At 71.6% G+C, this 56980-nt stretch carries 48 protein-coding genes (2 of these 48 cut by a window edge); 24 read left to right on the top strand and 24 right to left on the bottom strand.

Going from position 1 to position 56980, the window contains the following annotated elements:
* Positions 1 to 235: the 5' portion of a hypothetical protein gene (locus tag AB0J87_RS40860; protein WP_363975074.1), read on the bottom strand. The gene continues 59 nt to the left of window position 1, outside the view; 235 of the gene's 294 nt are visible here — the first part of the coding sequence; it begins with the start codon at positions 233 to 235; its stop codon lies beyond the left edge, outside the window.
* Positions 236 to 406: 171 nt separating this feature from the next.
* On the opposite strand from AB0J87_RS40860, the gene AB0J87_RS40865 reads away from it, so the two are divergent.
* Together AB0J87_RS40865 and AB0J87_RS40870 are read left to right on the top strand one after the other, a co-directional pair.
* Complete coding sequence (locus tag AB0J87_RS40865; RefSeq protein ID WP_363975077.1) at positions 407 to 2191, top strand: cellulase family glycosylhydrolase; 1785 nt, start codon at positions 407 to 409, stop codon at positions 2189 to 2191.
* A gap of 58 nt (positions 2192 to 2249) precedes the next feature.
* Positions 2250 to 3350, top strand: a complete 1101-nt coding sequence (locus AB0J87_RS40870) for a cellulose binding domain-containing protein (protein ID WP_363975080.1) — start codon at positions 2250 to 2252, stop codon at positions 3348 to 3350.
* On the opposite strand, the gene AB0J87_RS40875 is transcribed toward AB0J87_RS40870, so the two are convergent.
* The 7 genes from AB0J87_RS40875 to AB0J87_RS40905 form a co-directional block, all read right to left on the bottom strand.
* On the bottom strand, positions 3343 to 3552 hold the full coding sequence (locus AB0J87_RS40875) for an MbtH family protein (protein WP_363975083.1): 210 nt from the start codon (positions 3550 to 3552) through the stop codon (positions 3343 to 3345). The two genes, AB0J87_RS40870 and AB0J87_RS40875, sit on opposite strands and share 8 nt — an antisense overlap.
* A gap of 18 nt (positions 3553 to 3570) precedes the next feature.
* Positions 3571 to 5193, bottom strand: a complete 1623-nt coding sequence (locus AB0J87_RS40880) for an ABC transporter ATP-binding protein (RefSeq protein ID WP_363975086.1) — start codon at positions 5191 to 5193, stop codon at positions 3571 to 3573.
* A 52-nt stretch (positions 5194 to 5245) separates the two neighbouring features.
* Complete coding sequence (locus AB0J87_RS40885) at positions 5246 to 16147, bottom strand: amino acid adenylation domain-containing protein (protein WP_363975089.1); 10902 nt, start codon at positions 16145 to 16147, stop codon at positions 5246 to 5248.
* 7 nt (positions 16148 to 16154) lie between these two features.
* On the bottom strand, positions 16155 to 17972 hold the full coding sequence (locus AB0J87_RS40890; protein WP_363975090.1) for an ABC transporter ATP-binding protein: 1818 nt from the start codon (positions 17970 to 17972) through the stop codon (positions 16155 to 16157).
* Between the two features lie 43 nt (positions 17973 to 18015).
* The gene (locus AB0J87_RS40895; RefSeq protein ID WP_363975092.1) at positions 18016 to 19041 is read right to left on the bottom strand and encodes an iron-siderophore ABC transporter substrate-binding protein; all 1026 of its coding nucleotides are present in this window, start codon (positions 19039 to 19041) and stop codon (positions 18016 to 18018) included.
* Positions 19042 to 19128: 87 nt separating this feature from the next.
* Complete coding sequence (locus tag AB0J87_RS40900) at positions 19129 to 20193, bottom strand: iron chelate uptake ABC transporter family permease subunit (protein ID WP_363975095.1); 1065 nt, start codon at positions 20191 to 20193, stop codon at positions 19129 to 19131.
* Positions 20190 to 21245, bottom strand: coding sequence for an iron ABC transporter permease (locus AB0J87_RS40905; protein WP_363975097.1), 1056 nt, complete (start codon positions 21243 to 21245; stop codon positions 20190 to 20192). The genes AB0J87_RS40900 and AB0J87_RS40905 overlap by 4 nt, the downstream gene beginning before the upstream one ends.
* Positions 21246 to 21340: 95 nt before the next feature.
* Here AB0J87_RS40905 and AB0J87_RS40910 point away from each other — a divergent pair, with 95 nt between their 5' ends.
* On the top strand, positions 21341 to 22417 hold the full coding sequence (locus AB0J87_RS40910; protein WP_363975100.1) for an alpha/beta hydrolase-fold protein: 1077 nt from the start codon (positions 21341 to 21343) through the stop codon (positions 22415 to 22417).
* Between the two features lie 26 nt (positions 22418 to 22443).
* Here the strand turns inward: AB0J87_RS40910 and AB0J87_RS40915 are convergent, their stop codons facing one another.
* The gene (locus tag AB0J87_RS40915) at positions 22444 to 23742 is read right to left on the bottom strand and encodes a lysine N(6)-hydroxylase/L-ornithine N(5)-oxygenase family protein (protein ID WP_363975103.1); all 1299 of its coding nucleotides are present in this window, start codon (positions 23740 to 23742) and stop codon (positions 22444 to 22446) included.
* Between the two features lie 127 nt (positions 23743 to 23869).
* Here AB0J87_RS40915 and AB0J87_RS40920 point away from each other — a divergent pair, with 127 nt between their 5' ends.
* The gene (locus tag AB0J87_RS40920; RefSeq protein WP_363975106.1) at positions 23870 to 24814 is read left to right on the top strand and encodes a methionyl-tRNA formyltransferase; all 945 of its coding nucleotides are present in this window, start codon (positions 23870 to 23872) and stop codon (positions 24812 to 24814) included.
* Between the two features lie 4 nt (positions 24815 to 24818).
* On the opposite strand, the gene AB0J87_RS40925 is transcribed toward AB0J87_RS40920, so the two are convergent.
* Positions 24819 to 24950: a hypothetical protein gene (locus tag AB0J87_RS40925; protein ID WP_363975109.1), complete on the bottom strand. Its 132-nt coding sequence runs from the start codon at positions 24948 to 24950 to the stop codon at positions 24819 to 24821.
* Positions 24951 to 24968: 18 nt separating this feature from the next.
* On the opposite strand from AB0J87_RS40925, the gene AB0J87_RS40930 reads away from it, so the two are divergent.
* Positions 24969 to 25175 carry a hypothetical protein gene (locus AB0J87_RS40930; protein ID WP_363975112.1) on the top strand — a complete coding sequence of 69 codons (207 nt, stop codon included), beginning with the start codon at positions 24969 to 24971 and terminating at the stop codon, positions 25173 to 25175.
* Between the two features lie 20 nt (positions 25176 to 25195).
* On the opposite strand, the gene AB0J87_RS40935 is transcribed toward AB0J87_RS40930, so the two are convergent.
* Positions 25196 to 26251 (bottom strand): cellulose binding domain-containing protein, encoded by a 1056-nt coding sequence (locus AB0J87_RS40935; protein WP_363975115.1) that lies wholly within the window; start codon positions 26249 to 26251, stop codon positions 25196 to 25198.
* Positions 26252 to 26627: 376 nt separating this feature from the next.
* Here AB0J87_RS40935 and AB0J87_RS40940 point away from each other — a divergent pair, with 376 nt between their 5' ends.
* Positions 26628 to 26834, top strand: a complete 207-nt coding sequence (locus AB0J87_RS40940) for a cellulose binding domain-containing protein (protein WP_363975889.1) — start codon at positions 26628 to 26630, stop codon at positions 26832 to 26834.
* Between the two features lie 23 nt (positions 26835 to 26857).
* On the opposite strand, the gene AB0J87_RS40945 is transcribed toward AB0J87_RS40940, so the two are convergent.
* A complete protein-coding gene (locus tag AB0J87_RS40945) occupies positions 26858 to 27274 on the bottom strand; it encodes a VOC family protein (protein WP_363975118.1) in 417 nt (138 codons plus the stop codon).
* 73 nt (positions 27275 to 27347) lie between these two features.
* Here AB0J87_RS40945 and AB0J87_RS40950 point away from each other — a divergent pair, with 73 nt between their 5' ends.
* Complete coding sequence (locus AB0J87_RS40950) at positions 27348 to 27965, top strand: helix-turn-helix domain-containing protein (protein WP_363975121.1); 618 nt, start codon at positions 27348 to 27350, stop codon at positions 27963 to 27965.
* Here AB0J87_RS40950 and AB0J87_RS40955 read toward each other — a convergent pair.
* The 4 genes from AB0J87_RS40955 to AB0J87_RS40970 are packed head-to-tail and all read right to left on the bottom strand — an operon-like array spanning position 27938 to position 32015.
* Positions 27938 to 28753: a carbohydrate ABC transporter permease gene (locus AB0J87_RS40955; protein WP_363975124.1), complete on the bottom strand. Its 816-nt coding sequence runs from the start codon at positions 28751 to 28753 to the stop codon at positions 27938 to 27940. The genes AB0J87_RS40950 and AB0J87_RS40955 overlap by 28 nt on opposite strands.
* On the bottom strand, positions 28750 to 29634 hold the full coding sequence (locus AB0J87_RS40960; protein ID WP_363975127.1) for a sugar ABC transporter permease: 885 nt from the start codon (positions 29632 to 29634) through the stop codon (positions 28750 to 28752). Before AB0J87_RS40960 ends, AB0J87_RS40955 begins: the two co-directional genes overlap by 4 nt.
* Entirely contained in the window at positions 29631 to 30983 is a 1353-nt protein-coding gene (locus tag AB0J87_RS40965) for an extracellular solute-binding protein (protein ID WP_363975130.1), read from the bottom strand. The genes AB0J87_RS40960 and AB0J87_RS40965 overlap by 4 nt, the downstream gene beginning before the upstream one ends.
* A 21-nt stretch (positions 30984 to 31004) precedes the next feature.
* Positions 31005 to 32015 (bottom strand): LacI family DNA-binding transcriptional regulator, encoded by a 1011-nt coding sequence (locus AB0J87_RS40970; RefSeq protein WP_363975133.1) that lies wholly within the window; start codon positions 32013 to 32015, stop codon positions 31005 to 31007.
* 182 nt (positions 32016 to 32197) lie between these two features.
* Between AB0J87_RS40970 and AB0J87_RS40975 the strand changes: the two genes are divergently transcribed.
* The 3 genes from AB0J87_RS40975 (at position 32198) to AB0J87_RS40985 (ending at position 36111) form a co-directional block, all read left to right on the top strand.
* Positions 32198 to 33208: an ADP-ribosylglycohydrolase family protein gene (locus AB0J87_RS40975; RefSeq protein ID WP_363975136.1), complete on the top strand. Its 1011-nt coding sequence runs from the start codon at positions 32198 to 32200 to the stop codon at positions 33206 to 33208.
* Positions 33198 to 34256 (top strand): ADP-ribosylglycohydrolase family protein, encoded by a 1059-nt coding sequence (locus AB0J87_RS40980; protein WP_363975139.1) that lies wholly within the window; start codon positions 33198 to 33200, stop codon positions 34254 to 34256. Before AB0J87_RS40975 ends, AB0J87_RS40980 begins: the two co-directional genes overlap by 11 nt.
* Before the next feature lie 400 nt (positions 34257 to 34656).
* Positions 34657 to 36111: an MDR family MFS transporter gene (locus AB0J87_RS40985; RefSeq protein WP_363975142.1), complete on the top strand. Its 1455-nt coding sequence runs from the start codon at positions 34657 to 34659 to the stop codon at positions 36109 to 36111.
* A 213-nt stretch (positions 36112 to 36324) separates the two neighbouring features.
* On the opposite strand, the gene AB0J87_RS40990 is transcribed toward AB0J87_RS40985, so the two are convergent.
* Entirely contained in the window at positions 36325 to 37089 is a 765-nt protein-coding gene (locus AB0J87_RS40990; protein WP_363975145.1) for an IclR family transcriptional regulator, read from the bottom strand.
* 137 nt (positions 37090 to 37226) lie between these two features.
* Here AB0J87_RS40990 and AB0J87_RS40995 point away from each other — a divergent pair, with 137 nt between their 5' ends.
* Positions 37227 to 38159: a U32 family peptidase gene (locus AB0J87_RS40995; RefSeq protein WP_363975148.1), complete on the top strand. Its 933-nt coding sequence runs from the start codon at positions 37227 to 37229 to the stop codon at positions 38157 to 38159.
* Between the two features lie 128 nt (positions 38160 to 38287).
* On the opposite strand, the gene AB0J87_RS41000 is transcribed toward AB0J87_RS40995, so the two are convergent.
* On the bottom strand, positions 38288 to 39925 hold the full coding sequence (locus AB0J87_RS41000; protein WP_363975151.1) for a glycosyl hydrolase 53 family protein: 1638 nt from the start codon (positions 39923 to 39925) through the stop codon (positions 38288 to 38290).
* Between the two features lie 92 nt (positions 39926 to 40017).
* On the opposite strand from AB0J87_RS41000, the gene AB0J87_RS41005 reads away from it, so the two are divergent.
* Positions 40018 to 40320, top strand: coding sequence for a hypothetical protein (locus AB0J87_RS41005; RefSeq protein WP_363975153.1), 303 nt, complete (start codon positions 40018 to 40020; stop codon positions 40318 to 40320).
* Between the two features lie 26 nt (positions 40321 to 40346).
* Here the strand turns inward: AB0J87_RS41005 and AB0J87_RS41010 are convergent, their stop codons facing one another.
* Positions 40347 to 41219, bottom strand: coding sequence for a helix-turn-helix domain-containing protein (locus tag AB0J87_RS41010; protein WP_363975156.1), 873 nt, complete (start codon positions 41217 to 41219; stop codon positions 40347 to 40349).
* A gap of 77 nt (positions 41220 to 41296) precedes the next feature.
* Between AB0J87_RS41010 and AB0J87_RS41015 the strand changes: the two genes are divergently transcribed.
* The 7 genes from AB0J87_RS41015 to dgoD all read left to right on the top strand — a co-directional run bounded on the left by AB0J87_RS41015 (position 41297) and on the right by dgoD (position 50003).
* Positions 41297 to 43642 carry a beta-galactosidase gene (locus AB0J87_RS41015; RefSeq protein WP_363975159.1) on the top strand — a complete coding sequence of 782 codons (2346 nt, stop codon included), beginning with the start codon at positions 41297 to 41299 and terminating at the stop codon, positions 43640 to 43642.
* Between the two features lie 116 nt (positions 43643 to 43758).
* Positions 43759 to 45090 carry an ABC transporter substrate-binding protein gene (locus AB0J87_RS41020; RefSeq protein ID WP_363975162.1) on the top strand — a complete coding sequence of 444 codons (1332 nt, stop codon included), beginning with the start codon at positions 43759 to 43761 and terminating at the stop codon, positions 45088 to 45090.
* Positions 45087 to 46028, top strand: coding sequence for a sugar ABC transporter permease (locus AB0J87_RS41025; protein WP_363975165.1), 942 nt, complete (start codon positions 45087 to 45089; stop codon positions 46026 to 46028). Before AB0J87_RS41020 ends, AB0J87_RS41025 begins: the two co-directional genes overlap by 4 nt.
* The gene (locus tag AB0J87_RS41030) at positions 46025 to 46855 is read left to right on the top strand and encodes a carbohydrate ABC transporter permease (RefSeq protein WP_357748529.1); all 831 of its coding nucleotides are present in this window, start codon (positions 46025 to 46027) and stop codon (positions 46853 to 46855) included. Before AB0J87_RS41025 ends, AB0J87_RS41030 begins: the two co-directional genes overlap by 4 nt.
* 9 nt (positions 46856 to 46864) lie before the next feature.
* Positions 46865 to 48106 carry a cellulase-like family protein gene (locus tag AB0J87_RS41035; protein WP_363975168.1) on the top strand — a complete coding sequence of 414 codons (1242 nt, stop codon included), beginning with the start codon at positions 46865 to 46867 and terminating at the stop codon, positions 48104 to 48106.
* Positions 48103 to 48846 (top strand): SDR family oxidoreductase, encoded by a 744-nt coding sequence (locus tag AB0J87_RS41040; RefSeq protein WP_363975171.1) that lies wholly within the window; start codon positions 48103 to 48105, stop codon positions 48844 to 48846. The genes AB0J87_RS41035 and AB0J87_RS41040 overlap by 4 nt, the downstream gene beginning before the upstream one ends.
* 11 nt (positions 48847 to 48857) lie before the next feature.
* On the top strand, positions 48858 to 50003 hold the full coding sequence (dgoD, locus tag AB0J87_RS41045; protein WP_363975174.1) for a galactonate dehydratase: 1146 nt from the start codon (positions 48858 to 48860) through the stop codon (positions 50001 to 50003).
* On the opposite strand, the gene AB0J87_RS41050 is transcribed toward dgoD, so the two are convergent.
* Positions 50004 to 50702 carry an MBL fold metallo-hydrolase gene (locus AB0J87_RS41050; protein WP_363975177.1) on the bottom strand — a complete coding sequence of 233 codons (699 nt, stop codon included), beginning with the start codon at positions 50700 to 50702 and terminating at the stop codon, positions 50004 to 50006. It abuts the gene before it with no gap.
* 109 nt (positions 50703 to 50811) lie between these two features.
* On the opposite strand from AB0J87_RS41050, the gene AB0J87_RS41055 reads away from it, so the two are divergent.
* Positions 50812 to 51756, top strand: coding sequence for a LysR family transcriptional regulator (locus tag AB0J87_RS41055; protein WP_363975180.1), 945 nt, complete (start codon positions 50812 to 50814; stop codon positions 51754 to 51756).
* Positions 51757 to 51781: 25 nt separating this feature from the next.
* Here the strand turns inward: AB0J87_RS41055 and AB0J87_RS41060 are convergent, their stop codons facing one another.
* A complete protein-coding gene (locus AB0J87_RS41060) occupies positions 51782 to 52378 on the bottom strand; it encodes a TetR/AcrR family transcriptional regulator (RefSeq protein ID WP_363975183.1) in 597 nt (198 codons plus the stop codon).
* Positions 52379 to 52492: 114 nt separating this feature from the next.
* Between AB0J87_RS41060 and AB0J87_RS41065 the strand changes: the two genes are divergently transcribed.
* Both AB0J87_RS41065 and AB0J87_RS41070 read left to right on the top strand, forming a co-directional pair.
* Positions 52493 to 52879: a hypothetical protein gene (locus AB0J87_RS41065; protein WP_363975186.1), complete on the top strand. Its 387-nt coding sequence runs from the start codon at positions 52493 to 52495 to the stop codon at positions 52877 to 52879.
* A gap of 23 nt (positions 52880 to 52902) precedes the next feature.
* Positions 52903 to 53928, top strand: a complete 1026-nt coding sequence (locus tag AB0J87_RS41070; RefSeq protein ID WP_363975189.1) for a patatin-like phospholipase family protein — start codon at positions 52903 to 52905, stop codon at positions 53926 to 53928.
* A gap of 26 nt (positions 53929 to 53954) precedes the next feature.
* On the opposite strand, the gene AB0J87_RS41075 is transcribed toward AB0J87_RS41070, so the two are convergent.
* Positions 53955 to 54911 (bottom strand): YihY/virulence factor BrkB family protein, encoded by a 957-nt coding sequence (locus AB0J87_RS41075; RefSeq protein WP_363975192.1) that lies wholly within the window; start codon positions 54909 to 54911, stop codon positions 53955 to 53957.
* Between the two features lie 128 nt (positions 54912 to 55039).
* Here AB0J87_RS41075 and AB0J87_RS41080 point away from each other — a divergent pair, with 128 nt between their 5' ends.
* Positions 55040 to 55711 (top strand): DUF6766 family protein, encoded by a 672-nt coding sequence (locus tag AB0J87_RS41080; protein WP_363975195.1) that lies wholly within the window; start codon positions 55040 to 55042, stop codon positions 55709 to 55711.
* Between the two features lie 18 nt (positions 55712 to 55729).
* Here AB0J87_RS41080 and AB0J87_RS41085 read toward each other — a convergent pair whose 3' ends face one another.
* Entirely contained in the window at positions 55730 to 56089 is a 360-nt protein-coding gene (locus AB0J87_RS41085; protein WP_363975198.1) for a hypothetical protein, read from the bottom strand.
* Between the two features lie 135 nt (positions 56090 to 56224).
* On the opposite strand from AB0J87_RS41085, the gene AB0J87_RS41090 reads away from it, so the two are divergent.
* The gene (locus AB0J87_RS41090; protein WP_355199847.1) at positions 56225 to 56725 is read left to right on the top strand and encodes a MarR family transcriptional regulator; all 501 of its coding nucleotides are present in this window, start codon (positions 56225 to 56227) and stop codon (positions 56723 to 56725) included.
* An 81-nt stretch (positions 56726 to 56806) separates the two neighbouring features.
* On the opposite strand, the gene AB0J87_RS41095 is transcribed toward AB0J87_RS41090, so the two are convergent.
* On the bottom strand, positions 56807 to 56980 hold the 3' end of the coding sequence (locus tag AB0J87_RS41095) for a DUF4142 domain-containing protein (protein WP_363975202.1). 528 nt of this gene lie beyond the right edge of the window; 174 of the gene's 702 nt are visible here — the last part of the coding sequence; the start codon falls outside the window, past its right edge; it ends in the stop codon at positions 56807 to 56809.

Here is a 56980-nt window from a genome sequence, read left to right on the forward strand (position 1 = left end):
GCGCCTGGACGCTGCGCAGGTAGTCACCGACGCCGTCGTCGAAGGCCGAGCCGGCCGCGACCGTGAACACCACCTGCACGCGAGGGTCGGACCGGAACAACGGCAGGATCTCCAGCAGCCGGCCGGCCGAGGTCACCGTACGCGCCACCGCGAGGACGGTGCGGCTGGAGCCGACCGTGCGCCACCGGGCAGCCTCGTCCCCGACCGGCACGCGCAGCCAACGCTCGCCGCTCATGAGATCACACTGTATCCCCACCGGTCGGGATGAAAGTTTCAGCAGCGTTCGCCGACTTGTTCAAGGTCGGCGCGGCTGCCCCGTCCCCGGCACCGGGCGCGTTCTTGCGCAGCGGACTTGTCGGGAAGAACGTTTGGGAGCGCTCCCATCGATAAGTCACGGAGAACCCCCATGTCCATTCACCGGAACTCGTGGCGCAGAGCCTTGTCGGCCACGGCCGCCGTGCTGCTCGCCGGATTCGGTCTCGCCGCCGCGCAGACCGCTGCCGAGGCCGCCGCGTCGTGTTCGGCCACCTACTCCAAGGTCTGGGACAACGGCAGCGCCTTCGGCGCCAACATCAACGTCACCAACACCGGTGACCCGTTGACCAAGTGGTCGTTGAGCTTCGACTTCCCCGACAACCAGGTGATCACCCAGATGTGGGAGGGCGTGCCGACCCCGGCCACGCCCACCCCGGCGGGTGCGGCCGTCACCGTCAACCCGACCACCTACAACGCCGCCAAGGCCACCGGGGCGACGTGGACGGTCGGCTTCAACGGCACGTACACCGGCGCCAACAACCCGCCGCCCAGCGTCTCGTGCGTCGGCAACGGCAACGGGGGCCCGCAGCAGCAGGCTCTGGTGGTCTCCTCGACCAGCGTGAGCGTGCCCGAGGGCGGGACCGCGAGCTACACGGTCCGCCTGCAGTCCCAGCCGATCGGCAACGTGACGGTCACCAGCACGGCGGGCACCGGCGACAGCGACATCACCGTGAGCGCCGGCGCCTCCCTGACCTTCACCACGGCCAACTGGAGCACCCCGCAGACCGTGACGCTCCGCGCGGCACAGGACACCGACCGGCTCAACGGCACCCGGCCCATCAGCGTCGCCTCCTCCGGCCTGACCACGGTCACGGTCAACGCCACCGAGGCCGATGACGACGACGGCACCAACCTCCCGGCGCCGATCCTGCGCGTCTCCGGGAACAAGCTGGTCGCCGGCAACGGCAACACCTACCGGCTGCTCGGCGTCAACCGGGCCAGCGGCGAGTTCGCCTGCGTGCAGGGCAAGGGCATGTGGGACAGCGGCCCGGTGGACAAGGCCTCGATCGACGCCATGAAGGCGTGGAACATCCACGCGGTCCGCATCCCGCTGAACGAGGAGTGCTGGATCGGCACCAACGGCTCGCCCAGCGGCGCCGCGTACCAGCAGAACGTCAAGGACTACGTGAACCTGCTGGTGAACAACGGCGTCACGCCGATCGTGGAGATGCACTGGAACTACGGCCAGTACACCGGTCAGGGCGCCGGCTGCTCCGACACCGCGGCGACCTGCCAGAAGCCGATGCCCGACGCGCAGTACGCGCCCACGTTCTGGACCGGCGTGGCCAACGCGTTCAAGGGCAACAACGCGGTCGTCTTCGACCTGTTCAACGAGCCCTACCCGGACGCCGCCGCGAACTGGAACGCGACCGCCGGCTGGACCTGCTGGCGCGACGGCGGCACCTGCACCGGCATCAGCTACCAGGTGGCCGGCATGCAGTCGCTGGTCAACGCCGTACGCGCCACCGGCGCCACCAACGTGATCATGCTCGGCGGCCTGGCCTGGTCCAACGACCTGAGCCAGTGGCTGACCTACAAGCCGACCGACCCGGCCGGCAACCTCATGGCCGCCTGGCACACGTACAACTTCAACACCTGCTCCAACGTCTCCTGCTGGAACAGCCAGGTCGGCGCCGTGGCCGCGCAGGTGCCCGTGCACGCCGGTGAGATCGGGCAGAACTCCTGCGCCCACGACTACATCGACCAGGTGATGGCCTGGGCCGACGCGCACGGCGTCGGATACACCGCCTGGACCTGGAACCCGTGGGGCTGCAGCCAGGGCAACGTCCTCATCACCGACTACAACGGCACCCCGACCAGCACGTACGGCGAGGGCTTCAAGGCACACCTGCTCACCCAGAACCCCTACTCGTAGAACCCCCGGCCCGGCCCGCTGCCAGGCGGGCCGGGCCGACTCATCCGGGGAGTCACCGATGCTTCGCCGATCCCACCTGTACGCCCTGCTCACCGCGCTCCTGCTGGCGGTCACCCTCGGGGCCGCCCCGCCCGCCACGTCGGCGGCGGCGCCCGTGCGCATCATGCCGCTCGGCGACTCCATCACCGCCGGACCCGGCTGCTGGCGCGCCATGCTCTGGCACCGCCTGCAGACGACCGGGTACACCGGCATCGACTTCGTCGGCAGCGATCCCGACGGCGGCTGCAACTACGGCTACACCTACGACGGCGACCACGAGGGCCACGGCGGCTACTCCGCCACCGGCATCGCCGACCAGAACCAGTTGCCGCCGTGGCTGGCCGCGGCCAGGCCCGACATCGTCCTCATGCACCTGGGCACCAACGACATGTGGGGCGGCTTCATCCCGACCAGCACGGTTCTGGCCGCGTACACGAAGCTGGTCGGTCAGATGCGCGCGAGCAACCCCACCATGAAGATCATCGTGGCGCAGATCATCCCCATGAACCCGTCCGGCTGCCCCACCTGCGCGGCCAGCGTGACGGCGCTCGACAACGCGATCCCGGGCTGGGCCGCCGGCCTCACGACCGCGCAGTCGCCCATCGTCGTCGTGGACCAGTGGACCGGCTTCAACACGGCCACGGACACCGGCGACGGGGTGCACCCCAACGACGCCGGCTTCCAGAAGATGGCCGACCGCTGGTACCCGGCCCTCGCGCGGGTGCTCGACGGCGTGATCCCGCCGACCACGCCCACCCCGACCCCGACGCCGACGCCCACCCCGACCCCAACCCCGACCCCGACGCCCGGTGACGGCCGGTGCACCGCCGCCTACCGGGTGATCTCCCAGTGGGGCGGCGCCTTCCAGGCCGAGGTCACCGTGCAGAACACCTCCACGCGCGCGGCCTCCGCCTGGACGACGACCCTCACCTTCGCCGACGGGCAGCAGGTCCGCGAATCGTGGAACACCGCGCTCACGCAGAACGGCGCCACCGTCACGGCGCGGAACGCCGCCTACAACGGCAGCCTGCCGGTCGGCGCGTCCACCGCGTTCGGCTTCAACGCGACCTGGAACAACGCGACCAACACGCCACCCCAGGTGAGCTGCGTGCTCAGCTGAGCCTCTCGGCCAGCGAACGCGGGCGCAGGTCGGTCCAGTGCCGCTCGATGTAGTCCAGGCAGGCGGCGCGGCTGCTCTCGGGGAGGACGACGGTCCAGCCGGCGGGGACCTCGGCGAAGGAGGGCCACAGGGAGTGCTGGTTCTCGGCGTTGACCAGGACCAGGAAGCGGCCGTCGGCGTCGTCGAACGGGTTGGTGGTCATGCTTGATCCCTTCTGGGTTCACCGGGCCACGGCCAGGCGGTAGTTCTCGTCGGTGGTGAGCAGGTTGCGATGGGTGTCCTCCGCGGTGATGACGCCGTCGTCCAGGACGAGGACCCGGTCGGCGGCGTCGAGGAGGGCCGGGCTGCTGGTGATCACGACGGTGGTGCGGCCCCGGCGCAGCTCCGCGACGTTGCGCGCGATGAGCTGCTCGGTGACCGCGTCGACGGCCGTGGTCGGGTCGTGCAGGACGAGGATGTCGGCGTCGGCGGCCAGGGCGCGGGCCAGCGACAGCCGTTGGCGCTGCCCGCCGGAGAGGTTGGCGCCGCGGTCGCGGACGCCGTAGTCGAGCCCTTCGGGGTGGAGGGCCACGACGTCGACCAGCATGGACGCCTCGACGGCTTCGGGGACCATGCGGCCGGTGCCCGCCGGGTCGATGTTCGTGCGGAGGGTGCCCGCGAAGATCTCCCCGTCGTACGGGTTCACCAGCATGCGCTCGCGGACCGCCTCGATCGACAGGTCCGCCGCCTCCCGCCCGCTGACCCGCACCAGGCCCTCGTACGCGCCGGGCGGGACGTGCACGGCCAGGATCGACACGAGATCGGCCGCCGCGCGCGGCTGGTAGGCGGCGATCGCCACGAACTCCCCGGCCGGCACGTGGAACTTCAGCTCGCGCAGCGCCCCGTACCGGACGCCGTCGACCTCCAGGTCCCCGCCCGCGGACGGGCGCTCCGGCCCCGGGGTCATCACCGCGGGCGCGGCCAGCACCAGCGCCATCCGCTCGGCCGACGCGCGCGCGATCATCACGTACTTCGGCATCTCCGAGAACAGCTTGAGCGGTTCCATGATGAACTGCGCCAGCCCCACGGCCATGACGAGCTGCCCGATGGAGATCCGGCCGTCGAACGCCAGCCACCCCGCCGCCAGGGTCACCGCGGTGGCGAGGATGGCGTTGAGGATCTGCGCGGCGCCGGCGTACGCGCCGTTCACCCTGGCGACGGTGACCGCCTGGCTCCTCGCCTCCGTGCTGACCTTCCGGTAGGACAGGAACGCCGCGTGGGTGCCGCCGAAGCCGTGCAGCGGCCGCAGCCCGGTGATCAGGTCGGCGACCTTCGCGCCCGCCCGCGCCACCCGGGCCTGCTGCTCGCGGGTACCGGCGCCGATCCGCCTGGACAGCACGCTCAGGATCGACAGGATGGCGACGGTTCCCACGATCACGAGCAGGCCGAGCCACACGTTGGCCGTGCCCAGGGCGATCGCCGTGATCAGCACCGCGACCAGCGAGCTGACCAGCAGCGGCACCACCTCGATGATGTCGGCGGTCTGGTCGGCGTCCTCGGTGGCGATGGTCAGGACCTCGCCGGACTTGAGGTCGACGTCCCTGGCCACGGGCTGGAGCCCGCAGGCCGCGACCCGCACCCGCCAGCGGTGCGCCTCGGTCGTGTTGGCCTTCTGCAGGATGCGCATCCCGAACCGCCACGACAGCGACACGGTCGTGATGATCACGGCCAGCGCGGCGATCGACACCGCGAGCGAGCCGAGGCCGCGCTCGCGCATCGTGTGCTCGACGATCAGGCCGAGCGCGATGGGGAAGGCGGTCTCGCCGGCCTGGTACATGCCCATGAGGACGGTGCCCCAGGCCATGGCGCCCGCGTTGCGTCGCAGTGCGGTCCGTAGGATGCCGGACCCCGTACGGTCAGGAGTTGTCATCGAGGTGCCGGGCAATCGCTTCGGGGGTCCGCAGGGCGAACAGGTCACGAATGGTGATCACGGGGCCGTACTCGCGGCGGAGCATCCCGATCAGCCGCACTGCCAGCATGGAGTGCCCGCCGAGGGACATGAAGTCGCTCACCGCGCTCACCTCGTCGTCGTCCAGGTCCAGCGCCTCGGCGAAGAACTCGCACACCACGGTCTCGGTCCCGGTCGCCGGGCCGCGCTCACCCGCGGTGGTCAGCGCGCCCAGCGGCCTGGCCTCCGGCAGCGCCTTGGCGTCGGCCTTCCCGTTCACGGTCAGCGGGATGGCGTCGACCTGGGCGTAGTGCGTGGGGCGCAGGAAGTCCGGCAGCCCGGCGCACACCTCGGCGGCGACGGTCGCGAGGTCGGAGTCGCCCAGCACGAGGTAGGCGGCCAGCCGGTACGCGCCGTCCACCTGGGGGTCCGGCTGGGCGACCGCGGCGGCGAACCGCACCGCCGGGTGCGCCTCGAACGCGGCCTCGACCTCGCCCGGCTCCACCCGATGCCCGCGGATCTTGACCTGCTGGTCGGTGCGGCCCAGGTACATCAGGTTGCCGTCGGGCCGCCGGACCACGAGGTCCCCGGTGCGGTACATGCGCTCGCCGGGCTCGCCGTACGGGCAGGCGACGAACCGGTGCGCGGTCTGGGCGGGCTGCCCGAGGTAGCCGCGCGCGATGCCGACGCCCGACACGTACAGCTCGCCGGGCACGCCGTCCGGAACGGGCCGCAGCCACGGATCCAGCACGTACACGTCGGTGTTGTCGATCGCCACGCCGACCACCGGGTCCTGGCACTCGAAGGTGCCGACGCCGAGGGTGTTGATGGTGTACTCGGTGGGTCCGTACAGGTTGTAGCCGACCGTCCCCTCGGTTTCGGCGAGCCGGCGCCACAGCGCCGGGGTGACCGCCTCGCCGCCCAGCAGCACGAGCGCGGGCCGCCGCGCGGGGTCGTCGAGCAGCCCCTCGGCCACCAGCTGCTGCGCATAGGTGGGGGTCACGTTGATGACGTCGATCCCGTGCTCGAGGCAGTACTCGACCAGGCGGGGCGCGTCGCGCCGCAGCTCCTCGTCGCAGATGTGCACCTCGTGGCCGTCGGCGAGCCACAGGAGCTCCTCCCACGACATGTCGAACGCGAACGACACGGTGTGCGCGATCCGGAAGACCCGGTGCCCGTGCCGCGCCAGCACCGGCTCGAAGATCCGGCGCTGGTGGTTGATCAGCATGTTGGTGAGCCCGGCGTACCCGGTCACCACGCCCTTGGGCTTCCCGGTGGATCCGGAGGTGTAGATGGTGTACGCCGGGTGCCGCAGGCGGTCCGGGTCGCCCGGCGCGAACGTCGTGAACGGCTCGGCCTCGGGCAGGGGGCGGTCCAGCTCGATCAGGTCGCCGGTCAGCCGGGGAGCGACCGCGCTCACGGTGAGGATCACGTCCGGGCGGGCGTCCGCGACGATCGCGGCGATCCGCTCGTCCGGGTGGTCCAGCTCCAGCGGCACGTACGCGGCGCCGACGCGCAGCACGGCGAACAGCGCCACGATCGAGTCGAGGGAACGCGGGATCGCCAGGCCCACGGTCGTCTCGGGGCCGATGCCGCGCCGGGCGAGCACCCCCGCCACCGCGCGGCTGCGGTCCCTGAGCTGGGCGAACGTCATGGTCCGGCCGTGGGCGACGAGCGCGACCCGCTGCGGGCCGCCCTCCGCCGCCCGGTCGAACCGGTCGACCACGGTGTCCGTGCCGACGTCCGTGCGTACGGCCGGCTCGGGCTCCGGCCCCAGCCCTCGCAGCGCGCCCACCGGCCCGGTCGAGCGGGCCAGCTCCTCCAGCACGCGCACGTAGTCGTCCAGGAGACGGCGGGCGCGCCCGGCGTCGTCGTCGCGGTGCTCCAGCTTGATCGTGAGCCGGTCACCCGGCGTGACGACCCAGGTGAACGGGTAGTGCGTGGAGTCCTCGGCGCGCACCTCGGTGATGCCGTGCCGGGCGTTCATCGTGGCGAGCGCGTCCAGGTCCAGGAAGTTCTGGAGCACGAACAGGTTGTCGAACAGCGTGTCGTGCCCGCTGGCCCGCTGGATCTCGCCGAGTCCCAGGTGCTCGTGCTCCATCGCCGCGACCCTGGCCGCCTGCACGGCGGACAGATACTCCCGTACCGTGTCGTCCGGGCGGGCCCGCGTCCACATGGGGACGGTGTTGAGCAGCACGCCGACGATGTCGGACAGGCCTTCACCCTCCCGGCCGGAGACGGTCACGCCGAACACGGCGTCGCTCCGGCCCGTGTGCGCGCCAAGCAGCAGGCCGAACGCGCCGGTCAGCACCGAGTTCAGCGTGACGCCGTGCGTCCTTGCCGCCTCCCGCAGCAGGTCCGACTGCCCGGGGGAGAGGGTGCGTACGAGGGCGCTCGGCAGCTCGTCCGGCAGCGACGGAGACGGCCCGGCGAGCAGCGTCGGGCCGGGGAGGCCGGTCAGGTGCTCCGCCCAGAACCGTTCCGACGCGGCGAGATCCCTGGCGGCGAGCGCCCGGGCGTGGCTCTCGAAGCTCGGCGTGGCCGGGACCGGGTCCAGTGGCTGTCCCGCGAGGACGGCCTGATAGGCGTCGAACAGGTCCCGGAGCACGATCTCGCGGGACCAGCCGTCCCACAGCAGCAGGTGGTAGCTCAGCAGCAGGCCGTCGCGGTCGCCGGGCAGGCGCACCACGGTCAGCCGGATCAGCGGCGGCTCACCCGGGTCGAAGCCCGTGTCGCGGTCCCGGGCGCGCAGGGCCTCGACCTCCGCGTCCGTCGACAGCGCGACCACGCGGACGTCGATCCGCCGGCCGGCCGCCAGGACCTGGACCGGGTCGCCGCCGGAGTCGGTGGTGAAGCCGGCGCCCACGACCGGGTGCCGCGCGATCACGTACGCCATCGCCTCGGCCAGTGCGCCGGTGTCCAGCCGCCGGTCGAAGGTGAAGTAGTTCTGGGCGACGTAGTGGCCGGCCGAGTCCGCCAGCTGGGCCTGGAAGAACAGGCCCTTCTGGAGCGGGGTGACCGGCGCCGTCCACTCGGCGGTCGCGGCGGCGTCCGCGATCCGCTCCACGGCGCGCCGCCAGTGCTCGGCGAGCTCGTCGGGGACGCCTTCGGCGAGGGTGAAGACCGCGCGCAGGCTTCCGGTGGCCGCGTCGATCCACGCGTTGACCTCGACGGCGTACGGGCTGCCCTGGTCGCCGCCGGTGATGTGCCCGGTGATCTGCAGGGCCTGGGACTCGCTGCCCCGGCCGAGGTAGTTGAACAGCACCTGCGGGCGCGCGTTCAGCAGCGGCGCCGTCTGCGGGTTGAGGTATCTGAGCTGGCCGTAGGCGACGTGCCCGCGCTCGTCCGGCTGCCGTTCGGCGAGCTCGCGCGCCGCCGCGACGGGGTCGGTGTGCGCGGTGAGCCGTACGGGCGCGATGGAGGTGAACCAGCCGACCGTGCGGGTGTAGTCGTGGTGTTCGAGCGCCGGGACCCGGCCGTGCCGCTCCAGCTCGATCGCGAGGTCGGTGGGCGACGGCTGGACGTGCGTCAGCGCGGTCCGCAGCGCGCCGCACAGCAGCTCGGTGACACCGACGCCGAGCGTGGCGGGCGCGGTACGCGTCACGCGGGCGGTCACCTCGGGCGCGACCTCTACCACGGTCTCGCGCAGCCGCTCGACCACGGGCAGCAGCGGGGGCGCTTCGAGCGTGCCGACCCAGTGCCCGAGGTCGTCGATCGCCTGGGCGGACCCCGCCGCCAGCGCGCCGGCGTACTCGGCGTAGGACGTGGTCGGTGGTGCCAGTGCCGCCCCGCGCAGGGCGGCGGCCAGGTCGTCCAGCAGGACCAGCCAGGACACCGCGTCGACGGCGAGGTGGTGCACGGTGACCACGAGGGTCCGGCTCGCCGCCAGCCAGGAGAACGCGATCATCTCCCCGGCCTCGGGATCGAGCCGTCCGGCGGCCTCGTTCGCGACGGCCGTGGCGTCGGTCGCGTCCGTACGGGCGACGGTGACCTGCCGGGCGGGTTCGGTGCGCAGCGCCCACACCCCGTGCTCGACGCGCAGCCGCAGCCGGAGGGCCGGGTGCGCGGCCACGACGGCCTCGGCGGCGCGTCCGACGTCGGCGAACCCGGTCCCCTCGGGCGCCACCAGCGTCCTGGCCTGGGCGAACCGGGCGAGGGAGCCGCCCAGCCCCCGCTGGCGCAGGATGATCGGCGTCGGCGTCAGCGGACCGTCCTCATGAGAGGCGGGCACCGGCTCCGTGGCCCGGGGCGCTCCCAGGTGCCCGGCGAGCGCGCGCGGCGTCCTGAGCAGGAACACGTCCCGTGGGGTGATCGGCAGGCCGAGCGCCCTGGCCCGGTTGACCACGGTGATGATGACGATGCTGTCGCCGCCGGCCCTGAAGAAGTCGGTGTCGCCGTCCACCTCGCCGCCGGGCAGCGCGTCGGCGAAGATGCCGACCAGCGCGGCGAGCATCGGGGTGTCGTCCCGCTCGGTGTGCTCGGAATCGCCCGCGGGCACCGGAGCGTCGTCCCGCCCGGCGTGCTCGCTCAGGGCCTTGCGGTCCAGCTTGCCGTTGACGGTCAGCGGCAGCGTCTCCACGCGGAGCACCCGGCGCGGCACCATGTGCGCGGGCAGCTTCGCCGACAGCAGCCCGGTGACGTCGCCGGGCACCCGGCCCACGACGTGCGCGACCAGGTGGTCCCCGCCGCCCGCTACGGTGACGGCCACGTCGACCACGCCGTCGAGCTCCCTGATCGCGGACTCCACCTCGCCGAGCTCGATGCGGAAGCCCTTGAGCTGCACCTGGTCGTCGGCACGGCCGGCGAACTCCAGCTCGCCGTCGAGCGTGCGGCGGGCGAGGTCGCCCGTGTGGTACATGCGGGAGCCGTCGCCCGCGAACGGGTCGGCCACGAACCGGCTCGCGGTGAGCCCCGGCCTGCCCAGGTAGCCGAGCGACACCTGGTCGCCGGCGACGTAGATGGCGCCCACCCGGCCCGGCGGCACCGGCCGGAGCCGGTCGTCGAGCAGGTAGGTGACCAGGCCGGGGATCGGGCCGCCGATCGGGCTGGCGTCGTCTCCGGCCGCGAAGTCCGCGTCGGTCAGCACCCGGTGGGTGACGTGGACGGTGGTCTCGGTGATACCGTACATGTTGACCAGCTCGGGCGAGCGCGTGCCGTGCCGCTCGACCCAGCCGCGCAGCCGCCCGAGGTCCAGCGCCTCGCCGCCGAAGACGATCCGGCGCAGCGCGGTGACCGGCTCGCCGGCGTGCCGGTCGGCCTCCATGAACTGGTAGAACGCCGACGGGGTCTGGTTGAGCACGGTCACTCCGCGCTCGCGGACCAGCCGGTGGAAGTCGACCGGGGAGCGGGTCAGCCCGTACTCCGGCACCAGCAGCTCACCGCCGTGCGCCAGCGCGCCCCACAGCTCCCACACCGCGAAGTCGAAGGAGTAGGAGTGGAACTGCACCCACACGTCGTCCGGGCCGAAGTCCATGTCCGGCCGGGTGTTCGCGAGCAGCGTCACCACGCTGGAGTGCGGGACGACGACCCCCTTGGGCCTGCCGGTCGATCCGGACGTGTAGATCACGTACGCCGGGTCGTGCCAAGTCACCTCGGTCGCGGTGGTGTCCAGCGGCAGCTCGTCCCCCTGGACGAGCACGCGGGCCGGCACGCCCGCCCTGGCCGCCAGCTCCGCGAAGCGGTCCCGCTGGTCCCGGTCCACGAGCACGACCTGCGGGGCGGCGTCGGCGAGGACGTACTCCAGCCGTTCGTCCGGGTACGCCAGATCCAGCGGCACGTACGCGCCGCCCGCGCTGACGATCGCGACCAGGGCGACGACCTGCTCGACGGAGCGCGGGACGGCGACGGCGACCCGTTCACCCGGCCCGACCCCGGCCGCCCGCAGCGCCGCGGCCAGCTCGTTCTTCGCCTCCGCCAGCTCGCCGTAGGTCAGCGACCGGGTGCCGCCGTCGAGACCGCACTGGGTGACGGCGGTGGCGGCCGGGTCGCGCTCGGCGGCGGCGTCGAACAGCTCGCCCAAGGTCGCCGGGGTGACCCGCGCGGGCTGCCCGGCGCCGCCCGGCACCAGGTCGTCCGGCCGGGTGAGCAGGCCGGTCAGCGCCCGGGTGAACGTGCGCAGGATCGTCTGAGCGCGCGCCTCCCGCAGCAGCTCGCCGTCGTAGATCAGGTTGAAGCGCGGGCGGCCGTCGCGTGCGCGCTCCACCACCAGCGTCAGCGGGTAGTGCGGGGCGCCCTCGTTCACGATGCCGGTGATGGCGAACTCGTCGCCGGGCCTGCGCAGACCGCCCACGTCGGCCGCGACGTCGAACACCACCAGGGTGTCGAACAGAGGGCCGCCGCCGGCCTGGCGGCCGATCCTGGTCAGGGAGACGTGCTGGTGCGGCAGCACCGCGCTCTGGTGGTCCCGCACCGAGGCGAGCAGCTCGCGTGCCGTGGTGGCGCCGTCCCACCGGACGCGTACGGGGATCGTGTTGATGAGCAGGCCCACCATGTCCTTGATGCCCGGCACGTCCGCGTCGCGCCCGGACACCGTGGAGCCGAACACCACATCCTTGCCCGGCAGGATGCCGCCCAGCGTCACCGCCCACGCGCTGTGCACGGCGACGCTCAGCGGCACACCCGCCGACCGGGCGGCCGCGTCGACGTCGTCGTCCGGCTCCACCGCGGTCTCGGCGTACCGGCCGGACGGGGTGTGCCCCTCGGCCACCAGCGAGGGGCCGGGCAGGCCGGCGAGCTGATCGCGCCACACCCGGTCGCTCTCGTCGTCGTCGCGCGCGGCCAGCGCCCGCACGTGGTCGGCGAAGCCGCCCTGCGGGTACGCGGTCCACGGCGCGTGATACTCGGCCAGCAGCGCGCGCAGCATCGGGGGCACCGACCAGCCGTCGGCGAGGATGTGGTGCACGGTCTGCACCAGCACGTTCCCACCGGAACCCGTACGGATGAGGGTGAAGCGCATCAGCGGACCGGTGGCCAGGTCGAACCCGGCGCGGCGGTCCCGTTCGGCGTGGTCGCGGATCTCGTCCTCGGTGATGCCGGGGCGCTCCAGCGTGGTGAACGGCGCCTCCACCCCGCTCTCCAGCACCGAGACCACGCGGCCGTCGGCGAGGGCGACGAAGCGCGCGGCCAGGTTCGGGAACAGGTCGAACAGCCGGGTGGCCGCCGCCGCGAGCCGGTCGGCGTCCACGTCGCCGTCCAGCGTCATGATCTGCTGCTCGACGTAGCTGCCCGCCGAGTCGTCGTCGAAGACCGAGTGGAAGTACAGGCCCTCCTGCAACGGGGTCAGCGGCAGGATGTCCCGCAGCGCCGGGCCGTCCAGGGTGTCGACGTCGGCCTGCGTGAGAGCCACCGCGGCGAAGTCGCTGGGGGAGTGGCCGCCCTGGTCGAGCGCGGCCAGCCCGGTCAGAGCCGCCCGGAAGTACTCGCCGATCGTCGCGATGTCCTCGTCCGCGAACATCCCGTCCGGCCAGGAGATGGCGGTGAGCAGCTCGTACGCGCCACTCGCGCCGGGCTCGGCGATCGCGTTGAACTCCAGGGCGCGCGGCAGCCGCATCCCCGGGTCGCGCTTCTCGCCCAGCTGGCCCGTGGCGCCCGCGAGCCGCCAGTCCCCGGACACGCCCGCGTCGTAGCGGCCCAGGTAGTTGAACAGCACCTGCGGGGCGGGCGCGGCGAACCCGGTGCCGGTCAGGTAGCGCAGGGCGCCGTAGGAGACGCCGTTGCTCGGCACCCGGGCGAGGTCCTCCTTGACCGCCTTGAGCGCCGCGGACAAATAGTCGGGAGCGGTGAGATCGGCCGCCGCGCCGGGGTCCACGGTCACCGGGAACAGCGTGGTGAACCAGCCCACGGTCCGCGACAGGTCCGGCTCGTAGCCGGCCGCGTCCGCCACGAACCGTCCCTCGCGGCCGTGGCCCTCGAGTTCGATGTGCGCGTACGTCTGGTCCTGCCCGAGGTCGCGCCGCCACCGGGCGAGGGCGACGGCGAGCGCGGTCAGGAGCACGTCGTTGACGCCCGCGTGGAACCTCGCCGGGATCTCGCCCAGCAGCGCGGCGGTGACCTCGGGGCCGACCGGGACGACCTGGGTCCGCTCGCGCGCGACGGTGTCGGACGCGGACGGCGGACGCCTGCCCAGCGGCCCGTCCGCTCCCGGCAGGGGCCGCTGGAAGTGGTCGCGGTCCGCGTCGAACGCCGCCTGCTCCAGCAGCTGCGTCCAGCGCCGGAACGACGTGCCCACCGGGGGCAGCTGGATCGGCGTGCCCGAGGTGAGCTGCCGCCACGCCGTGGCCAGGTCCTCCATCAGGATCCGCCAGGACACGCCGTCGATCACCACGTGATGCGCGACCAGGACGAGCTGCCGCGCCTCGCGCCGCCAGACAGCACGGAGCATCACGCCGTCGTCGGGGGCCAGCCCGGCGGTGGCGAGCCGGACGCACTCGTCGAGCGGCCGGTCGCTCTCCTCCCACCCGACGACGGCCCCGTCCGCCTCGGGGATGTCGAAGCCCCAGCGCTCGCCGCGCACCAGCCTGGCGCGCAGCATGTCGTGCCGCCTGACCAGGGCGGCGAGCAGCTCGCCGAGGGCGCCGGCGGTCAGGTGGGCCGGGGTGTTCAGCACCACCGACTGCACGAAGCCGTCGATCGCGTCCGTGTGCTCGCCGAGCCACTGCACGATGGGCGCCCCCGCGACGGGACCGGTCGCGACGTCCCCGCGATCCACCGTGGAGACGTCGTCACGGGTGGCCGCCGCGGCGAGCGCTCCCACGTTGCGGCTCGCGAAGATCTGCGTCGCCGTGAGGTGGAGGCCCGCGTCGCGCAGCGCGCTCAGCAGCGAGATCGCCAGGATGCTGTCGCCGCCGAGCCTGAAGAAGTTCTGGTCGACACCGACCTCGTCCAGCCGCAGCACCGACGCGACCGCCGCGCACACCAGGCGCTCGTTCTCGGTGGCCGGCGCGACGATCGCACCCGTCCCGATCGCCGGCTCCGGCAACGCGCCCCGGTCCAGCTTGCCGTTGGCGGTGAGCGGGAACTCCTTCATCACGACGACGTGCGCGGGCACCATGTACTCGACCATGTGCTCGGCGGCCCACGCCTTGACCTCGTCCGCCCGCAGGTCGCCGCTCCCGGCCGCCGGGATCACGTACCCGACCAGGTAGGTGCCGCCCGCCGCGTTCTTCCTGGCGACGACGCAGGTGTGCCGCACCCGGGGGTGCTCCGCGAGGCCGACCTCGACGTCCTCGATCTCCAGCCGCATGCCGCGGATCTTGATCTGGTTGTCGGCCCGGCCGAGGAAGTCCAGCGACCCGTCGGGGGCGAAGCGCGCCAGGTCGCCGGTGCGGTACAGCCGGGACCCGTCCCCGGCGAAGGGGTTCGCCACGAACCGGGACGCCGTCAGGCCGGGCGCGTTGACGTACCCGCGGCCCAGGAGGAAGCCGCCCACGTACAGCTCGCCGCCGACGCCGACCGGGACCGGGCGCAGCTCCTCGTCCAGCACGTACAGCTCGGTGTTGGGGTTGGCCTTGCCGATCGACGTCGACAGGCGCTCGGCCGCGCCCCGGTAGATGACGTGCGAGACGCCGATCGTCGTCTCGGCGGGGCCGTAGCCGTGGTACATGGGGATGTCGAGCCGGGTGCGGAAGCGCTCGTACAGCTCCGGGGTCAGCACCTCGCCGCCGCACCACACGTGCCGCAGGCTGTCCAGCCGCCCGGAGTCGCCCGCGATCTCCAGCAGCACGTCCAGCATGGACGACACCAGGTACGTGAAGGTGACGCGCTGCTCGGCGATCACGCTCAGCAGGTGGTGCGGGTCGCGCTCGCCGCCGGGCCGCAGGACCACCAGCCGGCCGCCGCACACCAGCGGCAGGAAGATCTCGTTGATGGAGATGTCGAACGACAGCGGCGCCTTGAACAGCGACGCGTCGTCGTGGCCGAAGCCCAGGATCTCGCGGGACTGCCACAGCAGGCGCTCGCTGATCGCCTCGTGCCGGATCATCGCGCCCTTGGGCCGCCCGGTCGAACCGGACGTGAAGATCACGTACGCCAGGGCGGGACCGGGGACGGCGATGCCGGTGTCCTCGGTGGGATACGAGCCGAACCGCCAGTCGCCGAGGTCGACGGCCACGGCCTCGGGCTCGCCCGCGCCGCGCTCGCCGGAGTCGTTGAGCTGCGCCACGACCCCGGCGTCCTCGATGACGACCGCCCGGCGCGCGGCCGGCCACTGCGGATCGAGCGGCACGAACGCGCCCCCCGCCTGGAGCACGCCCAGCAGGCCGATCACCATCTCGGCGGAGCGGCCCAGCGAGATGCCGACGATCTGTTCGGCGGTGAGCCCGCGGTCGATGAGGTGGTGGGCGAGCTGGTTGGACAGCTCGGCCGCCTCGCGGTAGGTCAGCGACCGGTGCCCGTCCACGATGGCGACGGCGTCCGGCCTGGTCCTGGCCTGCTCGCGGAACATCTCCACGATGGTCGGGCGGACCCGGTCCACGTCGTTGTCGTTCCACGCGGCCAGGGCCGCGAGCCGGGCCGGCACGCTGGACGGGCCGATGGTGCCGATGGGCCGATCCGGGAAGTCGGCCAGGTCGTCCAGCGCGAGCTGCGCGTCGGCCGGCGCGACTCCCTCGGGGACGGTGATGCTCCGGCCGTCCGCGCCGACCTCCCAGCCGGCGACCCCGTCCCCGCCGTTGTCGGCCCATCCGAGGACGTCGGCGAACAGGGTGGCGGAGGTGAGGTCGAGACTTCCGGGGCTCTGGCCGGTCGCCCAGTAGGCCAGCCCGATGGCGCACGCCTTGGTGATGGTCCTGTCGGAGTAGCCGCCGGTTCGCCGGCGCACGTCGGCCAGGCGCGCGGGAGAGAGCAGTGCGAGACGAGTGCTCGGTTCCGTCATCGAAGACTCAGCCGTCCCTTTCGAAGGATGAAGGTTCTTGCCACGCGCGCCACAGCCGCGCGTACCTGCCGCCCAGAGCCACCAGCTCCTCGTGGGTTCCCTGCTCCACGACGCGTCCCGCGTCCAGCACGGCGATGCGGTCGGCCGCCATCGCCTGGGTCAGCCGGTGCGCCACGAACAGCGTCGTACGGCCCTTGCAGGCGGCGGCCACGGCCCGCTCCAGCTCGGCGGCGCCCTGGCTGCCCGCCTCCGCGGTCGACTCGTCCAGCACCACCACCGGCGACCGGCCCAATACGAGCCGGGCCAGGGCGATCTGGGCGACCTTGGTGCCGTCCAGCCGCTCACCGCCCTCGCCGACCACGGTGTCCAGCCCGTCGGGCAGCGCCGCGACCCACGTGTCGGCGCCGACCCTGCGCAACGCGTCCATCAGCTCGGCGTCGGCCGCCTCCGGCGCGGCCAGCCGCAGGTCGCCGGAGAGCGGGCCGGAGAACACGTGCGTCTCCTGCGTCAGGATGCTCACCAGGGCCCGCGCGCCGGCCTCGTCCAGCCCGGCGAGATCGGTCGATCCGATGCGCACCGACCCGGCCTGCGGGGTCCCGATCCCCGCGATCAGCGCCGCCAGGGTCGACTTGCCCGCGCCCGTCGCCCCCACCAGCGCCAGCGACCCGCCGGCCGGGATCACCAGGTCGACGTCCCGCAGGACCGGCCGCTCCGAGCCGGGATAGCTGCCGGGATAGCTGAACGTCAGCCCCTCGACCACCACCGGGTACGGCCCGGCGTCCGCGGGGGCGGCGGCCACCCGGCCCACCAGCCGCTCCTCCGTGGCCTCGCCCAGCACGCCGACCAGCCGGGTCAGGCTCGCGCCCGACTTCTGCGCCTCGTCGAAGGTGAACAGGATGGCGCCCAGCGGGTTGAACAGCCGGTGGAACAGCAGCGGCGCCACCGACGCCTCGCCCAGGGTGACGGCGCCGGCCTCCAGCAGGACGTACCCCACCACGAGGATCAGGACCAGCCCGATGAACTCGGCGCGGTTCTCCCTGCCGACGAACCGGCCGAAGAACCGGAACACCTCGACGCCGAGATCGCGCACCCGCCGCGACTCGCGGGTGACCTGCTCGCGGAAGGCCTCCTCCAGGCGGTAGGCCCGGACGGTGTCGATCCCGTTCAGGCCGCTGATCAGCGCCTGCGCGCGATCGGCCTGGGCCTCCCGCTGCCGCTGGTAGAGCGGCGCGGACCGGGGGAGATACCAGCGCAGGGCCAGCGCGTACGCGGGCAGCGCGCCGGCCCCCGCCAGGCCGAGCCGCCAGTCCAGCCCGAACATGCCCGCCGTGGCGATGACGACCAGCACCCCCGACGAGAACACCGTGGGGACCGCCGTCCGGATGCCCTTGGACACCACGGCCACGTCGTCACCGACCCTGGACAGCACGTCGCCCCGGCCGACCTGCTCGATCCGCGCGCTCGGCATGCCCAGCACCGCCCGTACGGCGCCTTCCCGCAGCCGCGCGAGCAGGTCCGCGCCCAGCCGCCCGATCAGGTACGTGGACGCCGTGGTGGCCGCCGAGCCGAGCAGCGCGGCGGTCACCATCAGCACCCCGACGGTGACCAGGACCGACCGCGACTGACCTTCGACCACCCCGTCGACCACCCGCCCGAGCAGGAGCAACGGCAGCACCTGGAGCGCCGCCGCGGCCACCGCGGTGAGCACGGTGGCGCCCGTCAGCCAGGGCACCTCGCGGCAGTACGCCGCGACCCATCGGGTGGCCTCGCGTCCGGTCGCCGTGCGCAGGATCGCCGGGGCGACGCGGGTGCCGGTGGTGCTCACACCCGGCCCACGGCAGGCCGGGCACAGGACACGTTCACCGGCGTCACCAGGCGGCCGACTTGACGAGCTCGTCGATCGCGTACGGCAGGGACAGCAGGGTGCCCTGCGACATGGCCGCGCCGATCGCCGGTCCCTCGCTGTCCAGCAGGTACGACACCTTGCCGCCCTTGACCGCGGGCAGGTTGGCGAACAGCTTGAAGTTCTTCAGCGCGTTCTGGTCCGCCTGGTCGGCGATGACGAAGATGTGGTCGACGTCGATCAGGTCGATGCGCTCGGGGGACAGCACGGTGTAGAAGCTGCCGCCCGCGATCTTGTCGATCTCCGTCGCGCCCTTGAAGCCGATGCCCGACACCAGCCGTCCGCGCACGTCGGTGGTGGTGAACGGGGCGACCGAGTTCTTGTACCAGGACACCGCGACGGCGGTGCGCTCCGCGAACTCCGGGTGCGTCTTGCGGGCGGTGTCGAGCTTGTCCTGGATGCCCTGCACCAGCTTGGCGCCCTCGTCGGCCTTGCCGAGCGCCTTGGCGATGTGCAGCGCGTTGTCCTGCCACGGCGCGCTGAACGGCTCCTTCTCGGTCTTGGTGCGGCCCACCGTAGGAGCGATCTTGGAGAGCCGGTCATAGGCGGCCTGGTCGATCTCGGAGTAGACCGCGATGATCAGGTCGGGCCGCAGGGCGGCGATCTTCTCGTAGTTGGGGCCGGAGTCCCCGTTGTTCATGATGACCTCGGGGCGGGTGTCGCCCCACCGGTCCTTCACCCAGGGCCACTGGGTGTTGACGTCGGGGGTCTTGCCCGGCGGGTTCGGGTACTGGTCGACCATGCCGACCGGCTTGATGCCGAAGGCCAGGATGGCCTGGTCGTCGGTGTAGCCGACGGAGACGACCCGCTGGGGGGCCTTGGTGATCTGCGTGGACCCGAACGCGTGCTCCACGGTCAACGGGAACACGCCACCACCCGTGGCCGCCGCGGTGGTGTCGCCGCTCGGCTTCTCCGCCGAGCCGGAACCGCATCCCGCGATCAATGTCGCAGCGGACAACACCACTGCGATGCCCCGCAAGGTCTTCGTCACTGTTCTTCGCTGGAGGAGCATCCGGAATCCCTTGCCTTCGTGCGATCCACTGGAACCGTAACATGCGCAGATTAGGTTAGCCTAACCTTACTTCTTCAGGTTCGCCCGCACCAGCAGGTAGACGAGGAAAGGGCCGCCGATCGCGGCGGTGACCACGCCGACCGGGAGGCTGACCGGCAGCGCCGTACGCGCCACCAGGTCCGCGCCGATCAGCAGCAGCGCGCCCACCAGCCCGGATGCCACCAGCGGCGGCGTCGGACACCGTGACAGCCGCATCGCCACCTGCGGCGCCACCAGCGCCACGAACGGGACCGGGCCCGCCGCGCTCACCGCCACGCCGGCCAGCAGCACCGCGCACAGCAGCAGGACCGCCCGCACCATCGAGTACCGGACGCCCAGGCCCGCAGCGACCTCGTCGCCGAAGTGCAGCGGCCTGAGCTGGAACGCCACACACGACACGACGGCCATGAGGCCGAGCGCGCACCACAGCGCCACCCAGACCTCGCCCCACGTCCGGTTGTCCAGCGAGCCGACCAGCCATGCCTGGGCCCGGGCCACGTCCCGGATGTCGGCCGTGACCAGCAGCCAGATCGTGATCGCCTCCGCCACGGCGCTCACCGAGATGCCGATGAGGATGAGCCGGAGGCCGTCGATCCCGCGCCGCCACGCCAGGAAGTACACCAGCAGTCCGGTGCCGAGACCGCCCGCGAGAGCCGCCGCGGACAGGCCCACGGAGTCGACGACGGCCGCGGCGACCCCGCCCGACACCGTCACCAGGAACACCGCGACCACGCTCGCGCCTCCGGTGATCCCCAGCACGTCCGGGCTGGCCAGCGGGTTGCGCGCGATGGACTGCGTGATCGCCCCGGACACCCCGAGCGCGATCCCCACGACGAGCCCGGCCAGGGCGCGCGGCAGGCGCAGATCCATGATCACGAACTCGTCGACCCGCTCACCCTGGCCGAAGAGCGTGGCGATCACCTGGGGCAGGCCGATGGGGAAGTCCCCGGTGCCGATGGACAGGCAGAACACCAGGAAGGCCGCCGCCGCCAGCAGCAGCGTGACCAGCACCATCCAGGGCCGCCACACGAACGACGCGTGGCCGAGCCGCACGCCCGGTGTCACCGGCCGCTTCACCGCCGTCTCGTTCATACCGTCTTGAACTTTCCGCGCCAGACCAGCGCCGCGAAGAACGGGGCGCCGACCACGGCGACGACGACGCCTGCCTGCAACTCGCCCGGCCGGGTCACCACGCGCCCCACGATGTCGCAGGTCAGCAGGATGATGGCGCCGAGCAGACCCGCGCACGGCACCAGCCAGCGATAGTCCGGCCCGGTGAGATACCGGGCCACGTGGGCCACCATGAGCCCGAGGAACGCGATGGGGCCGCACGCCGCCGTCGTCGCGCCCGCGAGCAGGGTGATGGCGACGATGCCGACGGTCCGGGTGCGCGTGATGTTCACGCCCAGCCCGCGCGCGACGTCGTCACCCAGGTTGAGCAGGTTGACGGCGGGCAGCGTGGTGAGCCCCAGCACCAGCCCGGCCACGACGAACGCGGCCACCGGCCGGATGACGTCGAATCCGACCCCGGCGACGGTGCCCGCGTTCCAGAACCGCAGGGCGTTCAGCGACGCCTGGTCCGATAACGCGACCGCCGTGGTCATCGCCGCCAGGAACACCGCGACCCCCTGCCCGGCCAGCGCGAGCGTCAGCGGGCTGCCCGCGCCCCGGCCGATGCTGGCCAGCCCGAACACGACGGCGCCGGCGGCCGCCGCCCCCAGGAAGGCGAACCAGACGTACTGGTACGGATTGGCGAGCCCGAACAGGAGGATCACCGACACGACGGCGAACGAGGCGCCGGAGTTCACCCCCAGCAACCCCGTGTCGGCGATCGGGTTGCGCGTGTACCCCTGGATCAACGCCCCGCTGACCCCCAGAGCGACGCCCGCCACGATCGCGAGCACGGTCCTGGGCACCCGTACGGTCTGCACGATCAGCGCGATCTCGGTGAGCCGCTGGTCGGAGCCCGGCTCCGGGAACAACCCCTGCCACACCTCCGCGAGACTCAGCCCGCGCGCGCCGACGGCCAGCGACACCGCCGCCGCGACCAGGAGAACCACCGCGAGCGCGCCCAAGCCCACCACCCGCCGCCGGCGGACCCCTGTGACCTCGGACGCGGGACGTCTCTCCAGAGTCGTACTCATCGACCTACAATCCACGGGGGCGCGTCTCGATCATGAAACTTAGGTAAGTCTATCCTTAGTTTCTGGCCGACGGTAGGGACGGAGAACGACCGCGCATGGAGCACACTTTCGCCACGTTCGGGTTCCCCGGTGAACCCGGTTCCGACGAGTTCTGGGCGGCGGCGGGAGCGCCCGCGTCGGTGCCCGCCGGCGACGGCTGGGCGACCCTGTTCCTGTGGCGCGGGTCCCCGGCGAGCGTCGGCTTCGAGAGCTGGTCGGAGCCGGTGCCCCTGCGCCGGTGGGGCGACACGGACTGCTGGTACGCCGAGGTGGCCATGCCCGCGCGGCTGCGGGTGACGTACCGGTTCGTCACGGACGACGGGGCCTGCGCCGACCCGTTCAACCCGGTCGGCGCGGGAGGTGACCGGTCCATCGCCGCGACCCCGGACGCCCCCGCCCAGCCGCACTGGCCCGCCGTCGGCGCCGAAGACGTCCTGCCCCTCCCGCGCACCCGGATCCGCTGGACCAGCGAACGGCTCGGCGGGCGGCGCACCGTGCGGGTCCACCCGGCGGGCGGCGGCGGGCCGGTGGTCCTGCTGCTCGACGGGGACGACTGGCTGTACCTGCACCCGGCCATGACCGCGTTCGACTCGGCCGTCGCCCACGGCGAGATGCCCCCCGCCACGCTCGTCTTCCTGCCCGCCCAGGACAGGGAGGCCGAGTTCGGATGCGTGGCCGAGCTGTGGGAGGCGGTCCGGGACGAGTTGCTGCCGCTGGTCGCCGAGAGCGGCGTGCCCGCCGACCTGGGCCGGCTGGTGGTCGCCGGGCAGAGCCTCGGCGGGCTGAGCGCGATGTACGCGGCCCTGGACTTCCCGGAGCTGGTGTCGGCCGTCGCCTGCCAGTCGGGGTCGTTCTGGTGGACGCCCGGCGCCGCCGAACTGGCCGACCCCATGGGCGGACCGGTCGGCGGCGCCGTCGCCGCGCGCCTGCGGGAGCGGCCCGACCTGTCCGGACTGCGGGTCGCGTTCGACGTGGGGGAGCACGAGGCGCGGATGCTGCCGCACTGCGAGCTGGTCGAGACCCTGGCCGAACAGGCCGGTGCGACCGTGCGGGTCTCCCGGTCGGCCTCGGGCCACGATCGGGCGGGCTGGCGGCATGCCCTGCTCAGGGATGTGGCCTGGGCGCTGCGGTGACGGCGGGGCCATCACCGCAGCGGCTGTCAGCGCGAGAACGCGAAGGAGGTGCGCAGCCGCCCGGCCACCGCGTCGACGATCTCCCCGGCCCGCACGGCGGTGTTCGACAGCAGCGTCGAGGTCAGGCCGTGGGTGTGTTCGGTGGCTCCCTGCACGTAGATGCCGCAGCGCAGGTGCGTGGAGGTGGCGATCCGGTAGTCGCGCTCGATGCGCAGGGCGCCCGAGGGCAGCCGCTCGCAGTGCTCGCCGACGGCGCCCAGCAGGGTCAGCGGGTCGCCGGGCCGGTAGCCGGTGGCGTAGACGAGCGCGTCGGCGTCCAGGACGGTCCGCTCCCCGGTGGGCAGGAACTCGACAGTGGCGCGCACGCCCTCGGCGTCCCGGGCGACCTCGACGAGCCTGGAGGCGTTGAGGATGCGCAGCCGCTGGCTGCCCCGCACCTTCTCCTGGTAGTGCCTGCGGTACAGCTCGTCGATGAGGTCGAGGTCGACCACCGAGTAGTTGGTGGAGGCGTGGTAGGCGCGCAGGCTGTCCTTGACCGCCTCGGGCGCGTCGAAGTAGTGGTCGACCGCGCCGGAGTCGAAGATGCGGTTGGCGAAGGAGCTGTCGTCGGCGGGGGTGTAGCCGTACTTGGAGAAGACCGCGCACACCTCGGCGCCGGGGAAACGGCCGTGCAGGTGGTCGGTCACCTCGGCGGCGCTCTGGCCGGCGCCGACCACCACCAACCGGCGCGGGTCCGTCAGCGTGGGGAGCCTGTCCAGGAGCTCCTCGCTGTGCCAGACGCGGTCGTCGCCGACCATCCCGTCGGGCAGCACCGGGACCAGGCCGACGGCGACGACCAGGTTGCGGGTGCGGCGGGTGCTGAGCTCCCCGTCGCCCTGGCGGACCACCACGTCGAGATACTCCACCGCGCCGTCGACGGTGACGGGGGTGACCGCGACGACCTCCGAGCCGTACTCGACCTGATCGGCGAACGGCGTCGCGGCCCACTCCAGGTAGTCGTGGAACTCCATGCGGGAGGGGAACATCGTCTTGTGGTTGATGAAGTCCAGCATCCGGCCGCGTGCCTTCAGGTAGGACAGAAAGCCGAACTCGCTGGTGGGATTGCGCATGGTGACCAGGTCCTTGAGGAAGGAGACCTGCATCGTGGTGCCTTCGAGGAGCATGCCGCGGTGCCATCCGAACGAGAGTTGCTTCTCCAGGAACACCGCGTCGATCCGCTCGCCGGTACGCGCCTGCCGCTCGCGCAGCGCGATGGCCAGGGCGAGGTTGGACGGTCCGAAACCGATGCCGACGAGGTCGTGGACGGGCTGCTCGGCAGTGGGCATGAAAGGCCTTTCGAGAGAGCGGTCCGAGATGGGGAGCCATGGGTGGAATCAAGAACCAAGTTAGGTTAGGCTCGCCTAATTAGGCGAGCCTAACCTTTATTCCCCTCACCTCACAAGGAGAGCGCTGATGCGGGTCGTGATGTTCGGCTACCAGACCTGGGGGCATCGCACCCTCCAAGCCCTGCTGGACTCCGGGCATGACGTGGTGCTGGCGGTCACTCACCCTCAGAGCGACCACGCCTACGAGAAGATCTGGAGCGATTCGGTGGCCGAGCTGGCCGAGGCGCACGGCGTACCGGTCGTGCTCCGCAACCGGCCCGACGACGAGCTCCTGCTCACCCTCAAGGAAGTCGAGCCTGACCTCATCGTCGCCAACAACTGGCGCACCTGGATACCGCCGGAGATCTTCACCCTGCCCCGGCACGGCATCCTCAACGTGCACGACTCGCTGCTTCCGGCCTACGCCGGCTTCTCCCCGCTCATCTGGGCGCTCATCAACGGCGAGAAGGAGGTCGGCGTCACCGCCCACATGATGAACGCCGAACTGGACGCCGGGGACATCGTCGTGCAGCGCGCGGTCCCGGTCGGCCCGGCCGACACCGCCACCGACCTGTTCCACCGCACGGTCGACCTCATCGGCCCCATCGTCGCGGAGGCCCTGGACCTCATCGCTTCCGGCCGTACCGAGTGGACGCCCCAGGACCGGACCAAGGCCAGCTTCTTCCACAAGCGTTCGATCGAGGACAGCAACATCGACTGGAACTGGCCCGCCGAGGACATCGAACGGCTGGTGCGCGCCCAGTCCGACCCCTACCCCAACGCTTTCACCCACTACAGGGGCGAGCGCGTCCGCGTCCTGAAGGCCTCGGTCTCCCAGGGCGTCTACGGCGGCACCCCGGGCCGGGTGTTCATCCGCGAGGGCGACGGCATCGTCATCGTCGCCGGCGCCGAGGCCCGCCGGGGCCGCAGCCACGGCCTGGTGATCGAACGGGTGCGCACCGAGGACGGCACCGACCTGCCGGCCGGCGAGGTGTTCCGGACGATGGGCGGCTACCTCTCCCGCCACCCGTGAGCGATCACTGGTAGGCGGACGCCTGGAGGTCGTACAGGCGGGCGTACCGGCCTGAGAGTTCGATGAGCTCGGCGTGCGTGCCGCACTCGGTGATGCGGCCGCCGTCGAGCACGGCGAGCAGCGGCGTCGACCGCATGAACGCCCGTGCAGCTGCTTGACCAGCGTCGTCTTCCCGCTGCCGTGGTCGCCGGCCAGCGCCACCGTGGCCCCGGCCGGGAGCCGCAGGTCGATGCCGCGCAGCACGGGCGGCCCGCCGTACGAGAAGTCCACGCCGGACAGGGTGATGCCGTCGCGCAGCCGGTCGGGCGGGGGTTGCGTGCCGCTGGTGCTCGCCCGGTGCAGGTCGCGCAGCCAGAGGTAGTGGTCGGCGCCGGGGACCGCTCAGGGGCTGGAGCAGCCGATGCCGGTGGGCGTGTTCGCGCCGTTGCCGCCGGCGACGTAGCCGAACGTCGTGGTGCCGCCGCCCGCGAGGGTGCCGTTGTAGGAGGCGTTGCGGACGCTGATCGCGCCGCTGGTGCCGGTGTTGACGCCGCCCCACAGGTTGGTGACGGCCTGCCCGGCGGCCAGGGTCAGGCCCACGGTCCACCCGTTCAGCGGCGCCGACCCGTTGTTGCGTACGGTCACCTCCGCCTGGAAGCCGCCGCTCCAGGTGTTGACCGTCCGGTAGGTCGCGGTGCAGGCGCCGCCCTGCCCGGGAGGCGTGGGCGTCGGGGTCGGCGTGGGGGTCGGGGTTCCCTCCAGGCTGCCGGGGACCGAGCGCAGGGCGTTGTACCAGACGGTCGCCATCTTGCTGTAGCCGCCGGCGTTGGGGTGGACGCCGTCGGCCAGGTCCGCGGTGGTCAGGGCGCTGTACATGTCCACCAGGTGGACGTGTTTGCCGGCCGCGGCCCTGGACTGCACGATGCCGGGGATCGCCGAGTTGAAGCCCCTGACGGTCGGGTCGGCGCCGTTGAGGGGGATGATCGTGGCCACGAACACCTCGGCGTCGGGCACGGTGCCGGTGATGCGGTCGATGAGCGTGGCCAGCCTGGAGGACGCGCCGGTCGGGTTCTGGTACATGTCGTTGGTGCCGATGTGCAGCAGGATCGTACGCGGCTGGTAGGTGCGCAGCCAGGTCACGATGTTGGCGTCGATCTGGTCGATCCGCCATCCGGAGTGGCCTTCGTGGTCGTGGTCGCCCAGGTTCGACGGCCCGTTGAACTGGGATCCGACGAAGTCGACCCGGTATCCGGCCGCCACCAGCTTCTGCCACAGGTCGACGCGGTAACCCCCTGGCACGTTGAACCCGTCGGTGATCGAGTCGCCGAGCGGCATCACCCGTACGCCGCCGTTCGACTCCGCGCCGGCCGCCGTTGAGTACACCGTGGCGTAGACCGTGGCCGCGAGCAGCGCCAGCACGGCGACCAGGCCGCTCAGCAGGCGCATCATCCTCACCATGGTTGCCTCCGTTTCTGCGAGCTCTAACAGAGACCGCGGTCCCTGAACGGCCGGCCCCTTCCACGTGGAGCGAACCCCGCCGGGCGTGGACCCGTCAATGCGCCGCCCCGCCGATCCCGTCCTGCCGCCCGCCGTCTTCCCTGGTCGCGCAGCGCGGCCCGCCCCCGGACGGAGAAGAAAATTTCACGCCACCGGCCCCGGGAAACGTTTCGGGTATCCGGCCTGAAGGAAGCCCTGGACGCGATCCGTACAGAGCTCGGATGGCCAGGTTAAGTCGCGGCCGTGCTCGTCGCCGCGGCCGTCCTCGTCCACCGGGGGGCCAAGATGGTCTACCAGTATCTCGGGGCCGCCGACCGGATCGGCCGGCACCTCGGCGATCAACGGCTGGACGGTCACCTGGAACTGGCCCGGATCGCAGAGCGCCACCCCGCTGTGGGGCGGGGTCCGCTCGGGCGCCGCGCCGTCCGTCAGCGTCCGCAACGAGTCCTGGAACGGCAGGCTCGCCGCCGACGCCCCCACCACCTTCGGCTTCACCGCCGCCGGGACCGCCGCCGGCCCGGCACTCACCTGCACCGTCACCTGACCACCCGCTTCGCCGCCCGGGCGTCATGAGCCGGCGTACTGCCCGGCGTACTCCGCCGAGGGCGCGATCGGGGTGATGACGTCGATGAGGACCCCGTTGGGGTCGGCCACGATGAAGTGCCGCTGCCCGAAGTCCTCGCTGCGCAGCGCGAGCTCGGCGGTCAGCCCCGCGCCGACGACGAGCCGTTCCCATTCGGCGTCCACGTCCGCCACCTCGAAGTTGAGCAGCAGCCCGCGGACCGGGACGCGATACGCCTCGGGCAGCGTCGGGTGGGTGTGGTCGAGCAGGGCGAGCTCATAGGACGGCGTCCCGGGGCGCCGCAGGCTGACGTACCAGTCGGCCTCGAACGTCGTCTCGAACCCCAGGAGCCCGGTGTAGAAGTCGCGGGACTCCTGAAGCCGGGCGGTGCAGATCACGGGATAGAAGCTGGTCAGTTTCATACGAACCTCTTTCACATACCATCGGTACGTGAATGTGTATTTGACGTACCATCGGTATGTCAAGGGAGGAAGCATGAAGACGCACGGCGTCCGGGCGCAGCAACGGGAGCAGACCAGGCAGGCCCTGCTGCGGGAGAGCAGGCGCCTGTTCGCGGACCGGGGTTACGGCGCGGTGAGCCTGTCGGAGATCGTCGCCGAGGCCGGGGTGACCAAGGGCGCGCTCTACCACCTCTTCGAGAGCAAGGCCGAGTTGTTCAGGGCCGTCCTGGAGCAGGTGCAGCAGGAGGTGGCCGAGACGGTGGCGCGGACCGCCGACGTCCACGACGACCTCTGGACCCGCTTGACCGTCGGCTGCCAGGCGTTCCTGACGGCCAGCACGGCCCCGGGCGTTCAGCGGATCATGCTCGTCGACGGCCCCGCCGTGCTCGGCTGGACCGAATGGCGCGCGATGGATGAGGCCGCCGCGGCCCGCCACCTGGCCGAAGCGCTCACCGACCTGATCGAGGAGGGCACGATCGCGCCCCAGCCGGTCGCGCCGCTGACCCACCTGCTGTCCGGCGCGATGAACGAGGCGGCGCTGTGGCTGGCCGGCTCGGACGACCCCGCGGACCTGCCGGCCACCCAGGCCGCCCTCGCGCGGCTGCTGGAGGCGCTACGGCACGCTCAGCCCGACATCCCCGAGGAGGTGTAACCCTCGACGAAGCGGCGTTGCAGAGACAGGAACAGCACCAGAGGCGGCAGGGCCATGATCAGACCGGCCGCGCTGACGAGCGCCCAGTCGGGGGAGAAGCCCTGCTGGAAGGAGTAGAGCGACAGGGAGACCGGCAGTTTCTCGCTGTCCTGGATGAACGTCACGGCCAGCAGGAACTCGTTGTACGCCTGCAGCCCCGCGATCAGGCCCGCGGTGAGGACGCCCGGCCAGATCAGCGGGAAGACGATCCGGGTGAACAGCCGCACCTCTCCCGCGCCGTCGAGACGCGCCGCCGCTTCGTACTCCCTGGGGACGGCGAGCAGGAACGAACGGATCAGCAACGTGGCGAACGGACTGTAGATGGCCCAGTAGATGACGATCAGCCCGAACCTGCTGTCGTACAGCCCGATCTTCGTCCACAGGGACAGCAGCGGCACCAGGAACAGCTGGATGGGCAGCGAGCTGGCGACCAGCAGATAGAGGATGAACAGTCCGGGTTTGGGCAGGTCCAGCCGGCCGAGCGCGTAGGCGGCGCAGCCGGAGATGAGGCAGACCCCCGCCGCGGTCGACACGGCGATGATGGCGCTGTTGACCAGGCCCGCGCCCATGTTCGCGTCGGTCCAGGCCGTCGCGAAGTTCTCCCAGCGGAACTCGCCGGGAAGGCCCAGGGGGTTGGCGCTGATCTCGCTCGGAGTCTTCAGCGAGGCAAGGACGAAGACCAGCATCGGGCCGAGGGCGTAGACGGCCAGGACGGTCAGGATCAGGTAGGCGAACGGGCGCCGGGTCATATCTCCCACCTCAGGCGGCGGCGCAGGTAGAGGTAGCCGCCGACGGTGACTGCGCTGATCAGGGCCAGGATGACGCCGATCGCCGAGGCGTAGCCGGCCTGCTGCTCGCTGAACGCGGCGCGGTACATCACGGTGCTGAGCACGTCGGTCGAGCCGGCGGGACCTCCCTGGGTCAGGATGTAGATGTAGTCGAAGACGAGGAACGACCAGATGACGGTCATCAGCGACAGGAACATGAAGGTCGGGCGGATCGACGGCAGCGTGATGTGCCAGAACTCGCGCCAGCTGCCCGCGCCGTCCATCCTCGCCGCCTCGTAGAGCGACGGCTCGATCGACTGCATGGCCGCCAGGAAGATCACGACCAGGAAGCCCCACCACTGCCAGTTGTTGATGAAGGCGACCGCGCCGAGCGCGATCCGCCCGTCACCCAGGAAGTTCACGTCGTTGAGCCAGGGGAGGCCCAGGCTGCCGAGGGCGGGTGCCAGGCCGCTGGTCGGGCTGAGGATCTGCCGCCAGATGGCGGCCGAGACGACGGTCGCGATCACGTACGGGATGAAGTAGAGCAGCCGGAACAGCAGCTGGCCGCGCTGGATCCGGGACAGCAGGAAGGCGCCGAGCAGCCCCATCGACATCGGCACGACCAGGAAGAAGGCCGTCCAGAGCAGGTTGTGCAGCAGGGCCCCGCGGAAGTCGGGGCTGCCGAACAGCATCGCGTAGTTGGCGAGCCCGACGAAGTGCGCCTCGTCGAGGCCGTCCCAGTCGGTGAAGGAGTAGTACACCGACATCAGGCCGGGCCCGGCGACGACGAGCAGGTTCACGAGCAGCAGCGGAGCGATGAACAGCCAGGCCGTCAGCCGGGCGCGGGCACGGGGCGCGCTCACGACTCGGGGGCGAACGGCTTGGCCACCGCGCCCGCCGCGAGCTCTGCGGCGAAGGTCTTCTGCAGTCCGGCGCAGAAGTCGGCGGGCGACATCGCACCCGTGATGACCTTGTCGAACTCCGTGTAGAGATAGGTGTCCGTCTTCGGCGGGACGAAGCTCCAGCTCGCGTAGCCCAGGTTCGTGGTTTCGGGGATGGCCTTGTACAGCCGCGCGACCCGCTCGTCCATGCCGGCCGGGTAGGCATCGGCGGAGACCTTGAGCGGCGGGGGGTTGGTGCCGGTCGTGGCGAGGAAATCGAGCATGCGCTTGGGATCGGCGATGAGGTAGTCGATGAACTCGGCCGCCCCCGCCGGGTTCTCCGAACGCGCGTTGATCGACAGCGTGGTGCCGATCGCCAGCGGATAGACCCCGGCGGGCACGCCGTCACCGAGCGAGGGCAGCGGCGCCCAGTCCCACTTCTTGCCGCCGGTGAAGAACGTGCCGGCCGAGTCGAAGCTCCACGTTCCCGTCATGTACATCGCGACCTTGCCGGCGGCGAGGCCGGTGAACATGTCGGTGTCGGTGTTGGTGAACCAGCGGTCGGCCCCGCCGCCCCACCAGCCCTTGTCGATCTGCGCCTTGAACAGGGTGATGGCGTCGACGAAGACCTTGTCGTCCCATTTGCGGGCGCCGGTGAGCGCCTCGTGGATCGCCTTCGGGCCGGCGGCGGCGTTGAGCACGCAGGTCAGGTACCACTCGCTCTGCGCCTTGTAGCCGCTGTTGCCCGCCCCGACGGGGATCAGGCCCGCGCTCTTGGCGGCGGCGCACACGGTCTCGAACTCGGCCAGCGTGGTCGGCACCTTCCAGCCGTGCTGGGCGAAGGTGTCGGGGTTGTAGTAGAGCACCAGCGAGCCGTAGCCGACGGGCACGGAGTGGAGCTTGCCGTCGATCTTGCTGACTTCGTACGCCCAGGGCAGCAGCTTGTCCTGCCAGCCGTACTTCGCGGCGTACTCGTCGAGCGTCACGGTCTTGGCGCTCTTGGCGAAGGACAGTGCGGCCGAGGGGCCGTCGGCGTAGACGACGTCGGGGCCCTTGCCCGCCGCCACCGCGGTGTTGGTCAGGTTGCCCAGCGTCATGAGCTGCTTGACGTCCATCTTGACGCGGACGTCCTTGGCGCTCTTGTTGAAGGCGTCGACGAGGTTCTGGCGGAAGTACTTCTCGCTGTCGGGGGTGGCGAAGGCGGCCCAGTAGGTGACGCTGTTGCCGCTGGAGCCGGAGGACGAGGTGCCGCACGCGGCGAGCGCCAGACCGGCGGCCATGGTGGTGCCGCTCAGCTTGAGGAAGTCACGGCGGGCGAGGTTGACGGACAAGGTGGTTCTCCTTACGGACGGCTATGACGAGTCGCGGACGATGAGCCGGTGGGCGAGGACGATCTCGCGGGCCGTGTCGTCGTACTCGCCGGCCAGCCGGTCGAGCAGAAGACGTGCGCAGGTCCTGCCGATCTCGCGGGCCGGGTTGAGCACTGTGGTCAGGGCGGGGGTGATGAGGGAGGCGGCCTCGATGTCGTCGTAGCCGGTGACGGCCACGTCGCCGGGGACGGACAGACCGAGCTGCCTGGTCACGTCGAGCGCTCCGACGGCGATGAGGTCGTTGGCGCAGACCAGGGCGTCGGGGCGGGGCGAGCGGGAGAGCAGGACTTTGGCCCCCTCCACGCCGCCCGCCCGGGTGAACGTGCCCGAGTGGATCAGCTCGGGCAGGATCGGCCGGCCGGCCTCGCGCAGCGCCCGCTCGTAGCCTTCGAGTCTGATCTGGCTCGGGTGCGCGTGCGGCTCGCCGTTGAGGAACGCGATGCGCTGGTATCCCCGGTCGATCAGGTGGCTGACGATGTCGTGCACGCCGCTGGTGTCGTCGGCCCTGACGATGTCGCCGAACTCGGCGCGGAACCGGCCGCCCAGCCGTACGAGCTTGGTGCCGGATTTCGCGATCTTGTCGATGTCCTGATCGGTGGCGCCGTAGGTGGCCAGCACGATGCCGTCGACCCTGCGGGCCAGCACGTGCCGTACGACCTCGGGCAGGGCCCGGCTGGGCAGCGCCGCGTCGGTGACGGACAGCAGGTAGCCGCTCGACATCAGCACGTCCTGCAGCCCGGCCGCGACCAGCGGGTAGAACGGGTTGGTCAGATCGGGGACGATCAGCGCGATCGACTCGCTGCGGTCCGTCCGCAGGCTGCGGGCCGACGGGTTCGGCCGGTAGCCGAGCTCTTCGATGACCGCCTCCACCTTGGCCCGGGTACGGGCGCTGACCGGTCTGCGGCCGCTCAGCACGTGCGACACGGTCGTCACGCTGACTCCGGCGGCCGCGGCGACGGCGGCGATGTCCGGGCGCCGGCCTGCTTCCTTCATCTCGCTCCCACAAATGCAAATCGATTTGGGTCGTAGCATGGAGTGCGTCCCCGGCTCCGGTCAAGGGGTCAGCGTAACGATCCTGTTTCCAGAAGTCATCCCAGGCAGCTCGCTGTTCGTGGGGGAGCGTGCGCTGCTAGCGTGTGCGGCATCATGCAAAACGATGCGACTCTGGAGAGCGAGTGACCACTCTGGACCGGTGCCGAGGCGCGCTGCTCGGCCTCGCGGTCGGCGATGCCCTCGGCGCACCCACCGAAGGCATGACACCTGCCGAGATCCACGCACGCTACGGCAGGGTCACCGACTTCCTCACCGAGGACGCGGCCGGCACCGACGACACCGAGTACGCGGTCCTCTGCGCCCGGGGCCTGCTCGCCCACGGCAGGAGCATCACCGCCGACGACGTGGCCGACGTCTGGCTGGACGCGGTCGCGGCGCAGCGGGGCGGCTTCCACGGCGCCGGCTTCAGCGAGATGGTCGCCCTCGCCAACCTGCGTTCGGGGCTGCGACCGCCGCAGAGCGGCAGCGACAGCTACGAGATGTGGAGCGACGGCGCCGCGATGCGGATCGCTCCCGTCGGCATCCTCTGCATGGGCGACCCCGACGAGGCCGCCAGGATCGCGGCCGTCGACGCCTCGGTCAGCCACGCCCGCGACGGCGTCTTCGGCGCCCAGGCGGTCGCCGCGGCCGTCGCCGTCGCGATGAACGCGCACGACCACCGCGACGTGATCGACGCGGGCGTGCGCGCGCTGCCACGGGACTCCTGGTCGGCGCGGCTGGTGGGCCGGGCGCTCGACGTGGCCGCGGCGGCGGGCTCACCCGCCGCCGCGGAGGAAGCGCTGTACGCGGAGATCCCGCTCTTCCACTACCCCTGGGCCGACGCCGCCCCGGAGGCGATCGCGCTGGCCTTCGGCCTGTTCGCCGCCCACCGGGGGGACTTCACCCAGGTGGTGCTGGCGGGGGTCAACATCGGCCGCGACTCCGACACCATCGCCGCCATCGCCGGCGCCATGGCGGGCGCCCTGCACGGCGCCCAGGCCATCCCCGAACGGTGGCGGGCCCAGGTGGCACGCGTGAGCGGACGATGCATCACCGCCACCGCCGGCACGGACCTCGTCGACCTGGCCGACCGGCTGCACGACGCCGGCCGGCAGAGCTCGGCGCTCAGGGAGGTGGCCGTCGATGGGCGTTGACGCCACCGCCACGCGGGACAATCGTGCGGCCGGCGCCCTGCTGGGGCTGGCCGCAGGCGACGCCGCGGGCCTTCCCGCCCAGTTCCACCGCAGGGCCGGCTCGGCCTGGGCCCGGGCCGCCGGTTGGCGGCTCTCGGCCGCGCTGGACGAACAGCGGGTCTCGCGCCCGTTGCTGCCGTTCACCCTCGGGATCGGGGACGACATCCCGCTGTCTCCCACGGACGACGCCGAGACCGCGGCCATGGCCGCGCTGGTGCTCCTGGAGGCGCCGGGCCACGACTCGGCCGCGCTCTTCGCCGAATGGCGCAAGCGGATGTCGTCCGACGTCTGGACCGGCGTCGCCGAACGCTCCGCGATCATCAACAGCGCCAGGGGCCTGACGCCGCCCGCCACCGGCAACGACAACCCGATGCACTACTCCGACAGCGCCGTGCCCGCCGGAGTGTCGATCGGCCTCTACTACGCCGGCGACCCGGCCGGGGCCGCCGAGGTCGCGCGACGCTATGCCGAGATCACCCACGCCGAGGACGGGGTCTGGGCCGCTCAGGCGATGGCCGTCGCCATCGCGTCGCTGGTCGGCGGCGCCTCCCTCCGCGACGCGCTGCGGGAGGCGGCGGGCGCCTTCCCCGAGAACAGCTGGACCGCCCGCAATCTCGCCAGGGCGGCCGGCGTCCGAGAGTCGGCGCGGACGGCCTTCGACGCCGTCCCCGGCCTGGTCGAGCGGCTCAGCCCGGCCGTGTACAGCCACGGGGGAGTGGCCGCCGAGACCCTGCCCACGGCCTTCGTCCTGGCCGAACTGGCCGACGGCGACCTCGCCACGGCCCTCGGCTCGGCCGCGCTGGTCGCCCGGCAGTCCGACAGCATGCCGGCCATGGTGGGCGCGCTGTGCGGCGCGGCGTCGGGGGCCGCCGCCGTCCCCGACACCTGGCGCCGGCATGTCGATGAGATTGCCGGCGTCCTGATCCCCGACCTGAAGGGGCTCAGCCTCACGGCTCTTGCGGGTCGCCTGCTGGCCGCGTCCGAGTCGGACGTCAACGGGCCCGGCTGACCCGAACGTCCGGTCGTCGTCCGGGGCGATGAGGCATGGCCCATGGCGCCCGGCATGAGCACCGTCGTCGGCATGGCGCGCAGTCCGGCCGCGGACCGCAGGTGGACGACGAGGGGCGGGGACATCCCCCTCGTCGTCCTGACGGCGGCAGACCGACCGCGCCCCGGCTTCGGCACCGGGATCGACGGGGCGCACGGCGTTCGCCGCAGGTCATGGGGCGACACGGGACCCGGGTTAAAAGCGGGTGACATTTCGCATCACGTGCCGGACTGTTGGACGGGGGCGATGAGTTTTGTCGGTGGTGTAGGTCAGTCTGTGTATGACCACGACTACTCGTGAGACCCAAGGCTGGAATACCGGCCGTGACGACGCTATTTCCGACAACTCTGATAGAGGTACCGTGCCCAGCCCACAGCTCGACTCACCCGCCAAGTCCGCGGCCGCCGGTTCGGGCCGCACCCCGGCCGTGATCCGGCTGCTTGTGCTCGCCACGTTCGTGGTCATCCTCAATGAGACGATCATGATCAACGCGATCCCGCGGTTGATGGAGGCGCTGCGCATCACCGAGCAGACCGCGCAGTGGCTCTCGACCGCCTTCATGCTGACCATGGCCGCGGTCATCCCGATCACCGGCTGGTTCCTGCAGCGGGTGTCCACCCGCAGCGCCTACACGGTGGCGATGGCGTTGTTCCTGATCGGCACGGCGTTGGCCGCCGTCGCGCCGACGTTCGAGGTGCTGCTGGGCGCGCGCATCATCCAGGCGTCCGGGACGGCCGTGATGATGCCGCTGCTGATGACCACGCTGATGCAGGTGGTGCCCGAGGAAGACCGGGGCAAGGTCATGGGCAACGTCACCCTGGCCATCTCGGTCGCGCCCGCGATGGGCCCGGCGATCTCGGGGGTGATCCTGCAGTTCGGGTCCTGGCGCCTGCTGTTCGCCGTGGTGTTCCCCATCGCCGCCCTGATCGCCTGGAGCGGCCTGAAGCGGCTCAAGAACATCGGCGAGCCCAAGCTCAGCACCATCGACTGGTTCAGCGTGGTGACCGCCGCGGCGGGCTTCGGCAGCCTGGTCTACGGGCTCAGCCAGTTCGAGGGCGGTGACGTCCGGCTTGCCGCCGGGATCGTGGCGGCCGGGCTGGTCACCATCGCCGTCTTCGTCTTCCGCCAGCTGTCGTTGCAGAAGCGCGACGTGCCGCTGATGGACCTACGCACCCTGCGCCACCGCACCTACACCGTCGCGCTGATCCTGATGTCGGTGTCCTTCATGGCGATGCTCGGCTCGATGATCCTGCTGCCGCTCTACCTGCAGAGCGTCCGCGGGCTCAGCGCCCTGGAGACCGGGCTCCTCGTGATGCCGGGCGGCCTGGCGATGGGCCTGCTCGGTCCGACCGTCGGCCGCCTGTTCGACCAGTTCGGCGGCCGGGTGCTGGTCATCCCCGGCGCGATCGGCATCATGCTCTCGCTCGCCGGCTTCACCCAGGTCACGATGACCATGCCGTACTGGCAGATCCTCGGCCTGCACGCGCTGCTGATGGTGAGCCTGGCCGCGACCTTCACCCCCGTGTTCACCCTCGGGCTCGGCGCGGTTCCCCCGCACCTCTACTCCCACGGCAGCTCGATCCTGAGCACGCTCCAGCAGGTCTCGGCGGCCCTCGGCACCGCGCTCGTCATCACCGTGATGAGCGCGCGCGCCGACGCCCTGAAAGCCGAGGGGGTCGCCGAGGCGCTCGCCAACCTCGACGGCATGCGACTGGCCTTCATCCTCGGCGCGGTGCTGTCCGTGGCCGTGGTCATCACCGCCCTGCTCCTTCCCGCCCGGGCGGAACACGCCGTCGAGCTGGAGGAAGCCGGTTGATGACGCCGCAACCGGCCCGGCATGACCTGGTCAGGAGGCCGTTTACCGCGACTGACGTCCGATGAGCACGTAACCCGACCCGCCGCAGGGTCGGGTTACGTGCTCCGGGGTGGCGTGTCCTCGACCCCGGCGCCGCCCTTTGAGATGTGAGTCGGCGTGCCTGGCCGATCGTCACCGGCTGCTCCGTGCCGAGAGAGTAGTGCCGTCCACGGATTATGAGCGGTGGCCGAGGCGGTGGGAGAGTGTGGCGGCGCCGGTGCGGACGAGGTCGGTCCACTGCTTTCGGCGCTCGTCGGTCCAGCGGACGGTCGGCACCGAGACGCTCATCGCGGCCACCATGCGGCCACTGTGATCGAGCACGCCGACGGCGACGCAGGCGATCGCTTCGTTGGACTCGCAGTTGTCGTAGGCCACGCCTGCCTGCCGGATCTCCGCCAGTTGTGTGCGGAGCGCGGCGGGCGTGGTGATGCTGTTCGGGGTCATCGGCTGGAGGGGCCGGTCGGGCGGGTAGCGCGTATCGAGTGCGTCCGGGGCCAGGGCGGACAGCAGCATCTTCCCGACCGCGGTGCAGTGCGCCGGGAGCCGGCGGCCGACCGCGGAGACCATGCGTACCGAATGGGTGCTGTCCACCTTGGCGATGTACACCACCTCGGCTCCGTCCAGTATCGCCACGTGCACGCTCTCGTCGCAGGCGGCGGCCACCTCGGTGGCCGCCGCCTGAGCCTGTCTGGCCAGGTCGAGGCGGTCGGCGAAGAGCCCGCCGAGCTCGAAGAGCCTCATGCCCAGCCGGTACCGGATCGGGGCGCTCGGCTCGGCGACCAGGTAGCCGCGGGCGACCAGGGTGTTGACCAGCTCGTGGACGGTGGTCCGGGGCAGGTCGAGCCGGGCGGTGATGTCGGAGGCGGCCAGCGCGTCCTCGGCGAGGAACAGCTCGAGGATGTCGAGCGCTCGGTTGACCGCCGGAACCGTCCGGGCCATCGCTGTCTCCTGCTGGTCGGGGGGCGCGGCATGTCCATCGGCCGGCATTGACGACCGCGAGCCGGAATCGTTAGCCTCCGCATGTCGATATACCGAACCTTGTTCGAGATTTCGAACAATACGGGACTGGGAGCGCGATGTCCACCACCCATGAGCTGCTCGTTCGTCTTGGGCTGCCCGCTGACGACGGGTCCACGCCTCCGCCGTCTCCCGGCCGGTTCCCCGACGGGGCCCAATACCGCGTCGAGATCCCCAGCGTGGAGGGGCCGGCCAGCCTCGCCGCCGTCCTGCGCGAGGCACAACGGCTGGACGTCCCGGTCACCCGGGTCTCGCAGGGCAGCGGGGTGGGCCTGCTCACGGACGGCGAGATCGCCGACATGGTCGGCATGGCCGCCGACGCCGGGGTGGAGCTGTCGTTGTTCGCCCGGCCGTGTGCCGGCTGGGACACCTCCGCGATGAGCCGCGCGCCCGCCGGGGGTGGCCTGGCGCCGGCGGTGCGCGGGCAGGACCAGCTGGTCGCGGTGGTGGACGAGATCCGCCGGGCCGCTGAGCTGGGCGTGCGCAGCGTTCTGATCGCCGACGTGGGTGTGCTCTCGGTGTTCGGCCGGCTGCGTGACAGCGGGGAGCTGCCCGCGGAGATGCAGGCCAAGATCTCGGTGATGCTCCCGATCGCGAACCCGGCCACCGCCAAGGTGATCGCCGGGCTCGGGGCGGACACGCTCAATCTGCCGACCGATCTGACACTCGCGCAGATCCGAGCCATCCGCGGTGCGGTCACCCAGCCGCTGGACATCTATGTCGAGTCGCCGGACAACCTGGGCGGTTTCGTCCGACACTACGAGCTGCCCCGGCTGGTGGAGCTGGCGGCGCCGGTGTATGCGAAGTTCGGCCTGCGCAATGCCCCGGACATCTACCCGTCGGGCAGCCACCTGGAGTCCACGTCGGTGGCGCTGTCGATCGAGCGGGTCCGCCGCGCGAGGCTGGGGCTGGACCTGCTGGCGCGGGCCGGTTCCGAGGCCGTGTGCTCCGTCGCCGGCGCGGCCGGACTGGCCCTGCCGGTCACCGGCTGACGTCGGGCGGGCCACCTCGGGCGGGCCATGCCCGGCGGGGGTGGGCGGGCCATGCCCGGCCGGCCCCGCCGGTCAGCGGCTGATGCCGGGTGGGGCGGACCTGGGAGGTCGTGCCCCACCCGGATCGGTCAGCGCCCGCCGTCGACGTTGTAGCGGTACGCGTCCAGCGCGGGCAGCGCCCTGCCGGTGAAGTCGAACAGGGTCGTGTTGCTGACGAAGTTCGGCTCGCCGACCTCCCAGCCGACCCCGGGCGCCGGGATCATGACCGGGTCCCAGTAGAGATCGCCGATCACGGCGCCATCGGGCACGCTCTTGAGCGCGGCGAACAGCTCATAAAGGAAGTCGCGCTGCCCGGCAGGAGTCTCCCCGTAGGGCACGGGACCGTTGTCGTGGAGCTGGCCTTCGAGGCCCTCGTGGGTGACCGGGTTCCAGTTGACGCCGGTCTCCATCACCATGATCTTCTTGTTGAACTCCCGGCTGATGGTGTCGAAGAACCGGACGACGGTGGGGATGTCGCGGCGGGTCCAGAACGGGTAGTAGGACGAGCCGATGAGGTCGTACGGGACGCCGAGCCGGTTGAGCAGGCCGAAGAACCAGCGGTACTCGTCGTAGTCGCCGGCATCGGTGATGTGGATGATGACCTGCGTGTCCGGCGACACCTCCTTGGTGGCGCGGTAGCCCGCCTTGAGGAACCGGGCCAGCGCCGGCGCCCCGTCGGCGGTGTAGGAGTAGCCGTAGGGGAAGAGCAGCCCGCCCTGCATCTCGTTGCCGAGCGAGACGAAGGCCGGTGGCGTCCCCTGGGCGGCCATGCGCTGGAGGAAGTACCTGGTGTAGTCGTAGACGTGGCTCTCCAGCTTGTCGACGGCCTGGTCGCGGGGCAGGCCCGTGACGTCGCGCCAGTCCTTGGGGATGTCCTGGATCTCGCCGTTCGTCCAGTAGTCGCTGTAGTGGAACGTCAGCTGGATCCGCATCCCGTACCGCGTGGCGCGCCGGGCGAGGTCGAGGATGTCCTCCTCGTCCTGGTAGCCCTCGGGTAGATAGTGGCCGGGATACCCGACCCGCGGGTGATCGGGGCCGGTGTCGTTGTAGAGGCGCAGGCGGACGATGTCCGTCCCGTTCTCCGCCATGATCTTCAGCGGGTCCTCGCGGCGGCCGCGCCCGTCGTAGTACCGGCCGCCGCTGTCCTCCACCCAGTTGAGCATCGTGATGTCGCCGCCGGCGAGGAAGTCGTACGGCGCTCCGGCGGTCAGCCGCACGTCGTCGAGCCGGGTCCAGCCGCCCTGGGGAGCCTCGGTGCGCAGGCCGATGGTGAGCCGGCCGTGCCGGACCTCGATGCCGCGGACGGTGACGACCGTCCAGGCGGACGACACCGGCACCGCGGTGCGGGCCTGGCGTCCAACGGCCGGCTCGGCGAACAGGTAATTGGCGCGCTGCCCGCCGCCGCTCTGGGCGTAGGCGGTGAGGGTGTAGTGCCCGTCGGGCACGCGCACGGTCTGGGTGGTGGTGACCGTGTACGCCCGCGTGCCGTTGTGCTGCAACGCGAACGCGCCGGTCCGGGCGGGCCCGGCGATCGTCGCCGCGCCGCGGGTGCCCGCCGCGCGCCAGCCCGGTAACTTGGCCGGCCCGGTGGGAGGGGTCTCGAAGCCGGAATTGCGGATCTCGGGGGAGGGCGCCGCCTGGGCGACGGCCGGCGCCACGGGCCCGAGCAGGCTGAGGACCAGTCCGGCCGCCAGGCCTGCGCGGACACTCCAACTGGCCATGGGCATCAGGGCTCCTTCGGAACGGGGGGTGAGGGCCCAGTGTGACTCCCGTGTTTCAGGAGTGTCAACGGATTAATAATATTTTTCAATACAAAAGTATGCTTGTTGAAGGGCATGGTCACCACCGTCGGCCGGACCTCGCCAGCGGCCTGAAGGTGATCGTCGGCACCCCGACGTACGCCGGCCGCCACCCCGGTGTGATCGGTTTCCAGGTGGACAACGAGATCGGCGTGCATCAGATCGCCGATCCGCACGTCGTCCAGCGGTTCCGGGAGCACGTGACGGAGGCGCTCGGCGCCGGTATGCGTGAGCAGCGCCAGCCGGCGGAGGTGCCGGAGGCCGCCGAGGACGGCGGCACGCTGCGGCTGGGCCCGTGGGAGAGCCGGGTCATCGTGAGGTAGACCGCACGACGCGGAGCGGCGCGGGCTCAGCGCGGGCGGTTCCGGTACGCGGTAGGCGCGAGCCCGTGGACGCTCGCGAACTTCCGGGAGAAGTACAGGGCGTCGTCGTACCCGGCCTCGCGGGCGACGGCCTTGACCGCGAGGCCGGAGTGGTCCAGCAGCTCCCGTGCGCGCGCCATGCGGAGCTGCGTCTGGTACTTCAGCGGAGAGACCCCGAGCTGCTCCCGGAAGAGTGCGCCGAGCTGGGACGTGCTCAGCCCGACCATCGCCGCCAGCGAGTCCACGGAGGTGCGCTGGGGCGTGGTCGCGCGCAGGTGCTCGACGGCGCGTTCGACCGGGCTGAGCGAGGTTCCGAGGGGACGGCGGCCGGTGGCGACGACCTGGGCGAGCGCGTTCCACGCCGCGCCGGCGGCCCGTACGAGGCCGCCCGTGGTCCCGGCGTCCAGGCCGTCGATCACCTGGGAGATGAGACTGGCGACGGGTGCGGGATCCCGGAGATGCGTGACGATCCCACCGGCCGCCGCCAGTCCGGCGCTGACGAGGTCGGCGGCGTCGGCGCCCACGGCGTGGAACCACCACAGGGTCCAGGGGTCGGTGTCCGAGGCCCCGTACTCGTGGGCCATTCCGGCGGGCAGGAGAACCGCGTCGCCCCGCTGAACGGCGAAACGTCCATCGCCCGTCTCGACCCATCCCGAACCGTCGGTGCAGACCAGCAGGATGTGCTGTCCGGCGCCGCCGGGCCGGGCCGCTCCATGCCGTGCGGCGCGGAGAAAGATCCCGGTATCGGTGACAAGGAGCCGGTTCGTCACGGGCCGGCCGAGCGCCCTGCGCACCGTGGGCCGGGGGACGACCAGCATCCGTCCGCCGGCGAACCCCTCAGGCAGCGTCGTTTCGTCCATATGAGGCAGTGAAACGCCCATCGGCTCGCCGGGTCAACCAGCCATACGATCGCCCACGCCCCTCTCGAAGGAGAACAATGAACAGCAAGGCCCGCACCGTGCGCGTCTCCCCGCAGCCCCCGCCCCGCCGGGGACACCTCCCGCTGGGGGACGACACGAGGACGTCGGACCGGATCGAGGTCACGAGCCGGTGGCTCGAACGCGGCGGCAAGCCCTGGTTCCCGGTGACCGGGGAGATCCACTACTCCCGCATCCCGCGCGAGCGGTGGAACGAGGTCCTCGGGCACGCGCGCGCCGGCGGACTGGACACGGTGGCGACGTACGTGCTCTGGCAGGCGCACGAGCCCGAGCCCGGCCGGTTCCGGTGGGACGGCAACCTCGACCTGCGCGCGTTCATCGAGCTCGCCGCACGCCACGGCCTGGACGTCGTCGTCCGCATGGGCCCGTGGGCACACGGCGAGGCGCGCCGCGGCGGATTCCCGGACTGGCTCGTCGAACGCGGGCTCAAGACCCGCACCAACGACCCCGCCTACCTGGAGCTGGTCCGCGCGCTCTATGCACAGACGATCAGCCAGTTGGCCGGCCTCACCCACGCCGAGGGCGGGCCCGTGGTGGGCGCCCAGATGGACAACGAGCTGTACGACCAGCCGCAGCATCTCGCCATGCTCAGACGCATCGCCGAGGACCTGGGACTGCGGGTGCCCCTGTGGACCGCGACGGGCTGGGGCGGCGCCCTGGTGCCCGAGACGCTGCTTCCGCTCTACAGCGCCTACTCCGACGGATTCTGGGAGGACTCCCAGACGGAGTGGCCCCGGTTCGCGGCCCACCATTTCCGCTACAGCGAGGTCCGCGACGATCTGACGGTGGGCGCGGACCTGCGCGAGGCGCTCGACGGCATCGTGCTCGACCCCGACGCGGTCCCGCTCAAGGACGACGCCGCGACCCCCTTCGCCACCTGCGAGATCGGCGGCGGCATGCACGTCGCCTACCACCGGCGCCCGCTGGTCACGGCCCAGGACGTCGCCGCGCTCGCCCTGGCCAAGATCGGGAGCGGGTCGATCTGGCAGGGCTACTACATGTACGCCGGCGGCACCCAGCGGGTCGGACCGCACGGCACCGAGCAGGAGTCCCACGCCACGGGCTACCCCAACGACGTGCCGACCCTGAGCTACGACTTCCACGCCCCGATCGGGGAGCACGGCCAGATCCGCCCGCACCACCACCTGCTGCGCCGCCTGCACCTCTGGCTGGCCGGAGAGGGCGCCCGGCTCGCGCCGATGAGCGTCAGCGTGGGCGGCGGCAGCGACGACCCGGGCGAGCTGCGATGGGCCGTCCGTTCGGACGGGCACAGCGGCTATCTCTTCCTGACCACGTACCAGCCGCCCAAGCGGCCGCTCGACGCGCAGAAGGACGTCCAGGTCACGGTGTCGTTCGAGGACGCCGACGTCACCGTTCCGACCAGGCCGCTCGACCTTCCCGCCGGGGTGTCCCTGGTGTGGCCGCTGCGCTACCCGCTCGCCCCGGGGCTCGTCCTGCGCAGCGCCACCGCGCAACTCGTCACCCGGATCACCGACGAGGACGGCGACCTGGTCGTCCTGTGCGCCGCCGGCGGCGTGCCGGTGGAGCTCGTCCTCGACGGCGATGTCCGGGTCGAGGGGGCCCGGCCCGTCGGCGACACGACGGTGGTGGACGTCGCCGAGCCCGGGACGGAGTGCGTCGTCGACCTGCCCGGCGCGCGCGTCCTCGTCCTCGACGAGGCGAGCGCGAACCGCCTGTACCGGCTGGAGGTCGCGGGCCGCGAGCGGCTGGTGCTGTCCGACGCGCCGGTGTACGCCCTCGACGGCGCCCTGGTGATCCAGTCGGAGGCCGAGCGGTGCGCCGTGGCCCTGCTGCCCGCGCCCGCCCGGCTGGCGGCCGACGGCGGCGAGCTCGACGGCCCACGTGGAGAGGGGCTGTGGCGCACCTGGTCGGTGCACGTCTCCGGCGCAGGGGCCCGAACGGTCGCCGCCGACCTGCACCCGAACGCCCCCGCGCCCCCCGACCCGGTGCGCGGCGGGCCGATGGACCGGCTCGGCGCGCCGGCCGACTACTCCGGCGCGGCGCACGTGCGCCTGGACGTGCCGCGTGACGTGTTCGACGGCGCCGACCGCGTGCTGTTGCGGGTGACCTGGACCGGCGACGCCGGCCGCGCGTACGTGGGCGACCGGCTCGTCAGCGACCACTTCTGGCACGGGCGCACCTGGGACATCGACCTCACGCCGTGGCGTGACGACGTCGCCGGACAGGGGGTGCGGCTCGAACTGCTGCCGTGGCGTCGCGACACCGGCGTGTGGGTCGACCCGGCCGTACGGAACGTTCCCGACGGCATCGCCGTCGCCTCCGCGGAGGTCGTGCGGGTGGGCCGCGTCACCTTGCACCTCTAAAAATCGTATCAATGGAGAAAATAGTAGTACTGATTCATTGACACCGGCACCGGCCGCCGAGCATGCTGCTCGACACGCCCCCTGAGGCGAATCCCCCATCCTCGAAGGAGTTCCAGATGACCGACGTATCGCGTCGCGTGTTCCTACGTCGGAGCGGAGCGGTCGGTGGCGGCCTGCTGGCGGCGGGTGTGCTGGCCGCCTGTGGCGGTGAGAGCGGCGGCGGCTCGGCGTCCGTGTCCTCGGGCAAGGTCGAGCTCAACCTGTGGACGCACGACCCGGGCTACGTGAAGACCTTCACCGAGCAGGCCAAGCGCCTCACGGAGGCCCCGGGCGGCCGGTACGACTACACGATGAAGTTCACCAACGCCGACAGCGAGGCGCTGGTGACCCGCATGATCTCGACCGGTGCGGCGGGCCGGGGGACGCCCGACATGATCGGCATCGTGATCAGCGTCTTCCCGCGCGTCATGTCCGGCGGCATCGGCAAGCAGCTCTTCGCCCCGCTGGACGACCTGGCCGCGCCGGTCAAGGACGACCTGCTGCGCACCGCCCCCTACTCGATCGACGGCACCCTGTACGCGCTGGAGTCCGACACCTGCCTCAGCGTCCTGTACTACCGCGAGGACGAGTGGAAGAAGAACAAGATCCCCGCGGACATCGCCACCTGGGAGGAGCTCGCCGAGGTCGGCGCGAAGCTGCACGAGAAGACCGGCCAGTCGCTCGGCATGGTCTCCACCGGCGACAACACCTCCATCACCAACCAGTTCCTCCAGCTCCTGCTCCAGCGGGGCGGCGGCTACTACGACGAGGGCGGCAACCTCGTCCTCGACTCGCCCGAGGCCGTCGAGGTGCTGGAGTTCATGGCCAAGGGCGTGCAGAGCGGCTTCCTGATCGCGCTGCCCGACCCGTACGGCGCCCCGAACACCGCGGCGCTGAAGAACGGCAAGCTCATCGCGACCGTCATGCCCAACTGGTACAACGTCTACGGCCTCCAGGCGAACGTGCCCGAGCAGAAGGGCAAGTGGAAGATCCGCAACCTGCCGAAGTTCGCGGGCGGCGGCCACATCGCCTCGGCCATGGGCGGCACCGGTTTCGCCGTCCTCAAGGACAAGCCGGGCACCGCCGCCGCGCTGGAGCTGCTGAAGCAGGCCTACCTCACCCCCGAGGGCCAGCTCCTCCGCTTCCAGATGGGCGGCTTCCTGCCCACCCTCAAGTCGCTCTACAAGGACCAGAAGCTGCTGAGCACCGAGGACGCCTACCTCGGCCAGCGCGTGTTCGACGTCTACACCCCCGCCGCCGCCGACAGCCCGACCTTCTACCAGAACGAGAAGCTCAACACGCTGATCGAGGCGCTGGGCGGGCCGATGCTGGAGACCCTCCAGGGCAAGAAACCCGCCGCCCAGACGATCAAGGAGGCGGCTGCCGCGTACAAGAAGAACGGCGGATGAGCGTGACCGAGGTCCGTGTCTCCCGTGTCTCCCGGAGGCGGATGACGACGCCGCCGCTCACCGCCCGCCTCCGGGGGCCCGGCGCCGCACCCTACGTCTTCGTCCTGCCGTTCTACGTCCTGTACGGACTGTTCCTGGTCGTGCCGATCGGGATCGGCGGCTACCTCAGCCTCACCGAGTGGGCGGGCCTCGGCACGCCCCAGTGGGTCGGGCCGGCCAACTACGAGCGGCTGCTGTCGGACGGCAGCTTCCGCACCGCCGTGGGCAACACCGTGATCTACGTGGCCTTCTCGGTGGGCGTGGTCGTCCCGGCCGCGCTGCTGGTCGCCCAGGCGCTCAACACCCGGGGGCTGAAGGGCCGGGACTTCTTCCGGCTGACGTTCTTCATGCCGGTGGTGCTGTCGCCGATCATCATCGCGCTGGTCTTCACCCTGCTCTACGACCGCGAGTACGGCCTGCTCAACGCCGCCCTGCGCGGGTTCTTCGGCTGGGGCGGCATCGACTGGCTGGGCGAGCCGAGCTGGGCCAAGGTCAGCGTGATGCTGCTGGTCCTGTGGCGCTGGACCGGCTACCTGACGATCTTCTTCCTGGCCGGGCTGAAGAACATCCCGCGCGAGTTCTACGAGGCCGCCGAGATCGACGGCGCCGGACGGGTGCGCACCTTCTTCAGCGTCACCGTGCCGATGCTCAAGCCGGTCACCGCGTTCGTCGCGGTGACGGTGCTGGTCGGCACGGCGCAGATCCTGGAGGAACCCATGCTGCTCACCAAGGGCGGCCCCGGCGAGGCGACGCTGTCGGTGGCGATGTTCATCTACCGCGAGGCGTTCACCCGCCAGCAGCTCGGCTACGCCGCGGCGGCCGGGGTGGTCATGTTCCTGCTCGTCTTCGTGCTCGGGCGGGCCGCCAACGCGGTGTACGGCGTGGGGAGGGAGCGATGAAGGCCGCCCCGCGCTCCCGCCGCGGCCTGGTCCACGTCTTCCTGGCCATGCTGGTGGTGCTGTTCGCGGTGCCGCTGCTGTGGGCGCTGAGCTCGTCGTTCAAGCCGCGCGGCGACATCTTCGCCTATCCGCCGCAGCCGTTGCCGATCCCGTTCACCTGGGAGAACTACACCCGGCTGCTGGAGACCCAGCCGTTCTGGGGCTGGTTCCTGACCAGCACGGTCGTCGCGGTGGTCTCCACGGCGGTGTCGGTGTTCGTCTGCGCGCTGGCCGGGTTCGCCTTCGCGAAGTACCGCTTCCCGGGCAAGAAGTTCCTGTTCAACGTCATGTTCAGCTCACTGGCGGTGCCGTTCGCGGTGATCGTGGTGCCGCTGTTCATCATGCTGATCAAGGCCGGGGTCACGAACGTCTACTTCACCCTGATCGTGCCCTGGCTGGCCCCGGCGTTCGGCATCTTCATGATGCGGCAGTACGTCGAGCAGTCGGTGCCCGACTCGATCCTGGAGTCCGCCCGGCTCGACGGGGCCTCCGAGTTCGGCCTGTTCCTGCGGATCGTGCTCCCGCTGCTGCGCCCGGCGCTCGGCGCGCTGGCCGTGTGGAGCTTCCTGAACAGCTACAACAGCTTCTTCTGGCCGCTCATCGTGGTCTCCGACCCGGCCCAGTACACCCTGCCCCTCGGCATCCAGGCGCTCTACGGCGCCGAGAGCCGCCAGGTCGACATGGTGCTCGCCGGCTCGGTCCTGGCGGCCATCCCGAGCCTGATCATGTTCCTGCTGCTGCGCAAGCAGCTGCTCGACGGACTGACGGCGGGGGCCGTCAAGTCCTAGGAGATCCCTGTGACCCCTTCCCGCCTGACCATCACCCTCTGGGACTTCACCTGGTACACGCGCACCGGGCCCGGCGAGCCGTTCGCCGACCTGGACGCGGCCTTCGCCGAGGCCGTGGCGCGCGGGTACAACACGGTGCGGATCTGCGCGATGCCGTACCTGCTGTTCGGCTCCGGCCTGGACACCACGGCGCTGACCTTCAGCCCCTTCGGCGGCTACGGCGGGCGCACCCGCTGGTACGACGTCCGCGAGCGCACCACGCTCGACGGGCGCCACCACCTGCTGGCCCTGTTCGAGGCGGCCCGGCGGCACGACTGCCACGTGATCGTCTCCAGCTGGGAGTTCCAGCAGAGCTCGGTCTTCCTGGACGATCCCTCCTGGTACGAGGCGCTGCGTGCCGTACCGCCCGCCGACCGGGCGTCGGCGCTGGCCACGGCGCTGGCCGACCTGGTGGACTTCCTCGACGCGCACGGCCTGGCCGACCGGATCGCGTTCGTCGAGCTGCACAACGAGATCCAGTCGACCTGGCTCAACGAGGTGGTCGAGCCGGATCAGCCGAAGGTGCTCGGGCTGCGGCCCTACCTGGAGGCGGCGATCGACGCCTTCAAGGCCCGCCGCCCCGAGCCGGTCACCGCCAACTACGCCCGGGTGCCGGTCGGCGAGATGCGCGGCCTGCCGCGCAACGCCGACGTCGGGGTGTTCCACCCCTATGTCTACGGCGTGCTCGACGAGCTGATCGACACCTTCGCCCTGCGGGACGCCGCGCGGCCGTTCCCGCAGGAGCGGGTCTACCGGGAGCTGCTGCGGCCGGACGCCCCGCCGCTGGAGGAGTGGGGCCCCGACCAGGAGTGGCGGCGCGCGGCGACGGTGGTGCCCGCCCGGGAGGTCTACGTCCACGACTGGTGCGACCCGGTCCGGTTCGACCAGTGGTTGTACGACCGCTACTCGACCTACCGCTACGGCATGTCCGAACGGCTGCGCATCTGGATCGACGCCGCCGCCGACTGGGCCGCCCAGGCGGAGGTGCCGCTCGTGCTCGGCGAGGGCTGGATCGGGTACACCCCTCTCCACGGGACCTTCGAGGAAGGTCCGGTCGGCCGCGCGATCTGCCTGGAGGCCGTCGCCCACGCGGCCAGGGTCGGCGCGTGGGGCACCGTGGTGTGCTCCAACGCCGCGCCCCATCACCCGATGTGGCAGGACCGCGCCCTCCAGGAAGAGGCCAACACACTGTTCACGGGAGCCGCACGATGATCCGTTTCGCAGGGAAGGTCGCCCTGGTCACCGCCGCCGCGGCGGGGATCGGCGCGGCGACCGCCCGGCTGCTGGCCCAGCGGGGCGCCTCCGTCGTCGTCATGGACGTGGCCGACGACGCGGGGGCCGAGCTCGCCGCCGAGATCGGCGGCCAGTACCTGCACGGCGACGTCGCCTCCGCGACCGCCTGGGCCGCCGCCCGCGACCTCGTCACCGACCGGTACGGCCGCCTGGACGTCCTGCACGTCAACGGCCCCGGCCGGGTCGTGCCGTCGGCCCCCGTCCACGAGCTGCCCGAGGACGACTGGGACCGGCAGATCGCGGTCTCGCTCAAGGCCGCCTACCTGGCCGCCCACGTCTTCTGCCCCCTCCTGGCCGAGAACCGGGGCGCGATCGTCATCACCTCCTCCGTACACGCTCAGACCGGCATCCCCGGCTGCGGCCCCTACGCCGCGGCCAAGGGCGGCCTGCAGTCACTGGCCGGCCAGCTCGCCGTCGAGTACGCCCCCGACGTGCGGGTCAACGTCGTCGTCCCCGGGCCGATCATGACCGCGGCCTGGGACGGCATCGGCGAGCAGGGCCGGGCCGCGACGATCACCGAGACCCCCGCGGGCCGGTTCGGCCGCCCCGAAGAGGTGGCCGCCGCGGTCGCCTTCCTCGCCTCGGCCGAGGCCTCCTTCATCACCGGCGCCTGCCTCAAGGTCGACGGCGGCTGGAGCATCTCCACCACCTCCTCCTAGAACGGACCCCCATGAAGATCGTGTCCATGGACACCTTCCTCGTCCCGCCCCGCTGGTTGTTCCTGCGCGTCCGTACCGACGAAGGCATCACGGGCTGGGGCGAGCCGGTCGTCGAGGGCCGCGCCGAGACCGTCCGGGCCGCCGTCGCGGAGCTGAGCGAATATCTCGTCGGTGAGGACCCCCTGCGCATCGAGGACCACTGGCAGGTCCTGACCAAGGGCGGCTTCTACCGGGGCGGCCCGGTGCTGTCCAGCGCAGTCGCCGGCATCGACCAGGCCCTCTGGGACATCGCCGGCAAGGCCGCCGGGCTGCCCGTGCACGCCCTGCTCGGCGGCCCGGTCCGCGACCGGGTCCGCATGTACGCGTGGATCGGCGGCGACCGCCCCGCCGACGTCGCCGCCGAGGCCCGAGCGCAGATCGAGGCGGGCTTCACCGCCGTCAAGATGAACGGCTCGGCCGCGCTGGCCCCCATCGACACCCCGGCCCGCATCCGCGAGATCGTCGAACGGGTGACGGTGGTCCGCGAGGCCGTCGGCGAGGAGAACGACGTCGTCATCGACTTCCACGGGCGCATGTCGACGGCGATGGCCCGGCGGGTGCTGCCGCTCATCGAGCCGCTCCTCCCGCTGTTCGTCGAGGAGGCGGTGCTCCCCGAGCACACCCCCAACCTGGCCGCCCTGGCCCGGTCGACCTCGATCCCGCTGGCCACCGGCGAGCGCCTCTACTCCCGCTGGGACTTCCGCGAGGTGCTGCGCGACGGCATCGCGGTGGCCCAGCCGGACGTCAGCCACGCCGGCGGCATCTCGGAGGTGCGCCGCATCGCCGCCATGGCCGAGGCGTACGACGTCACGATGGCCCCGCACTGCCCGCTCGGCCCGATCGCGCTGGCGGCGAGCCTGCAACTGGCGTTCGCGATCCCGAACTTCCTGATCCAGGAGCAGAGCGTGGGCATCCACTACAACCAGGGCAACGACGTGCTCGACTACCTGGTCGACCGCACCCCGTTGCGGTTCGCCGGAGGTTTCGCCGAACGCACCGCCGTACCGGGCCTGGGCATCGAGGTCGACGCGGCGGCCGTGGAGCGCGCGGCCGAGCGCGGGCACCGCTGGCGCAACCCGGTCTGGCGGCACCCGGACGGTTCCTTCGCCGAATGGTGATCAGGCGGGCAGGGTCGCCGCGACCGCGCTGAGGGCCGTGCGGGCGTCGGGGAGCGGTTCGCCATGACCGACGCAGGCCAGCCGCGCGTCGATCTCCGCGAGCCTGCGGAAGGAACGGAGCAGCTCTGAGCGGTCCAGATTGAACACTCCGGGCATGACCTGTCCGTTGACGTGCGCGACCGTGTCCCCGGTGAAGAGCACCCCAGAGCGCGGCAGGTGAACCGCGATGCTGCCGTCGGTGTGGCCGGGAGTGTGGATCACCCGTGCGCCACCGCCGAAATCGATCGTGTCGCCGTCCTCCAGCTCGCGATCCACGCGGCACGCGGGCGCGGCGGGCAGCAGATGGGCCCCGAGGTCGCGGTGCAGGACGCGCTCCTCGTCGGTGAAGCGGGGCGGAGGAGCGGGCTTGTCACCGCGGATGATCGGCGCCTCCAGCCGGTGGGCCAGCACGGTGACGTCTCCCCACCCGCTGATCTCGGCGGCCCCGCCGCAGTGGTCCTCGTGGAAATGGGTGAGCACGACCTGCCTGACGTCGCTCCTGCGGTGGCCCAGTTGCTCGATCGCGGCCGCGATGTCCGTGCCGGAGGTGGCGACACCGGTGTCGACCAGCGTGAGCGCGCCCGCGTCGTTCCAAAGGTACGCCTGGCCGAACTCCAGCAGGATCAGGTGCAACTCCGGACGGATTTCCACGATCTTCATCTCGTGCCCCCTTCGGTGGAGAGACCAGCAAACTCGCAGGCGGCCGGTGGTGTCCAACAGCTCTCTGCGGCCGATTGACAACCAACGGTTTTCAATCCACCCTCGAGGCGTGGAGGCGGACATCGAGGGCCTGCGCGCGTTCGTGGTCACCGCGGAGGAGCTGCATTTCGGCCGGGCCGGCGCGCTGCTGTTCATCAGCCAGCAGGCGCTGTCGAAGCGGATTCGCCGATTGGAAGAGGCGCTGACGGTGCCGCTGTTCGAGCGGACGACTCGTGCTGTGGAGCTGACCGAGGCGGGGGAGCGGCTGCTGCCCCGCGCACGTGAGGCGGTCTCCGCGTTCGACCGGGCGATCCAGGCGGTCCGCCCGGGCAACGAGCCTTTGCGGGTGGACGTGTACGACGAGCGGTTCACGCCGCTGCGGATGGTACGTCAGGCGAGCGAGCGCGACTCTCGCGTACGGATCGAGCTGAGCATGCGGCAGGGGTTGTCCGTGGCGTTGCCGGCCCTGCGGCGGCTGGAGCTCGACGCCGCGTTCGGGCGCGTGCACGACACGCCGGCACCCTGGCCCGCCGAGCTGGCGTACCGGCTCGTGCGTCTGGAGCCGCTGCACGCGTTCGTGCCCGAGGACCACCGCCTGGCCGCCAGGGACGTGCTGCGGCCGACTGACCTGCGCGAGGCGGGCATCGCGATGCCCGACCCGGCGGGCGCGGCGGAATGGCGCGGTTATCTCGTGCGGCTGGCCGACCGGTTCGGCGTGCCGTTGCGCTTCAACGCCCCGGCCATCGGGCAGCGGCATCTCGTGGAGCAGTTCCTGGTGGAGAAGAGCGCGGTGGGCCTGGGCGAGATGAGCATCGACCCGGCAGGGAGCGGCCTGCGCCGCATCCCGATCGTCGAGCCGACGCCGCTGATGCCCTGGTCGGTCGTCTGGCACCGGCGTAATCCCCGGCCGCTGCTGCGGGCGCTCCTGCGGCAGTTGCGACCGCTTCCCGTCCCGTCCGACCCTGAGGTGTGGGTGCCCGAGATCGACCTGACCCCTTTGGATCTCTCCGGCTGAGGCGATTCGAGTGCCCGGCCCGTCGTCAGGTGTAGGTGTTCACGTGGTTGCGGATGGCGGTCCTGGCGCGCTCGTAGGCGTTCGGGTCGTCGTGCAGCAAGGAGACGGCGTTGGCGTTCTCCATGAAAGCGATCAGCTCGAACGCGAGCTGGTCGGCGTCCGTGTCGTCGGCGAGCTCGCCGAGCTGGCGGGCGTCGTCGACGGTACGCGTCACGAAGCGGATCCAGTCGAGGCCGGCCGCGGCGACGGCATCCCGCACCCGGCCCGGGCGGGCGTCGAACTCCGCGGTGACGGCGAAGAAGAAGCAGCCGCCGGGGAAGACCCGCCGCTGCGAGTAGCTCAACCAGCTTTCGCACAGCCGCCGCACCCTGCCCAGGCCCGGCGGCACGGTCAGCGCGGGCTGGACGACCTCGTCGACGTACACGCTCATCGCGGTGCGGATCGTGGCGAGCTGTAGCTCCTCCTTGGAACCGAAGTAACCGAACAGGCCGCTCTTGCTCACGCCGAGCTCCGTGGCCAGCCGGCCGATCGACAGCCCCTCCAGCCCGTCCTGCGAGGCGATGTCCGCCGCCCGGCGCAGGATCACGTTGCGGGCCCGCTCGTCCCGCGGCCGTCCCGCCATCTTCACCTCTTCTGCGTACGAACGTTCGGCCCAGGATAGCGGCTTGACGTCGTCTTCGGTATGTTCCTATTCTCGGCACGAACGTTCGTACAAAGAAATGACTGGAGCAGTGGCATGCTGAGATCCCGATGGACTCCCGGACCGGCGGCCGGCGCCGCCGGCTCGGTGCTGGTCAGCGTCACCGACTTCCGGATCAGCCGGCTGATCGACCTGCCCGGCGTCTACCACGCCGGGCTCACCCTGCGCCGCGCGTGGCCCGACCTGCCCGGCGCGGTCGGCATGTGGCTGTGGACGGAGCCGCTGGAGGGCAGGTGCGGCTCGGTGTCGATCTGGCAGGATGAGCAGGCCCTGCGCAAGTTCGTCGCCTGGCCGGACCACGTCGCCATCGTGCGGCGCTACCGCGGCCGGGGAAAGCTCAGGTCCACCGCATGGACGACCACGCAACCCGACCCTGGCGTCTGGGCCCGGGCCCGCTCGTACCTGTCCGGCGACCGTGACTAGCCACACAACACAAAGAAGGACATATGCCACCCGAGACCGGCGAACACGAAGTGCTGCGCGTCATAGCCGACCGGGTCCGTAGCGGCAGCCGTCCCGGCGCCCGCCAGGACGGCCACCGGGTGGCCCTGGCCATCGAGGGCGGCGGCATGCGCGGCACGGTCTCCGCCGGCATGGCCCTGGCCCTGCACGAGGCCGGAGCGGCGCACGCCTTCGACGCGGTCTATGGGGCATCGGCCGGGGCCATCACCGGGGCCTGGCTGCTGAGCGGAACCCCCGAGAACCTGACCGGTTGGGCCGAGCCCGTCTACGCGCGAGCGATGATCCGCCCGTCCAACCTCCTGCGCGGCCGTCCGATGGTCGACGTGCGAAACCTGGTCGAGCACCTGTACTGCGAAGTGACCCGGATGGACTTCGACGCGGTCCTGACCAACCCCATCGAGTACCACCCGCTGGCCACCGACGTACAGACCGGGCAATCCACCGATCTGCGCCCCCACCTGACCGGTCCCGTCGAGCTGCGGCTGGCCCTGCGGGCCAGTGCCGCGCTGCCGTTCCTCGCCGGGCCGCCGGTCGAGCTGGCCGGGCGGCTCTTCTACGACGCGGGACTCGCCGAGTCCATCCCGTACCGCACCGCCCTGGCGCAGGGAGCCAGCCACGTCCTCGTGCTGCGGTCCCGTCCCGCGCCTTCGGCCGCGACCGGAACACCGGCCGCGCGACCGTCCTACGGGACGCGCCTGATCGCCGCGACCGTTCTGCGGAGCTATCCGGAGGCACTGCACCGGAGTTTCTTCGCGCGCGACCACCGCTTGCTGCACGACGACACGCTGCTCGCCCGGTACGACCGGCCCGTGCCCCCGACAACCCGTCTACCCGCCGACGGTCAGGCCGCGCCCGATCCCGCGGTGCTGTCCGTGCGGCCCGCACCTGACTCCCCGGCCATCGGCCGCCTCACCCGCGACGGCAAGCCCCTCAAAGCCGCGCTCGAAGCCGGCCGCGCAGCCGTCAACCTGCTGCTGCAACCGCTCGGCCGGCCGGCCGCCGCACCATAGACGCGACCCCGCCCTGCGGTCGGATGTCACCGATGTCCCTCCGGGGCGTCGCGCGGCTCCGCGTAGGGCTCCCGTTCGGGTGGCCGGCCGGACGCGATGGCGCGGCCGCGGGCGAGTTCGGCGTCGAATTCCACACCGAGCAGGACGGCCACGTTGGTGATCCACAACCAGATCAGGAAGACGACGACGCCGGCCAGCGCCGCGTAGGTCTTGCTGTAGGAGCCGAAGTTGGTGACGTAGAAGCCGAAGGCGGCGGAGGCGGCGATCCACACCGCGACCGCCAGGATGCTGCCCGGCGTGATCCAGCGGAATCCGGGCTGTACGACGTTGGGGGCGGCCCAGTACAGCAGCGCCAGCACCAGCGTCACGATGACCACCAGGGCCGGCCACTTGGCGACGCTCCACACGGTCAGCGCGCCCTGGCCGATCCCGATCAGCCGGCCCGCCTGGCCGGCGAGCTCTCCGGTGAACGTCACCACGACCGCCCCGACGGCCATCAGGATCACCAGGACGGTGGTGATGGCGAGGCGCAGGGGGAGGATCTTCCAGATCGGCCGGCCTTCCGGCATTTCGTACATCACATTGGCGGCACGCATGAACGCCCCCACATAGCCGGACGCCGACCATAAGGCGACGGCGACACCGATGACCGTGGCGATGCTCGCGGCCCGCGGGCTGCTCTGCAGGGCCTGGAGCACGTGGTCGATGATCTCCCGCGCGGGGCCGGGCGCCATGGCCGCCAGGTTGTCGGCGAGCGGCCCGGTCGCCGACCGGCCGAACACGCCCAGCAGGGAAACCGCCGCGAGCAGCGCGGGGAAGATGGACAGGACCGCGTAGTAGGTGAGGGCGGCGGCCCAGTCGGTGAGCTGGTCGTCCCGGAACTCCCTGGCCGTGCGCTTGAGGATCCCCCACCACGAGCGCTTGCTCAGCTCGGCCGGGCTTTCCGGCGCCGCCCGCCGTACCGCTGCATCGTGGCCTTTCATCGGACTGCCTTCCCCGGGCTGCGCATCATGAGACCGCGTTTCGCTACCCCGCCCTTCCGGAGCTATTCACCATCGGGCCGCATGCCCACGTGACCTTCGGGTAGCGGGCGCCCCATGAGGATTTTGCCGTGAGATGGCTCAAGGAGAACTCGCTGGCGCTGGCGTTCCTGATCCTCTTCGTGCTCGCGATCGCCGGACAGGCCGTGGCGGGGATGCTGGACTACAACGACCAGGAGCTGGCCCAGGGTGGCGAGCCGGTCTCGATCCTGCAGTACGTGACCTCCTCGACGTTCGCGGTCGATGTGGCGGAGAACTGGCAGTCGGAGTATCTGCAGTTCTTCCTGTTCATCGTGCTCACCGTCTGGCTGGTCCAGAAGGGGTCGCCCGAGTCGAAGAAGGTCGATCAGGCAGGGCCGGAATCGGACGAGGAGCAGCAGGTCGGGCGGTATGCCCACGACCGCTCCCCGGCCTGGGCCAGGACCGGAGGATTGCGACTGGAGCTGTTCGGCAACTCGCTGGCGCTGGTCATGGGGGCGATCTTCGCGTTGTCGTGGCTGGCGCAGTCGGTGGCGGGACTGGCCGCCTACAACAGCGAGCGGCTGGCCGACCTGCGTGATCCCGTTGGGTGGGGAGCGTACGTCACCTCGCCGGAGTTCTGGAGCCGGAGCCTGCAGAACTGGCAGTCGGAGCTCCTGGCCGTGCTGTCGATGGTGGTGCTGTCGATCTATCTACGGCAGCGGGGCTCGCCCGAGTCCAAGCCGGTCGGGACGTCCCACGCGGCCACGGGCGTCGAGAACTGACGGCCGCCGCTTCGGCGGTCAGTCCGCCGGCGTCGCGGACAGCAGCGGGAAGCCGCTCAGGATCTGCCGCAGGTGCATCACCTGCCGGGGGAGGAACTCCGCGATCGTCAAGGCGACGACGTCGGCGGCGCCGTCGATGTCGGCGACGAGCCAGCTGGTTGGCCGCCAGGACGTCGCGCCGGTGGTTGAGGATGAGAGCCGGTGAGACGTCGTTGAGGACCTCCAGCATGCGGTGGGCCTCCGGCCGTACCCGCTGCGGAGGTTCGGGACGGCGGCGGGCCGAGCGCCCCGGCACCCGCCGAGGGCCACACCCCCCTCGGGCCGCAGGCGGGCCCGGCGGGAGCGGAGGAAATTCCCCAGCTCAGCGTTCGGATCCATGCCTCCAGTATCTCTGCGTGACAGGCTGACGACCGCAACGAGGGTGGCCCACCTGGACCCATGGAATCGACGGGGTGGGGCGGACGATGGGGATCTCGTGCCCGTGATTCGTCCCGCGCATATACAACAGTGCCTATGAAGGAAGACGATGACCTCCAGGCGCAGGGAGAGGATCTTTCGGCTGTCGTCACGGCGGTGCTGACCGGGTCGCGGCTGTTGGTGGCGGTCGCGGTGAGGTCATTGGGGGCGGTCGGGGACAGGGTCACGTTGCCGCAGTTCAGGATGCTGGTGGTGCTGGCCGGCCATGGTGAGACCAAGCTGGTCACGATGGCGGAGCTGCTGGGCGTCAACTCCTCCACGGCGATGCGGATGGCCGATCGGCTGGTGGCCGCCGGGTTGATCGTACGGGAGGTCAATCCGCACAACCGGCGCGAGAGCCTGATGCGGCTGACGGACGAGGGACGCCGCATCGTGGACGAGGTGACCGCGCGCCGCAGGGAGGAGATCGGCGCGATCGTGGCGCGGATGTCGGCCAGGCAGCGCCGGGCGCTCATCTCGGCCATGAACGCCTTCAACGAGGCGGGCGGCGAGCCACCCCTGAACGTGCCGAACCCGCTGGGCTGGTCCGCTGTCTGAATCGCTCACGCGGCGCTGAGCCGCCGACCAATGCCGGCACTTCGCGGCGGCCGGAAGCCGTGCGGGCTCCGTCCCCGGTCGTCAGATGGACGGGGTGGGGAAGCTCTCGGGTGTGGTCAGGCCGGTGCTCTCCAGGAGGCGCTGGTGGTTGAGCACCGCGGCGTTGGCCTGTTCGGAGAAGCGCCGGACCAGGGTGTTCTGCGTGGTGCCGCGTACCGTGCCGATCAGGGTGAAGATCTGTCCGTGCGCCAGGCG

The sequence above is a fragment of the Nonomuraea sp. NPDC049625 genome (assembly GCF_040675285.1).
GTDB lineage: Bacteria > Actinomycetota > Actinomycetes > Streptosporangiales > Streptosporangiaceae > Nonomuraea > Nonomuraea angiospora_A.

What these genes read in the sequence shown, in the direction of transcription:
- AB0J87_RS40865 (WP_363975077.1), top strand. Translation starts at nt 407, where the DNA reads ATGTCCATTCACCGGAACTCGTGGCGCAGAGCCTTGTCGGCCACGGCC.
- AB0J87_RS40870 (WP_363975080.1), top strand. Translation starts at nt 2,250, where the DNA reads ATGCTTCGCCGATCCCACCTGTACGCCCTGCTCACCGCGCTCCTGCTG.
- AB0J87_RS40875 (WP_363975083.1), bottom strand. Translation starts at nt 3,552, where the DNA reads ATGACCACCAACCCGTTCGACGACGCCGACGGCCGCTTCCTGGTCCTG.
- AB0J87_RS40880 (WP_363975086.1), bottom strand. Translation starts at nt 5,193, where the DNA reads ATGGCCTGGGGCACCGTCCTCATGGGCATGTACCAGGCCGGCGAGACC.
- AB0J87_RS40885 (WP_363975089.1), bottom strand. Translation starts at nt 16,147, where the DNA reads ATGACGGAACCGAGCACTCGTCTCGCACTGCTCTCTCCCGCGCGCCTG.
- AB0J87_RS40900 (WP_363975095.1), bottom strand. Translation starts at nt 20,193, where the DNA reads ATGAACGAGACGGCGGTGAAGCGGCCGGTGACACCGGGCGTGCGGCTC.
- AB0J87_RS40905 (WP_363975097.1), bottom strand. Translation starts at nt 21,245, where the DNA reads ATGAGTACGACTCTGGAGAGACGTCCCGCGTCCGAGGTCACAGGGGTC.
- AB0J87_RS40910 (WP_363975100.1), top strand. Translation starts at nt 21,341, where the DNA reads ATGGAGCACACTTTCGCCACGTTCGGGTTCCCCGGTGAACCCGGTTCC.
- AB0J87_RS40915 (WP_363975103.1), bottom strand. Translation starts at nt 23,742, where the DNA reads ATGCCCACTGCCGAGCAGCCCGTCCACGACCTCGTCGGCATCGGTTTC.
- AB0J87_RS40920 (WP_363975106.1), top strand. Translation starts at nt 23,870, where the DNA reads ATGCGGGTCGTGATGTTCGGCTACCAGACCTGGGGGCATCGCACCCTC.
- AB0J87_RS40925 (WP_363975109.1), bottom strand. Translation starts at nt 24,950, where the DNA reads ATGCGGTCGACGCCGCTGCTCGCCGTGCTCGACGGCGGCCGCATCACC.
- AB0J87_RS40935 (WP_363975115.1), bottom strand. Translation starts at nt 26,251, where the DNA reads ATGGTGAGGATGATGCGCCTGCTGAGCGGCCTGGTCGCCGTGCTGGCG.
- AB0J87_RS40945 (WP_363975118.1), bottom strand. Translation starts at nt 27,274, where the DNA reads ATGAAACTGACCAGCTTCTATCCCGTGATCTGCACCGCCCGGCTTCAG.
- AB0J87_RS40950 (WP_363975121.1), top strand. Translation starts at nt 27,348, where the DNA reads ATGAAGACGCACGGCGTCCGGGCGCAGCAACGGGAGCAGACCAGGCAG.
- AB0J87_RS40955 (WP_363975124.1), bottom strand. Translation starts at nt 28,753, where the DNA reads ATGACCCGGCGCCCGTTCGCCTACCTGATCCTGACCGTCCTGGCCGTC.
- AB0J87_RS40970 (WP_363975133.1), bottom strand. Translation starts at nt 32,015, where the DNA reads ATGAAGGAAGCAGGCCGGCGCCCGGACATCGCCGCCGTCGCCGCGGCC.
- AB0J87_RS40980 (WP_363975139.1), top strand. Translation starts at nt 33,198, where the DNA reads ATGGGCGTTGACGCCACCGCCACGCGGGACAATCGTGCGGCCGGCGCC.
- AB0J87_RS40990 (WP_363975145.1), bottom strand. Translation starts at nt 37,089, where the DNA reads ATGGCCCGGACGGTTCCGGCGGTCAACCGAGCGCTCGACATCCTCGAG.
- AB0J87_RS40995 (WP_363975148.1), top strand. Translation starts at nt 37,227, where the DNA reads ATGTCCACCACCCATGAGCTGCTCGTTCGTCTTGGGCTGCCCGCTGAC.
- AB0J87_RS41000 (WP_363975151.1), bottom strand. Translation starts at nt 39,925, where the DNA reads ATGCCCATGGCCAGTTGGAGTGTCCGCGCAGGCCTGGCGGCCGGACTG.
- AB0J87_RS41005 (WP_363975153.1), top strand. Translation starts at nt 40,018, where the DNA reads ATGCTTGTTGAAGGGCATGGTCACCACCGTCGGCCGGACCTCGCCAGC.
- AB0J87_RS41010 (WP_363975156.1), bottom strand. Translation starts at nt 41,219, where the DNA reads ATGGACGAAACGACGCTGCCTGAGGGGTTCGCCGGCGGACGGATGCTG.
- AB0J87_RS41015 (WP_363975159.1), top strand. Translation starts at nt 41,297, where the DNA reads ATGAACAGCAAGGCCCGCACCGTGCGCGTCTCCCCGCAGCCCCCGCCC.
- AB0J87_RS41020 (WP_363975162.1), top strand. Translation starts at nt 43,759, where the DNA reads ATGACCGACGTATCGCGTCGCGTGTTCCTACGTCGGAGCGGAGCGGTC.
- AB0J87_RS41025 (WP_363975165.1), top strand. Translation starts at nt 45,087, where the DNA reads ATGAGCGTGACCGAGGTCCGTGTCTCCCGTGTCTCCCGGAGGCGGATG.
- AB0J87_RS41030 (WP_357748529.1), top strand. Translation starts at nt 46,025, where the DNA reads ATGAAGGCCGCCCCGCGCTCCCGCCGCGGCCTGGTCCACGTCTTCCTG.
- AB0J87_RS41040 (WP_363975171.1), top strand. Translation starts at nt 48,103, where the DNA reads ATGATCCGTTTCGCAGGGAAGGTCGCCCTGGTCACCGCCGCCGCGGCG.
- dgoD (WP_363975174.1), top strand. Translation starts at nt 48,858, where the DNA reads ATGAAGATCGTGTCCATGGACACCTTCCTCGTCCCGCCCCGCTGGTTG.
- AB0J87_RS41050 (WP_363975177.1), bottom strand. Translation starts at nt 50,702, where the DNA reads ATGAAGATCGTGGAAATCCGTCCGGAGTTGCACCTGATCCTGCTGGAG.
- AB0J87_RS41060 (WP_363975183.1), bottom strand. Translation starts at nt 52,378, where the DNA reads ATGGCGGGACGGCCGCGGGACGAGCGGGCCCGCAACGTGATCCTGCGC.
- AB0J87_RS41065 (WP_363975186.1), top strand. Translation starts at nt 52,493, where the DNA reads ATGCTGAGATCCCGATGGACTCCCGGACCGGCGGCCGGCGCCGCCGGC.
- AB0J87_RS41070 (WP_363975189.1), top strand. Translation starts at nt 52,903, where the DNA reads ATGCCACCCGAGACCGGCGAACACGAAGTGCTGCGCGTCATAGCCGAC.
- AB0J87_RS41075 (WP_363975192.1), bottom strand. Translation starts at nt 54,911, where the DNA reads ATGAAAGGCCACGATGCAGCGGTACGGCGGGCGGCGCCGGAAAGCCCG.
- AB0J87_RS41085 (WP_363975198.1), bottom strand. Translation starts at nt 56,089, where the DNA reads ATGGATCCGAACGCTGAGCTGGGGAATTTCCTCCGCTCCCGCCGGGCC.
- AB0J87_RS41090 (WP_355199847.1), top strand. Translation starts at nt 56,225, where the DNA reads ATGAAGGAAGACGATGACCTCCAGGCGCAGGGAGAGGATCTTTCGGCT.